This window comes from Micromonospora sp. WMMB235 (assembly GCF_001855515.1).
Lineage (GTDB): Bacteria > Actinomycetota > Actinomycetes > Mycobacteriales > Micromonosporaceae > Micromonospora > Micromonospora aurantiaca.
On sequence record NZ_MDRX01000001.1, the window covers coordinates 1,588,228 to 1,645,898 of the forward strand.

General features: G+C 75.2%; 38 protein-coding genes and 2 riboswitches (1 of these 40 running past the window's edge). Of the genes, 20 read left to right on the forward strand and 18 right to left on the reverse strand.

Annotation, left to right across the window (positions count from 1 at the left end):
* The 11 genes from BFV98_RS06965 to BFV98_RS07015 all read right to left on the reverse strand — a co-directional run.
* On the reverse strand, positions 1-3,548 hold the 5' portion of the coding sequence (locus tag BFV98_RS06965) for a non-ribosomal peptide synthetase/MFS transporter (RefSeq protein WP_071095477.1). It extends 1,759 nt beyond the left edge of the window; the window shows 3,548 of its 5,307 coding nt (coding positions 1-3,548); the start codon lies at positions 3,546-3,548; the stop codon falls past the left edge of the window.
* Complete coding sequence (locus tag BFV98_RS06970) at positions 3,545-7,882, reverse strand: SDR family NAD(P)-dependent oxidoreductase (RefSeq protein WP_071095479.1); 4,338 nt, start codon at positions 7,880-7,882, stop codon at positions 3,545-3,547. Before BFV98_RS06970 ends, BFV98_RS06965 begins: the two co-directional genes overlap by 4 nt.
* Positions 7,879-10,194, reverse strand: a complete 2,316-nt coding sequence (locus BFV98_RS06975; RefSeq protein ID WP_071095481.1) for a lantibiotic dehydratase — start codon at positions 10,192-10,194, stop codon at positions 7,879-7,881. Before BFV98_RS06975 ends, BFV98_RS06970 begins: the two co-directional genes overlap by 4 nt.
* Entirely contained in the window at positions 10,191-13,703 is a 3,513-nt protein-coding gene (locus tag BFV98_RS06980) for a non-ribosomal peptide synthetase (RefSeq protein ID WP_071095483.1), read from the reverse strand. The genes BFV98_RS06975 and BFV98_RS06980 overlap by 4 nt, the downstream gene beginning before the upstream one ends.
* A complete protein-coding gene (locus tag BFV98_RS06985) occupies positions 13,700-15,349 on the reverse strand; it encodes a polyketide synthase (protein WP_071095486.1) in 1,650 nt (549 codons plus the stop codon). Before BFV98_RS06985 ends, BFV98_RS06980 begins: the two co-directional genes overlap by 4 nt.
* On the reverse strand, positions 15,346-17,709 hold the full coding sequence (locus BFV98_RS06990; RefSeq protein ID WP_071095487.1) for a non-ribosomal peptide synthetase: 2,364 nt from the start codon (positions 17,707-17,709) through the stop codon (positions 15,346-15,348). Before BFV98_RS06990 ends, BFV98_RS06985 begins: the two co-directional genes overlap by 4 nt.
* Positions 17,706-19,061 (reverse strand): DUF6002 family protein, encoded by a 1,356-nt coding sequence (locus BFV98_RS06995; RefSeq protein ID WP_071095489.1) that lies wholly within the window; start codon positions 19,059-19,061, stop codon positions 17,706-17,708. Before BFV98_RS06995 ends, BFV98_RS06990 begins: the two co-directional genes overlap by 4 nt.
* Positions 19,058-20,209, reverse strand: a complete 1,152-nt coding sequence (locus tag BFV98_RS07000) for a potassium transporter TrkA (RefSeq protein ID WP_071095491.1) — start codon at positions 20,207-20,209, stop codon at positions 19,058-19,060. The genes BFV98_RS06995 and BFV98_RS07000 overlap by 4 nt, the downstream gene beginning before the upstream one ends.
* On the reverse strand, positions 20,190-22,817 hold the full coding sequence (locus BFV98_RS07005) for an amino acid adenylation domain-containing protein (RefSeq protein ID WP_071095499.1): 2,628 nt from the start codon (positions 22,815-22,817) through the stop codon (positions 20,190-20,192). Before BFV98_RS07005 ends, BFV98_RS07000 begins: the two co-directional genes overlap by 20 nt.
* The gene (locus tag BFV98_RS07010) at positions 22,814-23,827 is read right to left on the reverse strand and encodes a class I SAM-dependent methyltransferase (RefSeq protein WP_071098781.1); all 1,014 of its coding nucleotides are present in this window, start codon (positions 23,825-23,827) and stop codon (positions 22,814-22,816) included. Before BFV98_RS07010 ends, BFV98_RS07005 begins: the two co-directional genes overlap by 4 nt.
* 161 nt (positions 23,828-23,988) lie before the next feature.
* Complete coding sequence (locus BFV98_RS07015; protein WP_255368039.1) at positions 23,989-24,753, reverse strand: thioesterase II family protein; 765 nt, start codon at positions 24,751-24,753, stop codon at positions 23,989-23,991.
* An 81-nt stretch (positions 24,754-24,834) separates the two neighbouring features.
* Here BFV98_RS07015 and BFV98_RS07020 point away from each other — a divergent pair, with 81 nt between their 5' ends.
* Together BFV98_RS07020 and BFV98_RS07025 are read left to right on the forward strand one after the other, a co-directional pair.
* Positions 24,835-26,985 (forward strand): hypothetical protein, encoded by a 2,151-nt coding sequence (locus BFV98_RS07020; RefSeq protein ID WP_071095503.1) that lies wholly within the window; start codon positions 24,835-24,837, stop codon positions 26,983-26,985.
* 118 nt (positions 26,986-27,103) lie between these two features.
* Complete coding sequence (locus BFV98_RS07025) at positions 27,104-28,741, forward strand: ABC-F family ATP-binding cassette domain-containing protein (RefSeq protein ID WP_030268892.1); 1,638 nt, start codon at positions 27,104-27,106, stop codon at positions 28,739-28,741.
* A 9-nt stretch (positions 28,742-28,750) separates the two neighbouring features.
* On the opposite strand, the gene BFV98_RS07030 is transcribed toward BFV98_RS07025, so the two are convergent.
* A complete protein-coding gene (locus BFV98_RS07030; RefSeq protein WP_162881604.1) occupies positions 28,751-29,767 on the reverse strand; it encodes a sensor histidine kinase KdpD in 1,017 nt (338 codons plus the stop codon).
* Positions 29,768-29,775: 8 nt separating this feature from the next.
* Positions 29,776-30,474 carry a response regulator transcription factor gene (locus BFV98_RS07035; RefSeq protein WP_030268889.1) on the reverse strand — a complete coding sequence of 233 codons (699 nt, stop codon included), beginning with the start codon at positions 30,472-30,474 and terminating at the stop codon, positions 29,776-29,778.
* 101 nt (positions 30,475-30,575) lie between these two features.
* Here BFV98_RS07035 and BFV98_RS07040 point away from each other — a divergent pair, with 101 nt between their 5' ends.
* From BFV98_RS07040 to BFV98_RS07050, 3 genes are all read left to right on the forward strand, one after another.
* On the forward strand, positions 30,576-31,142 hold the full coding sequence (locus BFV98_RS07040) for a DM13 domain-containing protein (protein WP_071095505.1): 567 nt from the start codon (positions 30,576-30,578) through the stop codon (positions 31,140-31,142).
* 30 nt (positions 31,143-31,172) lie between these two features.
* Positions 31,173-31,380: riboswitch (cobalamin riboswitch) on the forward strand.
* Between the two features lie 130 nt (positions 31,381-31,510).
* Positions 31,511-32,023, forward strand: a complete 513-nt coding sequence (locus BFV98_RS07045; RefSeq protein ID WP_030268885.1) for an acyl-CoA thioesterase — start codon at positions 31,511-31,513, stop codon at positions 32,021-32,023.
* 3 nt (positions 32,024-32,026) lie between these two features.
* A complete protein-coding gene (locus BFV98_RS07050; protein ID WP_071095507.1) occupies positions 32,027-32,650 on the forward strand; it encodes a LysE family translocator in 624 nt (207 codons plus the stop codon).
* 91 nt (positions 32,651-32,741) lie between these two features.
* Here BFV98_RS07050 and BFV98_RS07055 read toward each other — a convergent pair whose 3' ends face one another.
* Positions 32,742-33,587 carry a PrsW family glutamic-type intramembrane protease gene (locus BFV98_RS07055; protein WP_071095509.1) on the reverse strand — a complete coding sequence of 282 codons (846 nt, stop codon included), beginning with the start codon at positions 33,585-33,587 and terminating at the stop codon, positions 32,742-32,744.
* A gap of 120 nt (positions 33,588-33,707) precedes the next feature.
* A riboswitch (cobalamin riboswitch) is annotated at positions 33,708-33,924 on the forward strand.
* 114 nt (positions 33,925-34,038) lie between these two features.
* Between BFV98_RS07055 and BFV98_RS07060 the strand changes: the two genes are divergently transcribed.
* Positions 34,039-36,435 carry a ribonucleoside-diphosphate reductase subunit alpha gene (locus tag BFV98_RS07060; RefSeq protein ID WP_071095511.1) on the forward strand — a complete coding sequence of 799 codons (2,397 nt, stop codon included), beginning with the start codon at positions 34,039-34,041 and terminating at the stop codon, positions 36,433-36,435.
* On the forward strand, positions 36,426-37,454 hold the full coding sequence (locus tag BFV98_RS07065) for a ribonucleotide-diphosphate reductase subunit beta (protein WP_013285788.1): 1,029 nt from the start codon (positions 36,426-36,428) through the stop codon (positions 37,452-37,454). The genes BFV98_RS07060 and BFV98_RS07065 overlap by 10 nt, the downstream gene beginning before the upstream one ends.
* 21 nt (positions 37,455-37,475) lie before the next feature.
* Here the strand turns inward: BFV98_RS07065 and BFV98_RS07070 are convergent, their stop codons facing one another.
* From BFV98_RS07070 to BFV98_RS07080, 3 genes are read right to left on the reverse strand one after another with little or no spacing between them, the layout of a single operon-like run.
* Positions 37,476-38,711: an MFS transporter gene (locus BFV98_RS07070; protein ID WP_071095513.1), complete on the reverse strand. Its 1,236-nt coding sequence runs from the start codon at positions 38,709-38,711 to the stop codon at positions 37,476-37,478.
* Positions 38,712-38,749: 38 nt separating this feature from the next.
* A complete protein-coding gene (locus tag BFV98_RS07075; RefSeq protein WP_071095515.1) occupies positions 38,750-40,189 on the reverse strand; it encodes a condensation domain-containing protein in 1,440 nt (479 codons plus the stop codon).
* A 14-nt stretch (positions 40,190-40,203) separates the two neighbouring features.
* Positions 40,204-41,382, reverse strand: a complete 1,179-nt coding sequence (locus tag BFV98_RS07080; protein WP_030268867.1) for a glycosyltransferase — start codon at positions 41,380-41,382, stop codon at positions 40,204-40,206.
* 105 nt (positions 41,383-41,487) lie between these two features.
* On the opposite strand from BFV98_RS07080, the gene BFV98_RS07085 reads away from it, so the two are divergent.
* From BFV98_RS07085 to BFV98_RS07145, 13 genes are all read left to right on the forward strand, one after another.
* Positions 41,488-42,762 carry a DegT/DnrJ/EryC1/StrS aminotransferase family protein gene (locus tag BFV98_RS07085; RefSeq protein WP_232236609.1) on the forward strand — a complete coding sequence of 425 codons (1,275 nt, stop codon included), beginning with the start codon at positions 41,488-41,490 and terminating at the stop codon, positions 42,760-42,762.
* Between the two features lie 39 nt (positions 42,763-42,801).
* Entirely contained in the window at positions 42,802-44,022 is a 1,221-nt protein-coding gene (locus BFV98_RS07090; protein ID WP_013285783.1) for an inositol-3-phosphate synthase, read from the forward strand.
* A 76-nt stretch (positions 44,023-44,098) separates the two neighbouring features.
* Positions 44,099-45,343 carry an acyl carrier protein gene (locus BFV98_RS07095; RefSeq protein WP_071095517.1) on the forward strand — a complete coding sequence of 415 codons (1,245 nt, stop codon included), beginning with the start codon at positions 44,099-44,101 and terminating at the stop codon, positions 45,341-45,343.
* Positions 45,340-46,839, forward strand: a complete 1,500-nt coding sequence (locus BFV98_RS07100; protein ID WP_071095519.1) for a class I adenylate-forming enzyme family protein — start codon at positions 45,340-45,342, stop codon at positions 46,837-46,839. Before BFV98_RS07095 ends, BFV98_RS07100 begins: the two co-directional genes overlap by 4 nt.
* Complete coding sequence (locus BFV98_RS07105) at positions 46,832-48,079, forward strand: decarboxylase (RefSeq protein ID WP_071098782.1); 1,248 nt, start codon at positions 46,832-46,834, stop codon at positions 48,077-48,079. Before BFV98_RS07100 ends, BFV98_RS07105 begins: the two co-directional genes overlap by 8 nt.
* 4 nt (positions 48,080-48,083) lie before the next feature.
* Complete coding sequence (locus BFV98_RS07110; RefSeq protein ID WP_013285779.1) at positions 48,084-48,338, forward strand: phosphopantetheine-binding protein; 255 nt, start codon at positions 48,084-48,086, stop codon at positions 48,336-48,338.
* On the forward strand, positions 48,335-49,495 hold the full coding sequence (locus BFV98_RS07115; protein WP_071095522.1) for an acyl-CoA dehydrogenase family protein: 1,161 nt from the start codon (positions 48,335-48,337) through the stop codon (positions 49,493-49,495). Before BFV98_RS07110 ends, BFV98_RS07115 begins: the two co-directional genes overlap by 4 nt.
* Positions 49,488-50,588 carry an acyl-CoA dehydrogenase family protein gene (locus BFV98_RS07120; RefSeq protein WP_071095524.1) on the forward strand — a complete coding sequence of 367 codons (1,101 nt, stop codon included), beginning with the start codon at positions 49,488-49,490 and terminating at the stop codon, positions 50,586-50,588. Before BFV98_RS07115 ends, BFV98_RS07120 begins: the two co-directional genes overlap by 8 nt.
* 67 nt (positions 50,589-50,655) lie before the next feature.
* Positions 50,656-52,146, forward strand: a complete 1,491-nt coding sequence (locus BFV98_RS07125; protein ID WP_071095526.1) for an amino acid adenylation domain-containing protein — start codon at positions 50,656-50,658, stop codon at positions 52,144-52,146.
* Entirely contained in the window at positions 52,146-52,679 is a 534-nt protein-coding gene (locus tag BFV98_RS07130; protein ID WP_013285775.1) for a flavin reductase family protein, read from the forward strand. The genes BFV98_RS07125 and BFV98_RS07130 overlap by 1 nt, the downstream gene beginning before the upstream one ends.
* Positions 52,676-53,557, forward strand: coding sequence for an inositol monophosphatase family protein (locus BFV98_RS07135; protein WP_071095528.1), 882 nt, complete (start codon positions 52,676-52,678; stop codon positions 53,555-53,557). Before BFV98_RS07130 ends, BFV98_RS07135 begins: the two co-directional genes overlap by 4 nt.
* Positions 53,541-54,497 (forward strand): Gfo/Idh/MocA family oxidoreductase, encoded by a 957-nt coding sequence (locus BFV98_RS07140; protein WP_030268846.1) that lies wholly within the window; start codon positions 53,541-53,543, stop codon positions 54,495-54,497. The genes BFV98_RS07135 and BFV98_RS07140 overlap by 17 nt, the downstream gene beginning before the upstream one ends.
* 103 nt (positions 54,498-54,600) lie before the next feature.
* A complete protein-coding gene (locus tag BFV98_RS07145) occupies positions 54,601-56,451 on the forward strand; it encodes an AfsR/SARP family transcriptional regulator (protein ID WP_071095530.1) in 1,851 nt (616 codons plus the stop codon).
* Positions 56,452-56,506: 55 nt separating this feature from the next.
* Here the strand turns inward: BFV98_RS07145 and BFV98_RS07150 are convergent, their stop codons facing one another.
* Entirely contained in the window at positions 56,507-57,544 is a 1,038-nt protein-coding gene (locus tag BFV98_RS07150) for a hypothetical protein (RefSeq protein ID WP_071095532.1), read from the reverse strand.
* Positions 57,545-57,671 lie beyond the last annotated feature (127 nt).

Here is a 57,671-nt window from a genome sequence, read left to right on the forward strand (position 1 = left end):
CGGTCCGCGCCCCGGGAGTCGGCCCAGTCGACGAGCCGGCCGAGCATGTTGTCCGGCCGGGCGGTCGGGAACACGCCACCGGCGTAGATCGCCTCGATCGGGCGTCCCCGCTCGTGCAGCCGCCGGGCGATGCCGGTCAGCAGCGCGCCGCCGACGCAGTGGCCGTACAGGACCAGCGGGCCGTCCACCCGCTCCTGGATCTCGGTCACGCACCGCTCGACCAGCTCGTCGAAGGGCAGCTCGGTGTCGCGGACGCCGACGTCGTGGCCGGGGATCGCCACGGAGAACAGCGTGTGCCCGGTCGGCAGCGCGTCCGCGAGCGGCTGGTAGATGCTGGCGAGCCCGCCGCCGTACGGCACGCACACGTACGAGCGCACCCGCTGGGCCGCCGGGACCGGCCGGGTCAGCTCGTACAGCAGCGGACGCTGCCGTTCCTGGTCCGCCGGGGCGTCGATCAGCGCGGCCAGCCCCTGCACCGTCGGGTGCGCGAACACGTCCATCACGCCGACGTCGACCTGCCCGTACGCCTCGCGCAGCAGCGCCAGCATCCGGATCGCCAGCAGCGAGTGACCGCCCAGCTCGAAGAAGTCGTCGTCCAGGCCGACCTCGGGCACGCCCAGTACGTCGCGCCAGGTGGCGGCGACGGTCTGCTCGACCGGGGTCACCGGGGGACGGCGCTGCGCGGGGGCGACGCCGGACGAGGGTGCGGGCAGCGCGGCGGTGTCGAGTTTGCCGTTCGCGGACAGCGGCAGCGCGTCGAGCGTGACGAACGCCGACGGCACCATGTACTCGGGCAGCCGCCGCTTCAGCGCCGCCCGCAGCTCCGCCGGGTCCGGGGCCTCCCCCGTCAGGTACGCCACGAGACGCTGCTCGGCGGGCGTGGCGCCGCGTACGACGACGGCGGCGGAGCCGACGCCCGGCTGTTCGCGCAGCACCGCGGCGATCTCCCCCAGCTCGATCCGCAGGCCCCGCAGTTTCACCTGGTCGTCGATGCGGCCGAGGAACTCCAGCGTCCCGTCGGTACGCCAGCGGGCCAGGTCGCCGGTGGCGTACAGCCGGCCGCCGGGCTCGCCGAACGGGTCGGGAACGAACGAGGCGGCGGTGAGTCCGGGGCGGTTCAGGTAGCCGCGGGCCACCTGCACGCCGCCGAGGTGCAGCTGCCCGGCCACGCCGGCCGGGACCGGGCGCATCGCCTCGTCGAGGACGTAGGTGCGGACGTTGCGGATCGGCCCGCCGATCGGCACCCGGGTCACGCCGGTCAGCGCGTCGGGGGTGGCCGCCCAGGCGGTGACGTCGATCGCCGCCTCGGTGGGTCCGTACAGGTTGTGCAGCGCCGCCGACGGGATCGCGGCCACGGCGCGGCGGGCCAGGTCGGCGGGCAGTTCCTCGCCGCTGCACACGATCCGCCGCAGCGACCCGCAGCGGCCCGGGTCGGCCGGGCCAGCGGTGGACAGGAACGCGTCGAGCATCGACGGCACGAAGTGGACTGTGGTGATCCGCTCCCGTTCGATCAGCGCCCGTAGGTACGCCGGGTCGCGGTGCCCGCCCGGCGCGGCCAGCACCAGCCGCGCGCCCACGAGCAGCGGCCAGAACACCTCCCACACCGACACGTCGAAGCCGATCGGCGTCTTGTGCAGTACCGCGTCGTCCGGTCCGAGCGCGAAGGCGTCCTGCATCCAGTCGAGCCGGTTGACGATCGCGGCGTGCTCGTTGACCACGCCCTTCGGCCGCCCGGTGGAGCCCGACGTGTAGATCACGTACGCCGCGTTCCCCGGTCCGGCGGCAGTGCCCCCAGCGGTGCGCGGCCGGTCCGGCGCGGTCAGCGGCAGCACTGTGCCCGGGACGGTCAGCCCGTCCGGCAGCTCGTCGGCCAGCAGCACCCCGGCGCCGGCGTCGGCGAGCATGAAGGCCAGCCGCTGCGGCGGGTGGTCCGGGTCCAGCGGCAGGTACGCCGCACCGGCCCGGTGGATGCCGAGCAGCCCTGCGATCAGGCGGCGGGAGCGGGGCTCGTGGATCGCGACCACCGACTCCGGTCCCACGCCGTGCGCGACCAGCCGTCGCGCCACCTGCTCGGCGGCGTCGGACAGTTGCGCGTACGTCATCCGGGTGTCGCCGTCGACCAGCGCGACCGCGTCCGGCGTACGGCGGGCCTGGGCGTCGAACAGCTCCGCCAGCGTGGTCCGGCGCACCGGGGCGGCGGTGGCGTTCCAGCCGGTCACGACCGCCGCGTGCTCGGCGTCCGGCATGACCGGCAGCGCGCTGACCCGGGTCCGGGGCGCGGCCACGGCGGCGGCGAACAGCAGCAGGTAGCGGTCCGCGAACGCCTCCATCGCGGCGCGCTCGAACAGCGCGGTGCGGTACTCCAGCCGCAGCTCGTCCCCGGCGATCTCCAGCGACAGGTCGTCCATGGCGCCGCCGAACGCCTCACCCCGGCCGGTAGGCAGGTGGTGGAACGTGAGCTGGTAGAGCGGCGGCACGCCCGGGTCGCGTCGTACCGCCAGCTCCTCGACGAGCTTCTGGAACGGCATGTCCTGGTGGTCCCAGGCGTCGAGCACGACCCGGCGGACCCGGCGCACGAGCGTCAGGAACGGTGGGTCGCCCGACACGTCGACGCGCAGCACCAGCATGTTCATGAACATGCCGAGCAGCGGTTCCAGCTCGGCCCGGTCGCGGCCGGCCACCGGCATGCCGACCACCACGTCGTCGCTTCCGGACAGCCGGTGCAGCAGCGCCACGTAGGCGGCGAGCTGCACCATGAACGGGGTCGCGGCGGCCTGCTGGGACAGCTCCGGCAGCGCCGCCGTCACGGGCCCGGGCAGCGTCCGGCGGACGTCGGCGCCGTCGAACGTGAGCGTCGCCGGGCGCGGCCGGTCGGTGGTCAGCGCGTGCACGGCGGGCAGGCCGGTCAGCGCCTCCCGCCAGTGGTCGCGCAGCTCGTCCCACCGGGGGCCGTCGAGGCGGTCGCGTTCCCAGGCCGCGTAGTCGGCGTACTGGATCGGCAGCTCGGGCAGGTCCGGCGCGCGGCCCGCGACGGCGGCGGCGCACAGCTCGGTCAGCTCGGCGCGCAGGTGCAGCAGGGACGTGCCGTCGAGGATGACGTGGTGCCCGGCGAACAGCAGCCACCAGGTGTCCGGGTCGAGCCGCAGCAGCCGGGCCCGCCACAGCGGGGCCGCGTCCATCGGCAGGTCGAGGCGGGCGTACTCGGCGACGATCCGGGCGCGGGCGGCGTCCCGCTCCGGCCCGGGCAGCGCGGACAGGTCGGTGACCGGCAACTCCACCGGGACCGTGGGGTGGATGTCCTGGTAGAGCCGTCCGTCGTGCAGGCGCAGCGCGGTGCGCATGGCCTCGTGCCGGTCGGTGACCGTCCGCAGCGCGGCGAGCGCCTGCTCCGGCCCGGTGCCCGTCGGCAGGGTGACCGCGTCGGTCATCGTGAACAGCGGTTGCCCGGGGCTGAGCTGGGCGGTGAACCAGACCCGCTCCTGGGCGTACGAGGCGGGAACGGTGTAGACGTCGTCCACCGGCGTGACGTCGTGGCGTGACTCGGTCATCCCGGCCGTCCCGGTCGGCGCAAGCGCGGGATGGGCGCCTCGGCCGGTGGGGCGGCGCGCAGCGACTCGATCCGGGCGGCCATCGCCGCGACGGTGGGCGCGTCGAACAGCACCCGCATGGACAGCCGGGCGCCCACCGCCTGCCGGATGCGCAGCACCAGCTGCGCGGCCACGAGCGAGGTGCCGCCGAGCCGGAAGAAGTCGTCGTGCGGGCCGACCTCGGTCACGCCCAGCACGTCACGCCAGATCCGGGCGACGGTGTCCTGCAGGTCGCCGTCGGCGGCGGTCACCGTCGAGGCGGTGGCCGCCGTGGTCGCGGCGAGCCGCCGCTCGTGCCCGGCGACCGCCTCCACCGTGTAGGCGCCGATCGCCACCGAGCCGGTCCGTCCCTCGGCGAGGACCCGGCAGGCCGCGCGCACCGCCGCGTCCGGGGCCAGCCCGTCGTGGTCGGGTACGCCCTCCTCCCGCCACGCGCCCCAGGCCACCGACAGCACCGGCGACCGCCAGCCGTGCGGGCTGCGCGCGTACGCGTCGAGGAACGCGTTGGCGGCCGTGTCGTCGGCGCGGCCCAGGCCACCGGCGAGCGCGGTCACCGAGGAGCTGAGCAGCACGAAGTCGAGCGGCATATCGCCGAAGACCGCGCGCAGCGCCAGCGTGCCGGTGACCTTCGGCAGCAGTTCGGCTGTCGCCTCGGCCGGCCGCGACCCGGTGGACAGCCCGGTGTCGGGCAGCCGCGCGGCGTGCACGATGCCGTCGAGCCCGCCGAGGTCGTCCTCGATGTCGGCGCGTACCGCCCGCAGCGCGTCCACATCTGTCACGTCGGCGCGCACGTGGCGGACCTGCGCCCCGGCCCGTTCCAGCGCCTCGACCAGGTCCGGCCGGGCGGTCCGGCCGACCAGCACCAGCCGGGCACCCCGGCGGGCCAGTTCGGCGGCGAACGCCCCGCCGATCCGGCCCAGCCCGCCGGTGATCAGGTAGCGCCCGCCGTCGCGCACTGCCGGCCCGGTACGCCGGCGCGCCGGTGCCGCCGCGAACCCGCGCGTCCAGCGGCGCCCGCCCAGCCGCAGCGCGACCGCCTCGGCCCGCTCGGCGCCGAGCAGCTCGTCCGCCAGCGCGTCCGCGCCCGGCTCGGCCGGGTCGGCGTCCACCCAGTGGCAGCGCAGTCCCTGACGTTCCAGCGGCACCGAGCGCACCACCCCGGCGACTGTGGCGTGTTCGGGGCGGAGCAGGTCGGCGCCGGTCACGTCGGCCGTCCCGGCGGTCACCACGTCCAGCGTCACGTCGGCGGCCGGCAGCGCCTCCACCAGGGTCAGCAGCGCGAGGTACCCGTGTTCCTGGGCCGCCGCCACGGCGTCGGCGTCCGGGCCGGCCGGGTCGCCGTCGAGCGCCCACGCGTGCACGATCCGGGCGGCCCGGCCGTCGTCGGCGCACTCGTCGAGCAGGCGCTGGTGGTCGGCGACGCTGGCCGGGCGCAGCCGGTAGCCGTCCGGGCGGACCGCGAAGGCCGGTCCGGGACGTACCACCGTGACGTCCGCGCCGCGCTCGCGCAGCCGGTCCGCGAGCGCCGTGCCGCGCTCACCGGCGGCGAACAGCAGCAGCGGCCCGGGCGCCTCGACGGGCGCGAGGTCGGGCAGTTGGCGCCAGACCGGCACCTCGGCCACGCCGTCGTCGTACCGCTCGTCGATGGCCGGTTCGGCGGGCGCGGCCACCGGTTCCGGGTCGATCCAGTACCGGGCGCGCTGGTACGGGTAGCCGGGCAGCGGCACCCGGCGCGGCGTGCCGGAGGCGGGCAGCCGCACCGGCACCCCGGCCGACCACAGGCGACCGGCCGCCTCGTACGCGGTCTGCCTGTCGGTCAGCCGCTCCCCCGGCGCGGGCAGCGTGCGCAGCGGCGCCCGGGCCCCCGCCGGCAGGCTGAGCCGGGCCAGACCGGCGAGCTGCCGGCCGGGACCGCACTCCAGCAGCAGCCAGTCGTCGGCGGCGCCGGTCGCGGCGAGCGCGGCCACTGTGGCGCCGAACCGCACCGGCCGGCAGAGCTGGTCGGCCCAGTACGCCGGGTCGGTGATCTGCTCGTCGGTGAACGGCGCGGCGGTCGCGGCCGAGAACACCGGCAGGTCCGGCGCCCGGCGCGGCACCGCCGCCACGAGCGCCGCGAACTCGTCGCGCACCGCCGCCAGCAGCGGCACGTGCATCGCGTACGGCGACCGCAGCGGCGTGCAGCCGATGCCGCGTTCGCGCAGGAGGACCTCGGCGGCGGCGACCGGTTCCGGCGCGCCGCCCAGCACGCAGGTGTGCGGGCCGTTGCTGATCGCCACCGCGACACCGTCGGGCAGCAGCGCCGCGATCTCGTCGGCGCCGCGCTGCACGGCGAGCATCCGGCCCTCCGGCGCGGCCTGCACGAGGCGGCCCCGGGCGGCGGCGAGCCGCAGCGCGTCCGGCAGGTCGAACACCCCGGCGACGGTCGCGGCGACCAGTTCGCCGACGGAGTGGCCGATCATCGCGGCGGGCGTGACACCCCAGTGCCGCCACAACGTCGCCAGCGCGTACTCGACGGCGAACAGCGCGGGCTGCGCCACCGCCGGTCCGGCCAGCCGTTCGTCCGCACCGGGTCCGGCGTCGAAGATCATCTCGTTCGCGTCCCAGCCGAGGATCGCGGCGCACTCGTCCACGGCGGCGGCGAACACCGGCTCGGTAGCGGCCAGGTGCGCGCCCATGGCGGGGTGCTGCGCGCCCTGGCCGGGCAGGAGCAGGCCCACCCGGGGCGGCGCGGCGGCGTCCCCGGTGGCGCGGCGTTTCGGGTCGGTGAGCGCCGCTGCCGCCCGGCCCCGGTCCACGGCGACGACGGCGGCCCGGTGCCGGTGCGCCGGCCGGCCCTCCCGCAGCGTGTACGCCACGTCGCGCAGCTCCACATCGGGCGCGCCGGTGAGCCGCTCGGCCAGCCGGGCACAGGCAGCGGCCAGCGCGTCGGGGGTCGCGGCGGACACCTGGAGCAGTTCGCCGCCGCCGTGATCCGGCTCCGGGGGTACGCGCGGCGGCGCCTCCTGGAGCACCAGGTGCGCGTTGGTGCCGCCGAGGCCGAGCGAGCTGACGCCGGCACGCAGCGGTCGCTGGTCCTCGGGCTCCCACTTGGTCAGCGTGGACACCACGTAGAACGGGCTCGCCTCGATGTCGATGTCGGGGTGCGGCCGGTCGTGGTTGACTGTGGGCGGGATGAGCCGGTGCCGCATCGACAGCACGGTCTTGATCAGGCCGATCACGCCGCCGGCCGCGCTGAGGTGACCGATGTTGGCCTTCGTGGAGCCGACGCCGCACCAGCCGCGCTCGGCGGTGCGCCGCCCGTACGCCGTGCTCAGCGCCGCCAGCTCGATCGAGTCGCCGAGGACGGTGCCGGTGCCGTGCGCCTCGACGTACCCCACCGAACGCGGGGCGACGCCGGCGACCGCGAGCGCCTGCGTGACCACCTCCACCTGACCGGTGACGCTCGGCGCGGTGAAGCTCGCCTTGGCCGAGCCGTCGTTGTTCACCGCGTTGCCGATGACCAGCGCCCTGATGTCGTCGCCGTCGGCGAGCGCGTCGGAGAGCCGCTTGAGCACGACCACGCCGACGCCGCTGCCGTAGACGGTGCCGTCGGCGTCCGCGTCGAACGGGCGGCAGTGCCCGTCGGCGGAGGTGTAGCCCTCGTCGGCGACGTACCCGACGCCGTGCGGCAGTTCCACGCACACGCCGCCGGCGAGCGCCGTGTCGCACTCGCCGCTGCGCAGCGCCTCGGCGGCCAGGTGCACCGCGACGAGCGACGACGAGCAGGCGGTCTGCACCGTCATCGCCGGGCCGCGCAGGCCGAGCCGGAACGCGACGGTGCTGGCCAGGTAGTCCGGCTTGTTGCCGAGCGACACGCGCAGCTCACCGGCGTCCGCGAGCGCCCGCGGGTTCCGCCGGACGTTCAGCCATTGGTACAGGTCGGCGTTGCCGCCCGCGTACACGCCGATCTCGCCGTCGTAGCGGGCCGGGTCGCAGCCCGCGTCGGTGAGCGCGGCGTGCGCGTGTTCCAGGAACAGCCGCTGCTGCGGGTCGGTCAGCTCCGCGTCGCGGGGGCTCATTCCGAACAGCTCCGCGTCGAACCGGTCCACGCCGTCGAGCACGGCGGCCACCGGCACGTACGCCGGGTCGTCGAGCTGCTCCGCCGGGACGCCCCGGGCCAGCAGCTCCGCGTGGGTGAACCGGGTGAGCGACTCGGCGCCGACGACCAGGTTGCGCCAGAACTCCTCCGCCGACGCCGCCCCCGGCACGCGCAGGCTGAGCCCGACGATCGCGATCGGCTCCACTGTCTCGTTCACGCCATGACCTCCGGCTCGGCCGAATCGCTGATGTGCAGGCGCAGTTCGCTGACGTAGCGGCGGCCCGCGCGGTCGGGCAGCCACGCCTGCCCGAGCGCGGGCAGCAGCTCCGACACGGTCACCGCCACGTCGTCGCCGCCGGCCCGCCGGGCGGCGCGCAGCAGCAGGCAGAGCCGGTTGGCGTAGAGCGGGCTGGTCAGGTCCACGTAGGTGGGCTTGAGTTCGGTGGCCACCCGGACGAAGACCCGTTCCGGCAGGCCCAGCGTGGCCCGCCAGCGGCGTACCGCGAGGTAGCGCCGCGCCTGGTCTACGGCGTCGGCCAGGCCGGTCGCCCCGACAGTGGTGCGCCAGGTCTCCCGGGCCAGCACCAGCCGGTCGACTGTCACCCGGGGGCTGTGCGGGCGGTCGGTCATCAGCTTGAACGCGTCACCGGCGTGCACCGCGATCAGGTCGGAGAACACCTCGACCAGCGGCCAGCGCGTGCCGTCCGGGCCGGTCGCCACCAGGACCCCGTCCACCTCGGACACGATCGCCGCGTTCGCCGGCACGAGCCGGTCGCGCGGCGCGCCGGGCGCGTCGGCGAACGCGAGCCGGTGGTCGTCCGGCCCGTGCAGGGACGCGGACAACCGTCCGCCCACGCGGGGGAAGTCGACCGGGTAGAGCGGACGCAGCCGTCCGGGGCCCAGGTCGGCCGCGTACGCGCGCCGCAGCCGGTCCACGTCGGGGTGACAGTGGGTGAACAGCTCGGCGTTGAACGTGGCGTACGCGGCGTGCAGCTCGCCGAGCACCGCCCCGAACTCGCCGGCGGCCAGCGCCTCGGGTGACTCGGCGAACAGTTGCAGGTCGGGGCTGTGTACCCGGCCCGCGCTCCAGCCGGGGCGGGTCGCCGGGAAGCGGTCGGCCACCAGGGGCGCCAGCTCGGCCGCGCCGAACTCCACCCGGGCCGTTCCCTCGGGCAGTCCGGCCAGTCCGAGCACCCGTTCCCAGCGGGCGGCGAACTCGGCCGCGACCCGGTCCACGGGCCGGTCGCCGGGCCCGAACAGCGGCCCCTGCGCGACGAACCACAGGTCGCCGAGCCGGACCGGTCCGTCGCCGCCGAGGTCGTCGTACAGGTCGCGCAGCGCGTCGCCGTACGCGGTGGCCAGTTCGGCGGTGAGCCAGCGTGCCGCCCGCAGCGGCAGGTCCAGCGCCGGGGCCAGGGAGTCGAGCAGGCCGCCGCCGACCGTGAGGTCCACGTCGCGTGCGGTCTCCTCGTGGCACAGCGCCCGCCCGGCGTAGTTCTGCCCGGCCCGGCGGCGCGGCGGCAGCCCGGTGAGCGCGGTGAACTCGGCGTCCAGCGCGGACAGCGCGCCGGTGAGCGCGGCCGGGTCACCGGCGGCGTCGGCGACCCGGGTCCGGGCGGCGGCCAGCCGGTCCAGCCCGTCCAGCGCCCGCGTGCGGCACTCCCGGTCACCGATCGCCGCGATCCGCTCCCGCAGGTGGCCCTGCGCGGCGAAGCCCTGCGGCAGGTCGAAGTCCCAGCGCAGCAGCCCTCGCTCGACGAGCTGCGCGAGCAGCAGGAACCCCTCCTCGGCGCGGCGTACGCCGGTCTGCCCGTCACGCACGAGGTCGTCGACGACGTCCCGGGCCGGGCGGGCGCCGTCGCACCGGCACAGCGCGATCGACTCGCTCAGCGACACCGGTTCCGGGCGCTGGGCGGGCCGGTGCACGACCCGGCCCTCCAGGTGGACGTGCGGCGCCCGGACCGGTGCCAGCCACTGCCGGACCTGCGGGTCGGCGGCCAGCCGGTCCGCGTACGCGGCGAGCGCCCAGTGTTCGAGGTGGACGGCGCGGTGACGGAGCAGCCCGGGGCCGGGCACGGCGGTGACACCGGGCGCACCCGGTGCCACGGCGCCCCAGCACACCGGCCCGAAGAAGCCGATGGTCTCGCACTTGGCGACGTAGCGCTGCCAGTACCCGGCGACGACGTTCTCCCGGCCCCGGCGGCGGACGTTGCGGGGTGCGTCCGGTCCGTCGCGGAGCAGCCCGTCCAGCGCCACCAGCGCCTCCGGGTTCTGCCAGGCGACGGCCTCGCGGAACAGCGGGTCGGCGGCGATCCCGCACAGCGCCGCCGACGACGCCCGGACGGCGGTGGCGTACGCGGCCGTGAACGCCGTCTCATCCAGGTCACCGTTCAGGTGCCGGTCGGCGGCGTCGGCGCAGTCCGGCGCGGCGAACCGGTCCAGTCCGTCGGCGGGGAACCCGGCGCTGCGCAGCAGCACGTCCCGCCACACCGACCAGCCGGTGTCGCCGAGGGGGACCAGGTACGTCACCGCGGCTCCTCCTCCACCACCGGGCGGCGCTGGACCCGCTGGCGGCGCAGCGCGCCCCGGCGTGCCGCCCGTTCCACCGCCTCGTCCTCGGCGTCCTCGCCGGACGACGCCGCACCGAGGCTGTCCAGGTGCGCGGCGAGCGCGCGGACGGTCGGGTGGTGGAACAGGTCCACGACCCGCAGGTTCGTGCCGAGCAGCCGGTTGAGCTGCCGTTGCACGACCGCGACCGCGAGCGAGCCGCCGCCGACGTCGAAGAAGCTGTCAGTCGCGGCCACCTCCGGTACGCCGAGCACGTCGCACCAGACCGCGGCGATCCGCCGCTCGGTGGCGGTGGCCGGGCGGGCGGCGGGCACCCCGGCGCGGCCTCCGGTCCGGTTCACCCGGGCGGCCCGGGGCACGCCGTCGGCCGTTCCGGCCGGGACGGCCGTCCAGGCGGGCAGCTCGGCCACCGGCCGCTCCGGGTCGGCGGCGCCGGCCCGCAGCAACCGCTCGACGTCGGCGAGCACGTCGCTGATCAGCGTCTCGCCGTAGACGTCCGGGTTGAAGACGATCTCCACGCGCAGCCGCCCGTCCCGGGTGATGCCGTAGAGCGTGAGGTCGAACGGTGAGCCGGGCGCGGGCACCGGCACCGGTTCGGCGGCCGGCCCGGCCAGGTCCAGCCGGGGCTCGTCGAACGTGTACATGTTGAACAGCACCTGCACCAGTGGGCTGCGGTCGAGCAGGCCGCCCAGCCCGAGGCCGCCGACGATGCGTTCGACAGGTGCCTCCGGGTGGGCGAGCGCGGCGAGCAGTTCCTCCCAGGCGGCGCGGACGTGCGCGGCGAACCCGGCCCCGGGCGTCTGCCGCAGCCGCAGCGGCGCGATCTCGATGAAGAAGCCGACCATCGCCTCGAAGTCGGCGGCGCGCCGGTCCACAGTGGGGGTGCCCACCACCAGGTCGGGTAGGCCGGTGCGCCGGGCCAGCACCAGCGCGAACGCGGCGAGCACGGCGGCGGCGGGGGTCGCACCGAGCCCGGCGGCGAGGTCGGTGAGCGCGGCGGTGGCGGCCCGGTCCAGCCGGGTACGCACCGTCGCGCTGGTGTACGTCTGTTCGGCCGGCCGGTCCCGTCCCCCGGGGAGTCGCAGCACCACAGGCGCCCCGGTCAGGTGGTCCAGCCACCAGTCCAGGTCGGCGGCGGCGCGGCGCCGGGCACGGTCGGCGCGCCAGGCCACGTAGTCGCCGTACGTGGCGGGCAGCGGCGGCAGCGGCGGCCCGTCCCCGAGCGCGGCCCGGTAGGCGGCGGCCAGGTCGGCGTAGAACAGCGACTGGGACCAGCCGTCGAACACGGCGTGGTGGGCGTAGACGGCCAGCACGTGCTCGTCGTCGCCGGTGCGGATCAGTTCGGCCCGCCACAGCGTGTCGGTGGCCAGCGCGAACGGCGTGGCGGCGCTCGCCGCGAGGTGGCCGGCGAGGTCCATGCCCGGGGCGAGGTCACGTACCGGCAGCGGCACCGGTGTGGACGGGTCGGCGACCGCGTACGGCACGCCGTCGCGCTCCGGGATGCGCCAGCGCAGGATCTGCTGACGGTCCGCGACGGCGGTGAGTGCCGTGGCGAGCGCCGCCACGTCGAGCGGGCCGGTGATCCGTTCGGCGAACGCGACGTTGTACGCCGACGCGGCGGCCGGGAAGTAGCGGTCGAGGAACCACAGCCGCTGCTGCGCCGGGGACAGCGCCGGTGGCCGTCCCCTGACGGCGGCGTCGGCCGGGCCGGTTCCGGCGGCGGCGTCGGCGCGGGCGGCGATGCCGCGTGGCGTCCGCCCCACCAGCACGTCCTCGATGGCGAGGTCGCGGCCCAGCCGCTCGCGCAGGTCCGCGACCAGCCGCATCGCGGTGATCGAGTGCCCGCCCTGGTGGAAGAAGTCGTCGTCGCGGCCGACAGTGGACACGTCCAGCAGCGCCGCCCACGCCTGCGCGACGAGGCGTTCGGTGTCGGTGGCGGGCGGCTCGCCGGACGGCACGGAAGCTGGTCCGGCGACGTCGAGCTCGGCCAGCCGCTCGGTGTCGATCTTGCCGTTGATGGTGATGGGCAGCGCGGGCATCGTGTGCATCCGGGCCGGTACGGCGGCGGGCGGCAGCAGCCGGGCGCAGTAGTCGCGCAGCTCGGCAGCGTCCAGGCCGGTCGCCACGTACGCGACGAGTTCCTGACCGCCGACGCCGGCGCGGACCTGGACGCTGGCCAGGTCGACGTCCGGGTGGCGGCGCAACACGGCCTCGACCTCGCCCAGTTCGATCCGCTGCCCGCGGATCTTCACCTGCCGGTCGGCCCGGCCGAGGAACTCCAGGCTCCCGTCCGGCAGCCACCGGGCCAGGTCACCGGTGCGGTAGAGCCGCTCCCCCGGCCGGCCGGAGAACGGGTCCGGGAGGAACCGTTCCGCAGTACGGGCGGCGTCGAACAGGTATCCGCGGCCGAGCCCCGGACCACCGGCGAGCACCTCGCCGATCTCCCCCGGGCCGACCTCGCGCAGCTCGTCGTCGACCAGGTGGATGCGGTGGTTGGCGGCGGGCCGGCCGATCGGGATGGGCCGCGTCCAGTCGCCGCTGCCCTCGAACCAGGTCACCAGCACCGTCGCCTCGGTCGGGCCGTACACGCTGATGAAGCGGCGCCCACCCGCGGTCCAGCGGCCGACCTGTTCCGGGCCGGTGGCCTCGCCGCCGGTGATGACCAGCCGTACGCCGGGAAGCCGGTCCGGGTCCAGCAGCGGCAGGATCGGCGGCGGCAGCACCACCACGTCGACTGCCTGATCGGCGCAGATCCGGTAGAGCCGGGTCGGGTCGGCCCGCTCGGCGTCACCGGCGAGCACGACTGTGCCCCCGGCGGCGAGCGGGGCGAGCATGTCGACCACCGACGCGTCGAACCCGATCGAGGCGAACGCCAGGCACCGGGTCGCCGTGCCGAACCCGGAGAACTCGGCGATCGAGGTGACCTTCTCGGTCAGCGCCCGGTGCTCGATCACCGCGCCCTTGGGCTGCCCGGTCGACCCGGACGTGAACATCGCGTACGCCGTGGTGGCGAGCGTCGCCGGGGTCGGCTGCCAGGGCGCGGTGGCGGCGGGGACGTCCAGCACGGTGCGGCCGGTGAACGTCTCGGCGGCGGGCGTACCCACGACGACGCGCAGCCGGGCCTCGGCGGCCAGCTCCCGCAACCGTCCGGGCGGCAGCGCCGGGTCGAGCGGGACGTACCCGGCGCCGGCGGCCTGCACGCCGAGCAGCGCGACCACCAGGTCCAGGCGGCGGTCCACGCAGACGCCGACGAGGTCGTCCGCGCCGATGCCGTGGTCCCGCAGCGACGCGGCGAGCGCGGCGGCCCGGCCGGCCAGGTCGGCGTAGCTGAGCGTCAGGTCGCCCTGCACCACGGCCGGCGCGCCGGGACGCCGCCGGGCGTGCGCGGCGACCAGGTCGGGCAGGCACACCTGCGGGTAGGGCAGCTCGGGGCCGACCTGCTGGTCGCGCTGATCGTCGCGGCCGGTCATCGTCGTGCCTCGATCCAGTGCCGGGTCCGCCGGAACGGGTAGCCGGGCAGCGGCACCCGCCGCCCCGGCGGCACGGGCAGGTCGGCACCGGCACGCCAGGCGCGGACTGCTTCGTCGCCGTCGACCGGGTCGCCGGCCGCGAGCGCGGTCAGCCCGGCCACCGCCTCCCCGGCGTCGGCGCAGGCGACCGCGTCCCGGTACGCCAGCCGCCGCCGTCCCACCGCGAGCGTGTGCGCCACGTCGGCCACCGCCAGGTCGCCGTCGGCCAGCCGGACGGCCAGCCGACGGGCCAGTTCCCGCAGCGCCGCCGGGCTGCCTGCGGACAGCCCCAGCACCACCGGGCCGGGTGCCCCGGCGTCCGGCTCGTCCGTCGCGGGCGCGGGTTCGACGAGTACGTGCGCGTTGGTGCCGCCGAGACCGAACGAGCTGACACCTGCGCGCCGCTCCCCGGCCCACGGCCGGGTCTGCGCGTCCACCTCGGCGCCCGCGGCGGCCAGGTCGATGTCGTCGTGCGCGGCGGTGAAGTGCGCGGTACCCGGCACCTGCCCGGTGCGGACCGCGTACACGGCCTTGATCAGGGAGATCACGCCCGCCGCGGCGTCCAGGTTGCCGAGGTTGCCCTTCACCGAGCCGAGCAGCAGCGGGGCGCGGGCGCTCCGGCGTACCCGGGCCAGCGCGTCCACCTCGATCGCGTCGCCCACCGGCGTGCCGGTGCCGTGGCCCTCCAGGTAGCCCACGTCGGCCGCGTCCCAGCCGACCGACGCCAGCGCCTCCGCCATCACCGCCGCCTGGCCGGACACGCCCGGCACTGTGAATCCGGGCCGGTCGGCGCCGTCGTTGTTCACCGCCCACCCGGCGAGCACGGCGTACACGTGGTCGCCGTCGGCGCGGGCGTCGGCGAGCCGCTTCAGCACCACCGCCCCGGCGCCGTTGCCGAACACCTGCCCGGTGGCGGCGGCGTCGTACGGGCGGCACACCCCGTCGGCGGCCAGCAGCCCGCCCGGCCGCAGCCGGTACCCGGCCTGCCGGGTGGACACCACCGCCGCGCCGCCCGCTATCGCCACGTCGCAGCGGTAGTCCAGCAGGCTCTGCCCGGCCTGGCACACCGCGACGAGCGAGGTCGAGCAGGCGGTCTGGACCGCCACGGCCGGGCCGGACAGCCCCAGCGCGAACGCGGTCCGCGTCGGCAGGTAGTCGCAGCCGGACCCGGTCAGCGCGTCGTCCCAGTCCTCGGCGAGCGTGCCCGCCGCCGGTGCCAGCGCGGGGTTGCCGAGCAGGTGGTGGTGCAGGTAGCGGTTGGGCGCGCATCCGGCGAACACGCCGATCTGGGCCGGGTCGCGGTCCGGGTCGATCCCGGCGTCCTCCAGGGCGTGCCAGGCGACCTCCAGGAACAGCCGGTGCTGCGGGTCGAGCAGCGCCGCCGCCGCGGCGGGATAGCCGAACAGGTCCGCGTCGAAACCCTCCAGGTCGTCGAGCCGGCCGAACGCCGGTACCCAGTCCGGTCCGCCCGGCGCGCCCTCGCCGGCCGGGGTCCGGCGCACCGAGTCCACCCCGGACAGCAGGTTGCGCCACAGCGCCGGCGCGTCGTCCGCGCCGGGTACCCGGCAGGACAGGCCCACCACCGCGATCCGGTCGTCCTCGCTCACGCCCGTCCCTCCCCGCCGCCGGCGGCCCGCGCGGCGGCGCGGCGGGCCATCCGGCGTCCGACCGCGGTCAGCCGGCCGTCCTCCGGTACGCCCGAAGCGTCCCCGGCCGTCTCCAGGTACGCGGCCAGCGCCGCCACCGTCGGGAACTCCACCAGCCGGGCCAGCGGCACCCGGCGGCCGAGGTGTTCCTCCAGGTACCCCTGCACCAGGGCGAGCTGGAGCGAGTGCCCGCCCGCCTCGAAGAAGTTCACCAGGCGGTCCACTGCGGGCAGTCCGAGCACCGCGCACCAGCCTGCGGCGATGGTCTGCTCGACCGGCCCGGCCGGCGGTCCCCCGGCGGCCGGGCGTCCGGCGGCCGGCTGCCCCGCGTGCGGCCCTCCGACGTCCGGGCGGCCGGCGTCCGGGTCGGGCAGGGCGGCCTGGTCGAGCTTGCCGGTCGGGCCGATCGGCAACTCCGGCACCGCCACCACCGCCCGGGGCACCATGAAGTCCGGCAGCACAGCGGCCAGCCGTTCCCGCAGCGCTCCCGGCTCGACGACCGTCCCGGCGGCGCCGACCACGTACGCGACGATCTCCTGCTCGCCCGCGCCGGACGCACCCCGCCGCGCCACCACCGCCGCGTGGGCCACCCTCGGCAGCGCCGCCAGGCAGGCCTCGATCTCGCCCAGCTCCACCCGGTAGCCGCGGATCTTCACCATCCGGTCGCCGCGGCCCAGGTAGACGAGCATGCCGTCGGGCAGCCGCCGCGCGATGTCACCGGTCCGGTACGCGCGCACCCCGTCCTGCTCGGTGAACCGGGCCGCGGTCAGCTCCGGCAGGCCCAGATATCCGAGCGCGACGTGCGGGGTGCGCACGACCACCTCGCCGGTGAGGCAGGCCGGGCGTCCGGCCGGGTCGGTCAGCACCACCTCGACGCCCGGCAACGGATGCCCGATCGGCACGACTGCGCGCCCCGGGTCGGCGTCCGGCGGCAGGTGGTGCTGCGCGGCGAAGCTGATCTCGGTGGTGCCGTACCCGTTGACGAACACCACGCCCGGCGCGAACGACCGCCGGGCCAGCGTCACGTCGTGCCGGGTGACCTCCTCGCCGCCGAGGACGACCGCGCGGACCGACGGCAGCCGCCCGTGCTCTCCGAGGCTCGCCACCACGTACCGGAAGACGGTCGGGGTGGAGTGGTAGACGGTGACGCCCCGGTCGGCGAGCGCGCCGGTGAGGTGGCCGAGGCCGTGCGTGCGGACGTCGACCGGGACGGCGGCGGCGCCGGACAGCAGCGCGCTGAACGTGTCGGTGACGGCCATGTCGTAGCCGAACGAGGTGAGCACGCTCGTGCGGTCGTCCGGCCGGACGGCGAAGTTGCGCACGTGGTTGCGGACGCCGAACAGCACGTTGCGGTGGCTCTGCACCACGCCCTTCGGCTTCCCGGTGGACCCGGAGGTGTAGAGCACGTACGCCGGGTCGTCCGGGCGCGCGGGCCCGGACGGCACCGGCACGCCGGGTTCGCCCCGGCGCAACGACACGACAGGCAGCTCCAGCCCGGCGTCGGCCGCGAGCGCGGCGGCCCGCCCTTCGTGGCCGGGGTCCGCGACGATCGCCCGGACGCCTGCGTCGCGCAGCATCGCGGCCAGGCGGGCCGCCGGGTACGCCGGGTCCAGCGGCACGTACGGCGACCCCGACGCCAGCGCCGCCAGGATGCCGGTGATCGTGGCGACGCCGTGGCGGCACAGCACCGCCACCGGCGCCGTGACGTCACCCGGCCCGGCCAGCGCTTCGGCGGTCGCGGCGACTGCCGCGCCGAGTTCCCGGTAGGTCACAGTCGCGTCGTCGGCGAGCACCGCCGGCCGTTCCGGGTACGCCCGCACCGCCGCGGCGAACGCGGCCGGGATGGTGTCGCCGCGTACCCGATCGGCCTCGGTGCCGTCACCGCCGTGCAGCCGCCAGAGGTCCGGCGCCGGACGCCGCTCGTACCGAGCCGACGGCAGCACCCCCGCCGACGAGGCGTCCGGGTCCAGCGTGGACAGGAACTCGGCCAGGTCGGCGCGGAGGTCGTCGGCGTACGCGGCGGGCAGCCCGGACACGGTGACGCCGGCCAGGTCGGCGCTCACCTCGACGGTGGCGTCGACCGGTTGGTCCGGCGGCGCCGGGCACAGCGAGCGGCACAACTCCCGGATCGGCGCGTCGGCGGTCAGGTCGAGCGTCACCGGGTCGTCGCCGTGCCGCAGCGTCACCACAGGGGATCCGGTGTACCGGCGTACCACCAGGGCCGTGGCGGTGAGGACGACGGCGGCCGGGTCGACGCCCGCGGCCTGCGCCCGGGCGGCGAGCCGCGGCGGCGGGCCGAGCGGCTGCGGGGACGGGCTCACCGCTGGTCCAGGACGGCGGCGACCACGTCGGCGAGCGTGGACACCTCGGCGTCGGGCTCGGCGATCCGGAAGTCGTCGCAGTAGCTGCCGGTGCCGTGCACCACGATCTCGTGCCCGGCCGGCACCAGGCCCCGGTCGACGGCGTTGCAGACGCCGGTCAGCGCCATCAGGATCGACCACTCCCGCAGCCGGGCCGGGTCCTCGGGCAGCGTCAGGCCGGCGTCGGCGAGCCACTGCCGGGCGACCGGGTAGCGCCGGACGCACTCGCGCCGCGACACCACGATGCCGTCGCCGCCGTGCCGCCGCACGAGCGCGTTCATGGCCGGGGAGGTCACCGGGCGGTGGGTGTAGAACGTCGGGTCGAGCACCTCGGCCGGGTCGTCGGTGACGGCCGGGAAGCGCAGGTCGGCGTCCTGCGTCCAGACGCCCCGGCTCTCGTCGAGCGTGTACGCCGGGCGGTGGTCCCGCTCGAACGAGCCGTGGCGCAGGTTGAGCACCATGTCCGGCGTGCCGAGATGCTGCACGAGCAGGAAACCGGGCCGGGCGGCCGGGTCGGCGTCGCCGGTCGCCTCCAGCACGTCGCGGCCCAGGTTGTAGCCGAGCAGGCCGAACGCGCTGGACACGGCGTGCGCGTGCCAGCGGGAACCGGTGGCCGGCGACACGTCGGCCTCGAACGCGGCCCGGGCGGCGTCGGCGACCAGGTAGTTGCGCAGGTCGAGGGTGTACCAGAGGGTGACGCCGTGCTTGTCGTACGCGGTTGCGGCGTACTCGTCGACGAACGCGCGGCCGAGCGCCTTCACGCCCTCCGGGTCCGCGCCGGTGTACCGCAGCAGCGGGTTGACCGCACGGGTCGCGGGATCGGCGGCGAGCGCGTCGTGGCGGAACTTGTGCCGGGTCGCCGCCGGGGCCAGCACCACGATGGACAGCTGCTCCGGGGTCACCAGCCCGGCCGCGTACGCGCGGGCCACCGAGTCACGCAGCGCCACGCCCTTGTTGCCGGAGGTCGGGGTGACGATGCACAGCCGCTCGCCGGTACGCCGGATGTGCTCCACCGCGCGGGCGACGATCACCATCGAGGCGAACGTCTTCGTGGTCCGGGTGCCCGGGTTGGCGGTCAGGTCGAGCATCGTCAGGTCGTGCCCGCCGTAGTGGCCCAGCGGGGACCAGCTGACCGTGGCGGCGGCGTAGAACTCGCGTACCGCGAGGGTCAGCTCGGGCAGGTCGAAGCCGGGCGCGAAGCCGGGCGTGCCGGGCGCGTCGCCGGGGACCGCGCCGCACCGGCGCACCGCCGACGCGATGACGTCGTAGTAGTCGGTGATCATGTTGCGGGTGGCCGGGGTGGTCACGGTCATCGGGCTTCCTCCAACACACTCCGGGCCGGCGCCGGCGGCACCGTTCGCAGATGGTCACGCAGGGCGGTGAACCGGCAGGCGATCTCGGGCAGCTCGCTCGCGTGCCAGCCGCCGGCCAGGTCCGGCCGGTACGCCGCCAGCGCCGCCCGGGCGCGCTCCGGGTAGCGGACGTGGCCGCCGCCGACCTCGACGCCGTCGCGGCGCCCGGCGGCGGTGTTCCAGGCGACCGCCTGCGCCACCGGCAGCTCGGCCGGCAGCCGCAGCTCGGTCCGGCCGCCGGTGAGCCGAACCGGATAGCCGCCCGGCAGTCCCAGCGGGCCGGGCAGGCTCGCCGTCACCTCGTCACCGGCGGCGAGCGCCGCCACCAGCGCGGCCCCGGCGTGCCCGGCGAGCGCGTTCAGCTCCGGCCGGGGCAGCGCGCGGTAGCCAGCGAGCAGCCCGGTGACGTCCGGGACGGGCCGACCGTCCAGCCAGGCGCGTACCTCGGCGGTGTCCTCGTCGTCCGGGCCGGGCGCGGCGAGGTGGGCGTGGTGGCCGAGCACCGCCAGCCGGCGCTGGCCGGGACGGCCGAGCGCGGCGTCCAGGCACGCGGCGAGCGTCGCCACGTTGCCGATGCCGCAGCGCACCGGCAGGTCCAGCGCGGCGAGCAGCGGGTTGACCGCGTCCGGGAACGCGCCGTTGACGAGCGTGGCGCCGGGCGCGCCGCCGGCCAGCGCGGCGGCCAGCCGGGACACCAGTTCGGCCTGCAACGCCAGCGTCACCCCGAAGCCGGCCGCGGCGATCAGGTCCGTCCAGGCCGACGGCGCCGCCGCCCGCTCGTACGGCGACTGCGCGGACGCGGCGCAGACCAGCACGTCGGGCCGGAGCCGGGCCATCGAGGCGGCGTCGGCGGCGTACCCCTCCCCCGGGCCGGCGCCGGGTTCGGCGGTGAACGGCCGGGCGGTGACGGCGACGGGGGTTCCGGCGACTGTGGCGCGCACCCGCGCGGCGCGGGCGAGCGCGTGCGCCGCGTCCGGGTCGCGGGCCAGGACCGTCACGCGCAGCGGCGCCGGGGTGGGCGTCGCGGCCAGGGCGTGGCACAGCGAGCGGGCCAGCCGGCCGGCGCCCACCACGACGACGTGCCGCGCGTCAGCGGACCGGGCTGACATCGCGTCCCGCCTCCGTGACCCGGTCGACCCAGTCGGCGAACGACCCGGCGCGCAGACAGCTCGCCGGGGACACCTCCAGCCCGGCCATCTCCCGTACCCGCAGCGCCATCCGCAGCGCGGTCAGCGAGTGCCCGCCGAGCGCGACGAACGTGTCGTCGTCGTGCACCGCGTCGACGCCGAGCGTGGCCCGCCACGCCTCGCGCAACCGGTCGGTGAGGGCGCCGCCGCCGGGTTCCGCAGCAGGCCCGGTGGGCCGGGGCGGTGGCGGTGGCAGCTCCAGCCGTGCGACCTTGCCGTTGGGCAGGCGGGGCAGCCGGTCGACCAGGACGATCTGGTCCGGGCGCATCGCGGGCGGCAGCGCCGAGGCCAGGTAGCCCTGGAGCAGCCCGGTGGTCAGCAGGTGGTCGGCGGGCTCGTCCCGGGGCGTCGCCGCGGGTGGCGGGTCCTGCGGCCGTACGGCGTAGACGTAGCTGACGTCGGCGTCCGCGCCGACGTTCCAGTCGCCGATGTCGTGCACCTCGAACCCGGCAGCGCACAGCAGCTCGCGCACCCGCGGGGTGGTCACGCTGCTGCGCTCGACCTCCAGGCAGACCTGGCGGATGCGGGGCCAGTGCTCGGGGCGCAGCCCGCGCAGCACGCTCAGCTCGGCACCCTCGGTGTTGATCTTCAGCAGGTCGACGCGGTCCAGCCCGAAGCGGTCCAGCAGGTCCGACAGCGTCACAGTCGGCACCACGTGCGCCACCGGGGCGAGGCGGCGGCGGGCGTCCGCGAGGAGCGCTGCCTGTTCGGTCTCGTCGGCGTCGCCGCCGCCGTGGCGGTAGTGCGACCGGACCAGGTCGGAGGCGGCGCCGGCCCGGTCGGCGCCGAGGCCGGACAGGTAGCTCAGCTCGGGGAACGAGGTCAGCTCGGCGGTGCCCGCCGCGTCGGTCACGGCGGCCTCGACGACCGACGCGGACCCGGCGTAGAGGCCGAGGTTGGCGCGCAGGTACGGCAACGTGTCCGGGTTCGGTTCGACCGCCACCAGCCGCACGTCGCGCGCCTGCCGGGACGCCCAGAGCGAGAACAGGCCGATGTTGGCGCCGACGTCGAGGACCACGGCGCCGTCGCCGACGCGGACGCCGAAACGGGCGTACTCGGCCTGGTCGAAGATCTGCCGGTAGAGGAAGACCGCCTCGTCCGGCGACGCCGCCGTGACCGCCATGCCGTTCGGAAGCGGGAACCGCGGCAGCCCGCCGGCCGCCGGGGCCTGCCGGGGCTGCGGCACCACGTACCCGACCAGGCGTGGGCCGTCCTCGGCGTCGGGGACTGTCACCACCACCGCGTCGTGCACTGCCGGATGCTCGCGCAGCACGGCTGCCACCTCGCCCGGCTCCACCCGGACCCCCCGGATCTTGACCTGGTCGTCGGCCCGGCCGCGGAACTCCAGGAAGCCCTGCGGCGCGATCCGCACCAGGTCACCGGTGCGGTAGAGCCGCGCGCCCGGCCGCGCCGGATCGGGACGGAAGCGCTCCGCCGTCCGCTCGTCGTCGCGCAGGTAGCCGAGCCCGACCGCGACCCCGCCGATCCACAGCTCGCCGGTCCCGCCCTCGGGCACCGGGCGCAGGTCGTCGTCGAGCACGTGGGCGGTGACGCCGTCGATGATCCGGCCGATCGGGGCGATGCTGCCCGCGTACGGCTCGGCGCAGTCCCAGTAGGACACGTTGATCGAGGTCTCGCTCGGGCCGTACCCGTTGAACAGCCCGCACGGCAGCAGCTCGCGCAGCCGCCGGACCAGCCGCATGTCCAGCGCCTCGCCGCCGCACAGCACCCGCCGCAGCGTGACGCAGCCGGCGAACTCCGGCTCGTCGAGCACGTGCCGCAACATGGTCGGTACGAAGTGCGCGGTGGTGACCGCCTCCCGCTGGATCAGCCGGACCAGCCCGAGGCTGTCGAACTGCAGGCCCGGCCCGGCGACGACCACGGCGCCGCCCGCGATCAGCGGCGAGAGGATCTCGTGCACCGACGCGTCGAAACCGATCGACGCCTTGTGCAGCACCCGGTCGTCGGCGGTGAACCCGAACCGGTCGTGGCCCCAGGCCAGCCGGTTGACCAGCCCGGCGTGGTGCAGCACGACGCCCTTCGGCCGGCCGGTGGAGCCGGAGGTGAACAGCACGAGTGCGGCGTGCTCACCCGGCGGCAGCCAGCCGATGCGATCGGTCAGGTCGGCCGGCGACCCGGCCCGCGCGGTACGCACGTCCCGCCACCCGGTGGACGCGGGCGCGGCGACGGCGGGCGGACGGTCGGCGTACAGGACGAGCCGGGGCGCGGCCGCCGTGAGCATCTGCTCGGCCCGGCCGGAGGGCAGCTCGGGGTCGATCGGGACCGCCACCGCGCCCACCGCGAGCGTCGCCAGCAACGCTGTCACGTAGTCGGCGGACCGGTGCAGGTACAGGCCCACCAGGTCACCCGGCCGCACGCGGGCGCGGCGCAGCAGGTCGGCCGTCGCGCCGACCCGCTCCCACAACGCGGTGTAGCTCAGCTCGCCGTCCGGGCCGACGATCGCGGGCCGGTCGCCGTCGGCGCCGGCGGGCCGGTGCACCAGGTCGGTCAGGTAGCGCGGGCCGGTCACGGCGCTACCTGCGTCCTCGTCGCGACCGCGACGATCGCCATCCGGGGCACCTCGGCCACGAACTGCCCGTCGGCCCGGTAGACCAGCGGACGGGCCGGCACGTCGTCGCGGCCGATCCCGGCCAGGTAGCCGGTGTGGTCGAAGTGGCGGGTCAGCAGCTGCCACACCTCGTCGTCGGTGAGCGTCGCGAAGTAGTCGCGCACGCCGTACATGTCGCCGACGTAGTCGCGCATGCCCGCGGAGGCGGACTCGGCGCTGTCGGCGCGCACGATCAGCGGGTCGTACAGGTCGACGACGCGTACCGGCAGCCCGGCCGCGGTGAACAGGCCGGTCAGCTCGGCGCGGCTGAAGTGCCGGTAGTCGTGGCCGCCGGCGGCGTGCGGGTGCACCACCTCGCCGAAGAACCCGGCCATCGGGCTGGACTCGTCGAAGTCGTGCAGCACGATCCGGCCGCCGGGGCGGACCACCCGGGCCGCCTCCGCCACCGCCTGCGGCCGCCGGGCCGCCGGGATGTGGTGCGTGCCGTACGCCAGCAGCACCGCGTCCACGCCGGCGTCGCGCAGGAACAGGAAGTGCGCGGCCTGGCGGACGGCGGGCAGGCCGTGGGCCAGCGCCTTGTCGACCATGTGGCCGGACAGGTCGCCGGTGATGAACGCCAGTTTGGACTCGAAGCAGGCGGACTGGCTGCTCGCGGCGCGGGCCACTGTGCCGTCGCCGCCGAGCACGTCGAGGATGAGCGTGACCGGGGCGGCGGCGTCCGGGGTGGCGAGGTCCAGCAGCCGCCGCATGCCGGTCCAGCGGACGAGCGTGTCCCGCTGCGCCCGGCGATAGGAATCGCCCCGGCCGGTGGAGTCGGTGTCGAACTCGCTGACCGTGCCGGCCAGTTCCGCGAGGGCCTCGTCCGCGCCGGGGCGGCCAAAGTCGAGCAGCTCGCGCAGTTGCGGGTGGAGGGTCGCCACGGTGTGCAGGTAATCGCGCAGGACCAGGGACGGAAGGTACGGCCGGCTCATGAACACCTCGGCGCACGCGACAGTATGCCGCCTCGTCAGCGACGTCCCTTCGGCGAACGGATGGCGAACTTTAACACCGCTTCTCGGCCGTTCACCAGGTCGAATACCGGACATTGTGGAAGGTTCGGTACGGGTACGAGTCCTTACCCGTTCTTTGTCGCCTATTCCGCCACAGGGGTGTGACTGGCGACGACGTGTCGCATTAGGTCGATGATTTCCGGCAGATGGTCGGTAAGGAAGAAATGCCCGCCGGGAAACACGTGCCATCGCGGCTCGGTGACACATTCCCGGGCCCACCCTGCGGCCCGGTCCCGGTCCACGTGCTCGTCCCCGTCGCCGAGCAGCACGTGCACCGGCACCTCCAGCGGCGGCTCCGGACGGTAGGCGTACCGCTCGGACAGCGCGAAGTCGGCGCGTACCCCGGGCAGGATCAGCTCCATCAGGTCGCGGTCGGCCAGCAGCGCGGCCGGCGTGGCCCCGAAGTCGCGCAGCGCCTCGATCAGACCGGCGTCGTCGAGGTCGTGCACGCGCCGCCGCACCAGCCGGGTCTGCGGCGCCTCCGCGCCGCCGACCAGCAACGCCAGCGGCGCGGGCGCGCCCCGGCGGCGCAGCTCCCGGGTCACCTCGAACGCCACCAGCGCCCCCAGGCTGTGGCCGAACAGCAGGAACGGCCCGGACGCCCGCTCGGCGACGGCTGCCGCCAGCGCGTCCACCAGCTCCGCGAGGTCGTCCACGGGTGGCTCGTGCAGCCGGGCGCCCCGGCCCGGCATCAGCGCGACCTGCACCGACAGCTCCGGCGCGGCCAGTTCCTGCCACTGCGCGAAGGAGGCGGCGACGCCACCGGCGTACGGGAAGACGAACACCTGGGCGTCGCCGGTCGAGGACCCGGCCGGCCCGAACCAGCGGCTCGCACTCACCTGGGACATGGCCAGGAGCATAGGGCCGGAACACTCCCGGCTCGACGGACGGGCCTGTGTGGACAGCCGGCCGGCTGGCACACTACCGGGATGCGACGGGGGGTCTGGTCGGTGCTGGCGATGCTCGTCGCGGCCGGGCTCGGCGCGTCGGTCGCCTGGCTGCCGAACGCCACCGACCGGCAGCTCACCCTGCTGCAGTCGATCCTCGCCGTCCTGGCGGCCGGCGGGCCGATCCTGGGCTGGCTGTGGCGGCGCAACCACCGGGGCGCACGCCGTCCCGGCCCCGAGGCGCAGCGGGCGGCCGACGAGCTGGCCGCCGCCGTCCTCGCGCAGTGGAGCCGCGCGGCGACCGAGCGCGGGCTGTGGGCGCCGGTTCCGATCCGGGTCCACTGGCGGTGGTCGGACCGGCCGGTCACCGGGCCGGTGGACGCCGCCGCGACCGAGGGCGACCTGGTCCGGTTCCCGCCCCTGCCGGCCGTCCCGCCGGTGCGGGCGGCCGACCTCGCCCACGGCGACCTGCACGACCTGTTCCGGGTGTACGCGGGCCTGGGCTCCGGCCGCCTCCTGCTGCTCGGCCGGCCCGGGGCGGGCAAGTCGGCAGCGGTCGTCCTGCTGCTGATCGACGCGCTGGAGCACCGGCAGCGCCTGCCGGAGCAGGAACGCGCACGGGTACCCGTGCCGGTGCTGCTGACCGTGTCCGGCTGGGATCCACGCCGGCAACCGGTCGCCGACTGGCTGGCCGCCCGGCTGGCCGCCGATCACGATGTCCTCGGCGGGCTCGAACCGGCCCGCCGGCTCGTCACGGGCGGGCACGTGGCGCTCTTCCTGGACGGGCTGGACGAACTGCCGCCGGACCTGCGACCGGTCGCCCTGCGCGCGCTCGACGTCCAGACCACGTTCCGGCTGGTGGTGACGACCCGCAGCCGCGAGCTGGTGGAGGCGGTGGCCGCCGCCCGGCACCTCTCCGGCGCCGCCGCCCTGGAGCTGGAACCGCTGACCGGCGCGGACATCGCCGCGTACGTCACCCGGAGCCGGACCCAGCCGTTGCCGCCGGGGTGGCAGCGGCTGGTGGACGAGGTGCGCGACCGGCCTGAGAGTCCCGTCGCGCAGGCTCTGCGCAGCCCGCTGATGCTGAGCCTGTTCCGGGACACGGTGACCACCGACGACGATGCCGCGGAGCTGCTCGACAGCTACCACAGCCGGGAGGCGGTGGAGGACGCCCTGCTCGACCGGGTGCTTCCCGCGGCGTACGCCGTCCAGCCCGGCGTACCGGAGCCGCGCTACACGGCTGCGCGGGCGGCCCGCTGGCTCGGTCACCTCGCCCACCTGATGAACCGGGCGGGCAGCCGCGATCTGGTGTGGTGGCACCTGGCGTCGTTCACCTCCTGGGACCTGTACGCGGTCACGACGGTGCTCGTCACCGGTCTCGGCGCCGGACTGAGCGCGGGGTTGCTCGCCGGGCCGGCGTTCGGCGTCCTGGCCGGGCTGGCGTTCGGGCTGGTGCTCACGTTCACCGCCAAGCTGTCCCGGGACGTGCTGATCGGCCGGCGTCCGCTGCGGCTCCGCCGGATCAGATGGAGCCGGGTCGTCAGCCGTCAGCGGATGGAGAGCGTGCTCGGCGCCGGGCTCACCGGTGCGTTGTTCCTGGGCTTCTTCGGGCTCCTCGTCGCCGCGTGCGCCGATGTCACAGGCATCGGGTCCGGCCGGGCCTTCCCGGTCTTCCTCGCCTTCACCGCGACCGGTTTTCTCGGTTGCCTCTCCCTGGGCCTGTACCTGGCGATGGCCGGCTCGGCGGACGAGGACGACCCGGTGTCGTCGCGGCTGTCCTGGCGGCGGGACCTGTGGTCCGCGGTGGGCGGCGGCCTCTGGCTCGGGTCCGTGCTCGGTGTCCTGGGTGGCCTGGTGGGGCGGCTCGCCGGGTCGGCGGAAGGTGGCATCGCCTGTGGCATCGTCGGCGGCTTCCTGCTCGGCGTGACGTCCTCGCAGACCTGGCGCGCCCTGCTCGTCATGGTCGAGCTGCGCCGTACCGGGGTGGCGCCGCTGCGGCTGCTCCGGTTCCTCGACGACGCGCACCGCCGGTCGGTGCTGCGCACGGTGGGGCCGGTCTACCAGTTCCGGCACGCCCGTCTGCAGGACCGCCTGGCGACCACCGCCGGTGCTACGGTGGACCGGAGTGATCCAGTGGCGATCAGGCAGGCAGGGAGAGCAGACATGGCGGGTGACGACGACATCTCCGGGTGAGACCGGACATGTGACCGACCGCAGGCGAGCGCCGTGGTCGTGTCGTCGTACCCCGAGACCGTGTCCCCCGCCGGGCGGCTGAGGTCCGCCCGCCCTCATCTTCGAGGTCGTCTTCCTGATGTCCGATTCCTTCGTCGTCTGCTCGAACCTGACCTTCTCCTGGCCGGACGACACCCCGGTCTTCCAGAACCTCTCCTTCACCCTCGGCGGCGGCCGGACCGGACTGGTCGCGCCGAACGGCGCCGGCAAGAGCACGCTGCTCAAGCTGATCGCCGGCGAGTACCGCCCGGCCGCCGGGTCGGTGACCGTCGACGGCGTGCTGGGCTACCTCCCGCAGAGCCTGCCGCTGGCCGCCGACCTCACCGTGGCCGAGGTCCTGGAGATCGCACCGCTGATCGCGGCGCTGCACGCCATCGAGGCCGGCGACGCCGACGAGAGGCACTTCACCACCATCGGCGCCGACTGGGACATCGAGGAACGCACGCGCGCGCAACTCGACCGGCTCGGCCTCGGCGGCCTCGCCTTCGACAGGCACCTGGGCACGCTCAGCGGTGGGCAGGTGGTCTCCCTCGGCCTGGCGGCGCAACTGCTCAAGCAGCCCGACGTGCTGCTGCTGGACGAGCCGACGAACAACCTCGACCTGGGCGCCCGGCACCGGCTCTACGACGTGCTGGAACAGTGGCACGGCTGTCTGCTGCTGGTCAGTCACGACCGGGCTCTGCTGGACCGGATGGACCGCATCGCCGAACTCGACCGCGGTGAGATGCGCTTCCACGGCGGCGACTTCACCTCGTACGAGGCGGCCGTGCGGGCCGCGCAGGAGGTGGCGGAGAAGAACGTCCGCAGCGCCGAACAGGACCTCAAGCGGGAGAAGCGGGAGTTGCAGGAGGCCCGCGAACGGGCGGCCCGGCGAGCCGGCAACGCCGCCCGGAACCTGAAGAACGCGGGTCTGGCGAGGATCGTCGCCGGCGGCTTGAAGCGGGACGCGCAGGTGGCAGCGGGCAAGGCGAACGAGATGCACTCCGGGCGGGTCGACGACGCCCGGGCACGGCTCGACGAGGCCGAGCGGGCGCTGCGCAACGAGAAGACGATCACGGTGGAGCTGCCCGCCACCACCGTCCCGGCCGGACGCACACTGCTGACCGCCGAACGGGTCCGGGTCCGGCACGGTGAGCGGTCGCTGTTCGCCGCCGACGGTGTCGACCTGACGATCCGCGGTCCGGAGCGGATCGCCCTGCTCGGCGACAACGGCGCGGGCAAGTCGACGCTGCTGCGCCTGATCGACGGCGATCTGGAGCCGGAGAGCGGCCGGATCACCCGCGCGGACGGCCGGATCGCGTACCTGTCGCAGCGGCTGGACCTGCTGGACCTGGACCGTACCGTGGCGGAGAACCTGGCCGCGTTCGCGCCGCAGGCCCCTGATGCGCAGCGGATGAACCTGCTCGCCCGCTTCCTGTTCCGCGGCCCGCGCGCGCATCTTCCGGTCGGGGTGCTCTCCGGCGGGGAGCGGCTGCGCGCCACGCTCGCGTGCGTGCTGGGCGCCGAACCGGCCCCGCAGCTCCTGCTGCTCGACGAGCCGACGAACAACCTCGACCTGGTCAGCGTCGGGCAGTTGGAGAGCGCGCTGCACGCCTACCGGGGCGCGCTGCTGGTGGTCAGCCACGACGAGCGGTTCCTCGCCGCGATCGACGTGGGCCGCTGGCTGCGCCTGGCGGACGGACGCCTGGTGGAGACCGGTCCCCCGGACGCCGGCTGACCGGCCCGGTCAGACCGCCGGCAGGCGGACCACGAACCGGCACCCGCCGGTCACGTTGTGCGCGTGCACCCGCCCGCCGTGCGCCTCGACCAGTCCGCGCACGATCGCCAGACCCAGCCCGCCGCCGGCCGGTGCCGCCTCGTCGGCGCCGGCCGGTGCGGGAGTACGGGCCCGGGTGCCCCGGAACGCCACGTCGAACACCCGGGGCAGGTCCGCCTCCGGAATGCCGCCGCAGGTGTCGGAGACGGCGAGCCACGCGTCGGCGTCGTCCCGCCCGGCGTCGATGCGGACAGTGCCGTCCGGTGGCGTGTACCGCACCGAGTTGACCAGCAGGTTCGTCACGACGCGGGCGAGTTCGGCCTCGGCGGCCCGGACGGTCGGCCAGCCGGTCTCCGGGGCGAGCACCCGGACCCGCCGGTCGGCGGCCAGCGGCGCGGTGGCGGCGATCGCGTCGGAGACCACGTCGCCGAGCGGCACCGGGGACAGCGCGGGCCGCAACGCTCCGGCGGTGATCCGGGACAGCTCGAACAGATCGTCGACCAGGCGCGTCATCCGGTCCGTCTCGACCCGGATCCGGCGGTGGTACTCGGCCACCGCCGCCGGCTCGTCGACCACCCGGTCCTCCAGCGCCTCCGCCATCGCCCGCAGCCCGGCCAGCGGCGTACGCAGGTCGTGGGAGACCCACGCGACCAGCTCGCGGCGGCCCGCCTCCAGCTGCCGTTCCCGCTGCCGGGCCTGGTCGGCCCAGACCGCCGCCTGGGCGAGGCGGCGGGCGAACGCCACCCCGACGGCCAGGCTGAGCGCCGCGGACGCGGCGACCGTGACGAGGACGACCTGGAGGTCGTGCGCGGACAGGAACATGGCCTGGGCAACGGCCGTGACGCCGGCCGTCACCGAGGCGATGGTGACCGCGAGCAGCACCGCGATGTGCGCGAGGATCGACCGGTGGCGCACCAGCCGCAGCGCGCCGACGCCGAGCGCGCCGACCGCAGCGCCTGCGAGCAGGGCGTAGAGCCCGATGACCATCAGCTCGTTCACCGGGACGCCTCCGACGGCTCGTACCGGTAACCGACGCCCCACACGGTGACGATGCGGCGCGGCTGCGCCGGGTGGTCCTCGATCTTCTCCCGCAGCCGCCGGACGTGGACGGTGACTGTGGACTGGTCGCCGAACCGCCAGCCCCACACGCGGTCCAGCAGCTCGGCCCGCGACCAGGCGCGTCCCGGGTTCGCGAGCAGGAACGCGAGCAGGTCGAACTCCCGTACGGTCAGCGACAGCGGCTGCCCGCCGCGCTCGGCGACGCGCCGGTCGGTGTCCGCGGTGAGGTCGCCGTCGCGCAGCACCCCTGTCGGTCCCCGGTCCTGCGGGGCCGCGCGCCGCAGCACCGACCGGATGCGCAGCACGAGTTCACGGGGCGAGAACGGCTTGGTTACGTAGTCGTCCGCGCCGACCTCCAGCCCGGCGACCCGGTCGGCCTCGTCCCCGAGCGCGGTGAGCATGACGACGGGCAGGCCGGGCAGCCGGCGACGCAGCCGCCGGCACACCTCGATGCCGTCGAGACCCGGCATCATCAGGTCGAGGACCACCAGGTCGGGTGGCTCCTCCTCGGCCGCGGCGAGCGCGTCCGGCCCGTCGAAGGACAACCGGACCCGGCAGCCGTCCTGTTCGAGGTAGCGCCGGACGACGTCGCTCACCGTCCGGTCGTCGTCGACGACGAGCACGTAGCGCCCCATGGGCCAGACGCTACCCATCGGCGTCCCGGTGCGGCGGCCCGCGGTCGACCCGTAAGCGGACGGAAAGATCTTTCCGCCGGCTACGCGCCTACCTTCGGAGCATGGGCAGAAGACGTGTGGTGTCGTCGGTGCTGGCCGTCGTGGCCGTCACCGGTCTCGGGGTGAGCCTGTACCTGTTCCAGCCGTGGCGGCTGGTGACCGACCGCGAGGTACGCGAGACGCTGCCCACTGTGGCGGAGCCCTCACCGGCGCCGGCCGGCACGACCAGCCCGTCACCGACCGGCGCGGCCCCCGCCGACGTGGTGCTCGCCGCCGGTGACTTCGTCACCCACGAGCACGACACGTCCGGCCGGGCGCAGCTCGTCCGTCTCGCCGACGGCCGCCGTCAGCTGCTCCTGCGCGGACTGGACACCTCCGACGGACCCGATCTGCGGGTGTGGCTCACCGACCGGAAGGTGCTGCCCGGCCGGGCCGGCTGGCAGGTGTTCGACGACGGCCGCTGGGTCGAGCTGGGCCGACTCAAGGGCAACATCGGCGACCAGGCGTACGACATCCCGGCGTCGGTGGACCTGGACGGTCTGCGCAGCGTGTCGATCTGGTGCAAGCGGTTCGCGGTGTCGTTCGGCGCGGCGCCGCTTGCCGCTGTGACGGGATCGGCGCCGGCCTGACGCCTGTGCCGCCGGCCTCGGACGCTGGTCTACGCTGCGGGAAGCGCTGGTTCACCCGGTCGGCGACGGCCGGGTGTCGTAAGAGGGAACCCGGTGGGAATCCGGGACTGCCCCGCAGCGGTGAGTGGGAACGACAGCCGTCAACAGCACTGGGCCACGGCCTGGGAAGCGACGGCCAGTAGGCGACCTCGTGTCACGCCCGCGAGTCCGAAGACCTGCCCGCGTCGCGCGTACCACCGGTGCGCGCCGCCGTCGACCTCGCGGGTGGGTCGGGCGGGTGACACGTCGTGCGCAGGGCCGTCGGCGTGTCCTCGACGTGCACACCCCGGCCGGTCGGCGGTCCGCTTCTGCGAGGACGGAACCGCACAGTGCCCGACACCATCACGCTCACCGGCCGACCACCGTCGGCCTCGCACCTGACCCTGTCGCAGATCATGGACCAGCACCACACCAACCTGATGGGCACGGTCCACGGCGGGCGGATCCTCAACCTGATCGACTCGGTCGCCGGTGTGGTCGCCGCCCGCCACTCCGACGGCCCGGCCGTCACCGCCGCCATCGACGAGACCGCGTTCCTGCGGGCGGTACGCGTCGGGGACGTGGTCCACGTGGACGCCCGGATCACCTGGGCCGGCCGCAGCTCGATGGAGGTGGCGGTGAAGGTCAGCGCGGACCGGTGGGACCGCGCGGTGCCGCCGGTGGACGTGGCGACCGCGCACCTGGTGATGGTAGCGGTGGACGACGACGGGCAGCCCCGGCCGGTGCCGCCGCTGCACGCCGAGACCGACGGCGACCGGCGGCGCTACCGGGAGGCGCAGATCCGGCGCGAACACCGGCTGGCGCTGCGCCGGGCGCTGCTCGACGGCGCCGGGGAGGGCTGACCGGTGCTCGGACTGTCGGCGGCCACGCTCGCGGGTTACCTCGCCGCCATCGTGGTGCTCATGCTCACCCCGGGGCCGGACATGATGTTCGTGCTCGCCAACGCCACCCGGTACGGCCCACGGGCGGGCGCGGTGGCCGCGCTCGGGGTCGCCGCCGGGGAGGCGGTGCACGTCGCCGCCGTGGTGGCCGGGCTCGCCACGCTGATCGCCGCGTCCCCGGTGCTGTTCACCGCGATCCGGTGGGCCGGTGCGGCGTACCTCATCGTGCTGGGCCTGCGGGCGCTGCGCGGCACGGGCCGGCCCGGCGCACCGGCGGACCGGCCGGACGGCGGCGCCGGGCGGGCGTTCCGGCGCGGGCTGCTGACGAACCTGCTCAACCCGAAGATGATCCTGTTCAGTGTGGCGTTCCTGCCGCAGTTCGTCCGGCCCGAGGCGGGCCCGGTGGCGGCGCAGCTGGTGCTGCTCGGGGCGCTGTTCGTCGCGGTGCAGCTAGCCGTGGACCTGGCGCTCGGGGTGGGTGCCGGGCGGTTCGCCAGCCGGTGGGGCGACAGCCGCTGGTCACGGCGCGTCGACCGGCTCTGCGCTGTCGCCTTCGTCGCGCTCGGCGTCCGGCTGGCCGCCGGCTGAGACGCACCGGGGCGCGGTGCGGGCGTCGGCTGGTCGGGGGTCGGCAATGCCCCGGCCGGTTGATCGACTCCATCACGCCGAGGTGGCGGCATCAGAAGCGCTCCGACCCCGCCACCTCGGCGAACTGGCGATGACCATGAGGCCGGTCCCGGTTCGGCTCCGCCGGCGTCCCGGACGCGGGCGGCCGCTCGCGGTCCAGGTGCAGGCGCAGCAGCACCCAGCCCAGCGACACGGCGCCGATGAACACGTACGCGGGCTGGGTGCCGAACGTGTCCCAGCAGGTGTGCAGCGTGACGGCGGCGGCGAAGGTGAGCAGGAACGCCGCCAGCTTCCGGCCGCCGGGCGCGGCGGCGAACGTGAACAGCGCGGCGGCGGTCAGCCCGGTCCAGGCCAGGTGCGCGGCGGGCGCGGTGAGACCGCGTACCAGCAGCGTCCGCTCGACCGCGCCGAGGTTGCCCTCCGACCCGACGAACGCGGCGAACGCGTAGCCCATGGTCTCCAGCGCGGCGAACCCGGCGCCGGAGGCCACGCCGATCACCAGGCCCTGCGCCGGGGACGGGTGCCGCCGCCACAGCAGCAGGATGCCGGCCGGCACGATCAGTTTGGCGGTCTCCTCGGCCAGGCCGACGAGCGCCATCGGCAGGACGCCGAGGCGGTGCAGGGTGCCGTACTCCAGCCAGCCGGCGGCGACCACGCCGACCACGCCGCCGAGGAGCGCGGCGACGCCGACGACGGAGCCGGGGACCGGGCGGCGGGCCGGCCGTCCCTGGGCGAAGGCCAGGAACGTGGCGGGCGCGACGCACGCGCCGAGCACGATCAGCGCCGGGACGAACGTGACGGTCCCGGTGCCGGCGAGTGTCTCCAGCACCAGCAGGTGAAGCCCGACGCCGACGAGCAGGACCGCCACCCACGCCCAGCGGCGTCCGGTATTCCCCATACCGCCGAGTATCGCGCCCGCCGGGTCGCGCCGGAATCGGGGGTAGGCACTGTGGACAGTGAGATCATTCCGACACGCCGACACGACATCTGGTGTTGCACGCAAGCCCTCACCGCCATATATGGTGGTGCCGCAGCTGGTTCGGCCGAACCCTCCGGGGCGGGGCCGAGGCAAGAGGGAACCCGGTGGGAATCCGGGACTGCCCCGCAGCGGTGAGTGGGAACGACAGCCGTCAACAGCACTGGGCCACCGGCCTGGGAAGCGACGGCCGGTAGGCGACCGGCGACCCCGGTCGGGCCCGCGAGTCCGAAGACCTGCCAGCGCGCCGTACGCCTCCGCGTACGGCGGCCGGAGGTCGCGCGGGACGACCGACGCCAGCAGCCGGGCCGGCCGTGCGCCGCGCCCGTTGGCGTCTCCCGCCGTCTCCAGACGGTGACAGCGAGGAGAGGTCATGACTGTCGTGCAGGAGAGTCCCCCGTCCGGAACCGGCGGGTCCGAGACCCGCCGGCCGGCGATGCGGGTACGCAAGCGGGACGGCGACACCGAGCCGGTGGACGTCGGCAAGATCGTCCGGGCGGTCGAGCGCTGGGTCGCCGACCTGGACGAGGTGGACCCGCTGCGGGTGGCCACGAAGACGATAAGCGGGCTCTACGACGGGGCGACCACCGCCGAGCTGGACCGGTTGTCGATCCAGACCGCGGCGGAGCTGATCGGCGAGGAGCCGCAGTACTCGAAGCTGGCGGCGCGGTTGCTCGCCGCGTACGTGGACAAGGAGGTCCGCGGACAGGGCGTGGCGAGCTTCAGCCAGTCGATCGCCTACGCGCACGGGCTGGGACTGATCGGCGACGAGACGGCCGCGTTCGTGGCCCGGCACGCCCGCAAGCTCGACGACGCCGTGGACCCGGACGGCGACCTGCGGTTCGAGTACTTCGGACTGCGTACGGTCGCCGACCGCTACCTGCTGCGGCACCCGCAGTCGCGGCTGGTGGTGGAGACGCCGCAGTACTGGCTGCTGCGGGTGGCCTGCGGGCTGTCCCGCACCCCGGGCGAGGCGGTCGGCTTCTACCGGCTGATGTCCAGCCTGGCGTACCTGCCCAGCTCCCCCACGCTGTTCAACTCCGGCACCCGGCACACCCAGATGTCGTCGTGCTTCCTGGTCGACTCGCCGCGCGACGAGCTGGACTCGATCTACGAGCGGTACCACCAGGTGGCGAAGCTGTCGAAGTTCTCCGGCGGCATCGGCATCTCCTGGTCGCGGGTACGCGGCCGGGGCGCGCTGATCCGGGGCACCAACGGGCGCTCCAACGGCATCGTGCCGTTCCTCAAGACGCTCGACGCCGGGGTGGCCGCGGTCAACCAGGGCGGCCGGCGCAAGGGCGCGGCCTGCGTCTACCTGGAGCCGTGGCACCCGGACGTGGAGGAGTTCCTGGAGCTGCGGGACAACACCGGCGAGGAGTCCCGGCGTACGCACAACCTCAACCTGGCCAACTGGATCCCGGACGAGTTCATGCGCCGGGTCGAGGCCGACGGCGAGTGGTCGCTGGTCGACCCGTCCGACGCCCCGGAACTGCCCGACCTGTACGGCGAGGCGTTCGACGCCGCGTACCGGGCGGCGGAGAAGAACGCGGTCCGCACGGTCCGGGCCCGGGACCTGTACGGGCGGATGATGCGCACGCTCGCGCAGACCGGCAACGGCTGGATGACGTTCAAGGACGCCGCGAACCGGCTGTCCAACCAGACCGGCGAGCCGGGCAACGTGATCCACCTGTCCAACCTGTGCACCGAGATCCTGGAGGTCAACGACGACGCCGAGACGGCGGTGTGCAACCTCAGCTCGGTGAACCTCGGCGCCCACGTCACCGCCGACGGCGTGGACTGGGAGCGGCTGCGCGCCACGGTCCGCACCGCCGTGGTGTTCCTCGACCGGGTGATCGACATCAACTACTACCCGGCCGAGCAGGCGGCGGCGTCGAACCCGCGCTGGCGGCCGGTCGGGCTCGGGCTGATGGGGTTGCAGGACGCGTTCTTCACGCTGCGCCTGCCGTTCGACTCGGCGCAGGCCAAGGAGCTGTCCACTCGCGTGCAGGAGGAGATCCTGCTGACCGCGCTGGAGACCTCCGCCGGGCTGGCCGAGCGGTTCGGGCCGCATCCGGCGTACCCGCAGACCCGGGCCGCGAAGGGTGACCTGCACCCGGACCTGTGGGGCGCGGAGCTGGCGCAGGCCGGACGGTGGGCGGCGCTGCGCGAGCGGATCGCCGCCCACGGGCTGCGCAACTCGCTGCTGGTGGCGATCGCGCCGACCGCCACCATCGCCTCCATCGCCGGCTGCTACGAGTGCGTGGAGCCGCAGGTGTCCAACCTGTTCAAGCGCGAGACCATGTCCGGGGAGTTCCTCCAGGTCAACACGTACCTGGTGCGGGAGCTGAAGGCGCGCGGGCTGTGGACGCCGCAGGTCCGCGACCGGATCAAGCGGGCCGAGGGCTCGGTGCAGGACATCACCGAGCTGCCCGCGCCGGTGCGGGAGCTGTTCCGCACCGCCTGGGAGCTGCCGCAGCGGGCGCTGATCGACCTGGCCGCCGCGCGGGCGCCCTTCGTCGACCAGTCCCAGTCGCTGAACCTGTTCCTGAGCGCGCCGACCATCGGCAAGCTGTCCTCGATGTACCTGTACGCCTGGAAGGCCGGGCTGAAGACCACCTACTACCTGCGTTCCCGTCCCGCCACCCGCATCCAGCAGGCCACCGTCGCGCCGGTGCTCGCCCCGGTCTCCGGCGTGGTCTCCGCCGTGAGCGACGACGAGGCGCTGGCCTGTTCCCTGGAGAACCCCGAGAGCTGCGAGGCATGCCAGTGACCACCACCGCACCGACCCGGCACATGCTGCTCGACCCCGGCATGGACCTGACCCTGCGGCCGATGCGCTACCCGCGCTTCTTCGACCGGTTCAAGGACGCGATCAAGAACACCTGGACGGTCGAGGAGGTGGACCTGCACTCGGACCTCGCCGACCTGGCGAAGCTGTCCCCGGCCGAGCGGCACCTGGTGTCGCGGCTGGTGGCGTTCTTCGCCACCGGCGACACCATCGTCGCCAACAACCTGGTGCTCAACCTCTACCAGCACGTCAACTCCCCGGAGGGCCGGCTCTACCTGTCCCGGCAGCTGTTCGAGGAGGCGGTGCACGTCCAGTTCTACCTGAACCTGCTCGACACGTACGTGCCGGACGAGAAGGAACGGTTCGCCGCGTTCGACGCGGTGGAGAACATCCCGTCGATCGCCCGCAAGGCCGAGTTCTGCTTCCGGTGGATCGACTCGATCTTCGAGCTGCGCGAGCTGCGGACCCGCGCGGACCGGCGGGCGTTCCTGCTCAACCTGATCTGCTTCGCCGCGTGCATCGAGGGCCTGTTCTTCTACGGCGCCTTCGCCTACGTCTACTTCCTGCGCTCCCGGGGCCTGCTCAACGGGCTGGCCTCCGGCACCAACTGGGTGTTCCGGGACGAGTCGATGCACATGGCGTTCGCCTTCGACGTGGTGGAGACCGTACGCGCCGAGGAGCCGGACCTGTTCGACGACGAGATGGAGCGGCAGGTGAAGGAGATGCTGGCCGAGGCGGTGGAGTGCGAGGTGAGCTTCGCCGAGGACCTGCTGGGGCAGGGCGTGCCCGGGATGTCACTGGCCGACATGCGCGAGTACCTCCAGCATGTGGCCGACCGGCGCCTCGCAGTGCTCGGCATCGCCCCCATGTACGGCAGCGGCAACCCGTTCGCGTTCATGGAGTTGCAGGACGTGCAGGAGCTGTCCAACTTCTTCGAGCGCCGGGTGTCGGCGTACCAGGTCGGGGTGACCGGCTCGGTCACCTTCGACGACGACTTCTGACCGCCGCCCCCGCCCCGGCCGTCACGGCCGGGGCGGGACCGGGCTCTCGCCGGGCAACGCCGTCGCCCGGACCCGCCCGATCAGCGCCACCACGGCGATCGCCATCACGGCCACCACCACGAACGCGCTGCGCAGGTCCAGGGCGCCGGCGAGCAGGCCGATCACCGGCGCCGCGAGCAACGCGCCCGGCCACTGGCCCATCGCCACCACCGAGACGCCCTCACCCGAGGTGAGGCCGGGCTGCTCGCCGGCGAAGCCGAGCACCGTCGGGGTCACGCACGCCAGGCCGAAGCCGAGCAGTCCGAAGCCGGCCATCACCGCGGCCGGATGGGGGTACGCCACCGGCAGCGCCACGCCGGCGGTGGCGACGAGCGCGGACAGCCGGACGAAGCGGATCCGTCCGAACCGGCCGGCCAGCCGGTCGCCGAACAGCCGGGCGACGGTGGCGGCCAGCGACAGGCAGGTGTACGTGGCCGCGGCGAGCACCGCGGCAGCGCCCGCGACCTCGGTCGCGTACAGCGCGCTCCACTGTGCGCCGGCCATCTCGATGAACGAGGCGAGGAAAGCGATCACCGCAAGCAGCAGCAGCTGCGGGGTGAACCGGTCACGCAGCCGCCGCCGGTCCTCGCCGTCCTTCGTCTCCTGCCGGGGCGTATCAGGCAGCCAGCGGTGCGTACCGACCAGCAGCGCTCCCAGCAGGACGCTGGTGACAGCCATCTGCGCCGACGGGGACATCCCGATCGCCGCGGCGCCGGTGCCGCACAGGCCACCGGCCAGCATGCCGATGCTGAAGCCGGCGTGGAAGGTGGACAGGATGGGCCGCCCGTAGCGCTTCTGCACCTCGACCGACTGGGCGTTCATCGGCGTGGCCAGCAGGTTCGCCGCGAAGCCCCAGACCGCCAGCCCGCCGACAAGCGCCACCACTGTGGTGGACGCGGCCAGCAGCGGCGCGTTGACCAGGATCAGCGCCGCCCCGGCCAGCGCCAGCCGGCGGGTGTTGATCCGGCTGATCAGCACCGCCACCACGACCAGGGAGACCAGCTCCCCGGCGTTCGTGGCGATGTTGGCCAGGCCCCAGCCGGTGTTGCCGACGCCTACCGCGTCCCGCACCTCCGGCACGCGGGCCGACCACCCGCCGATGGCCAGGCCCATGATGACGAAGAGCAGCGCCACCGACCAGCGGGCCCGTGCGGCCGAGCGTGGCACCGGCGGCGCGGGCTGCTCCGTCGTGTGCTGGTTCGTCGAGGTGTCCGTCATGGTCGTCGTACCTCTCTCCGATCGGTCCGTCGGAACTCCTACCCGATCGCGTGGTCGAGGAAGCACGCACCGTCAGGAAGGTGTACCTCCGCCGGGGTGGTCCCGGGGTCGGTGACGAGCGCCGAGACCACCGCGACGTAGTCGTCGATGAGCCCGCGGACGAGGTCGTCGCCGAAGACACCCCGGTTGCGGATCACCACGCCGCCGGCCCGGTCGTCGTCCACCACGACGATCGGTGAGCCCCGCTTGACCCAGACGGGCAGGCATTCGGGCGGCACGTCGGCGGCGACCACCGGCGGCGGTGTGCCGGGCGCGGGCCGGGCGGTGATGTCGACCGGCTCCACCCGCAGCCCCGGGCAGTGCAGCACCGGCGACGCCGACGCGGCGGACTGGAACCAGGCGTCGAACAGGTGGTTGTCCGGCCAGGGGCGGATCGCCGCGAAGTCGGGGCGGACCGCCCGGGCCAGCCGGTGGAACGCGGTGGCGTGCGCGACGGCCTCGGCCAGCGAGGCGTGCGCGGCGTCTACCACCGCGCTCATCGGCGCGTCCGCCGCGACCGCGACGGGCAGGTAGACGTTGTTGGTGAACTGGCCGACGAGTTGCCGCGACAGCGGGCTCTCCCGGCCCAGCGTGGTGGTGCCCAGCACCACCCGGGGCCGGCCGGCCCGCCGCGACAGCAGCACCAGGTAGGCGGCGAGCAGCAGCACGTACGGGCTGGTGCGGGCCCGCCGGGCGGCCGGGCGCAGCCGCGCGGTGACCTCGGGCGGGAACGCGAAGCGGGTGGCCACCTCCGCGCTGAGCGCGACGTCCGGCGCCGGTGGCGACGCCGGGAACAGCTGGTACGGCTCCACCGGCCGCAGCCGGTCCCGCCAGTACGCGGCCCGGGCGGCGGCGTCGACGCCGTTCCCGGCCTGCTCCGCCTCCTGGAGCGCGGCGAGCGCGGTGTGGTCCACGCCCAGCGGCGGCTGCGGATCGGCCGCGCCGAGCCGGGCCGCGTACGCGTGGCACAGGTCCTCCACCACGACGCGGCACGACCAGCCGTCGGAGACCATGTGGAAGAAGCAGAGCGCGAGCACGTGCTCGGTCTCGGAGAGCCGGACCAGGGCGGCCCGCCACAGCGGCGCCCGGCCGGGGTCGAACTCGTCGTTGCGGTGCGCGTACGCGATCCGCTCGACGCGGACCTGCTGCTCGGCCGGCGGCAGGCCGGACAGATCGACGTGCTCCAGCGGCGACTCGACGTGCGGCAGGATCCGCACCTCGGGCTCCACGCCGATGCGGTCGAACCGCATCCGCAGCGCGTCGTGCCGGTCCACCACGTCCTGCATCGCCTGCCGCAGCACGTCGACCCGCAGGCTGCCCCGCAGCCGGCGGAACTCCACCACCACGAGCCGGGCGGCACCGGGACGGGCCGGGTCGAGCGCGGTCATGAACTCCCACATCATCTGCTGGCCGGGGGCCAGCGGAAACGTCGTCGGCACTGCGACTCCCCCCGTCAGGCCGCCACCGGCGGCGCGGCCACCGGCGGGACCGGTCGCCGGTCCACCTCGTCCGGCCGGCGGTCCGTCCCGTCCGGCTGGCAGTCCGTCCCGTCCGGCTGGTAGTCGGCCTCGTCCGGCGCGCGGAAGCCGGTGAAGAGCAGGTCGGGGCGGCCGAGCCGGAGCGAGGTGACGAACGCGGCCCCGTCGAACAGCGTCTCGATCGCCGCGCAGGCCATCGACTCGGCCACCGCGCGCGGTCCCCGGTCACCGCCGAGCCGGCCGGGTGTCTTCGCGGCGATCACGGCGGCCGCGACGGCCGGTACCGCGAGCAGACTGCGCCCCCCGCTGCGCCGGGCGGTGAGCAGCCCGGCCAGGGCGGTCACCGCGAGCGTGCTGGCGGTGTTGAGCACGAACCGGCGCCGGTGCGGGTGGGCGAGGCAGAGCCACTGCTCGGAGCGCCCGTAGGTGGTGAACCGGTAGGCGACCGCGCGGAACGTGTCGGCGACGCCGGTGTCGTGGGTGATCACCCCGCCCGGGTCGGTGAGCAGCGCGTAGCCGGCGTCGGTGAGCAGCAGCCCGAGGTGCAGGTCCTCCCCGCCCAGCGGCATCGGGGAGTCCTCCGGGAATCCGCCGACCGCCTCGAAGACGGAGCGCTTCAGGGCCATGTTCGCCCCGGCGCCCCAGGACACGCGCTCGTAGTGCAGCGGCCGGGTCAGGTCGCCGAGCAGCAGGTACGAGCGGCGCATCACGCGGAAGAACGCGCTGTCGCCGGGCTCGACGACCACCGGGCCGGTGACGCCGGCGACCTCCTCGCCGGAGGCGCGCAGCCGGGCCGCGTACCGGGTGATCAGATCGGCCGGCACCCGGCAGTCGGAGTCGGTGAACAGCAGCAGGTCGTAGCGGGCGTGCCGGACGCCCAGGTTCCGTTTGGCCCCGACGTGCCGGGGGCCGCGCACGTAGCGGGCGCCGTACTCGGCGCAGGCGGCGCGGTGCGCGGCGGCCGCGGCCGGCGCCGAGTCGTCGACGACCACCACCTCCACCGGCTCCGGGCAGTTCGGGGCGGCGTCGCGCAGGCTGCGGAGCTGGCGGCGCATCTCCGCCACCCGGTCCTTGACCGGGATGACGACGGAGACGCCACGCGCGACGGCGCGAGGTTCGGTCGGTTCGCCCACGGGCGATGCGGATCGGCTCATACCCCGAGGTTCGACCACCGGGATACAACACCGATACACGGCTCCGGCCGTCCCGGCTATCGCGTGTGTACCGCTGATGTATCGATGAGCATCAAGGTCGAAGACATGACGACCTCCATCCCTCTCGACCGGCGGCTCGCCGTGGACGGTGGCCGGCCGGTCCGCCCGCCCGACCGTCCATGGCCACGCTGGCCGATCCCCGCGCCGGACGCCGCCGGCAACCTCTCCGCGGTGCTGACCGGCGGCCGGTGGGCGATCAGCAGCCCGTCGGTCGGCGACGCCGTCCTGTTCGAGCGCCGCTTCGCGGCCGACTTCGCCCGCTACGTCGGCACCCGCCACTGCGTACCCGTCGACCACGGGTCGAGCGCCCTGGTGGTGGCCATGGAGTCACTCGGCCTCGGCTACGGCGAGACGGTGCTCGTACCGGCGCTGACCTGGACCGCCTCCGCAACCGCCGCGCTGCGCGCCGGCCTGGTCCCGGTGCTCGTCGACGTCGACCGTGACACCGGCTGCGTCGGGCCGGACGACCTCGACCTGTCGGTGGACCCGCGTGCCGTGGTCGCCGTGCACTGGGCCTCCAACATGGCCGACGTGCCGGCGCTCGACGCGGTCACGAGGCCGCGCGGCATCTCCGTCGTGGAGGACTGCGCGCAGGCCCACGGCGCCACCTGGCAGGGCCGTCAAGCCGGCTCGCTCGGCCGGATCGGCTGCTTCAGCTTCCAGCACGGCAAGGTACTCACCTGCGGTGAGGGCGGGGCCGTGGTCACCGACGACGACACGCTCGCGCCGGTGCTCCAGGAGCTGCGGGCCGACTCGCGCCGCTACCGCGGCGACCGGACGCCCCCGGGGGAACTGGACCTGGAGGAGAGCGCCGGTGTGCAGGGGGCCAACTTCTGCCTGGACGAGTTCTCCGCCGCAGTGGCCTGCGCGCAACTGACCACCCTGGACGAGCAGCACGAGGTACGCAACCACAACTACCGGCTGCTCGGCGAGCTGCTGGACGGCGTGGACGGCGTACGGCTGCTGCGACCCGCGGCGGGGCAGACGCGCATCTCGATCTACGAGGGCACGATCGTCTTCGACCAGTTCCCGGCCGGCATGGACAACGCCGCCGTGGCCGCCGCGCTCACCGCCGAGCTGAGCCGGCGGTTCTACTGCACCGACGAGCCGCTGCACCGCAGCCGGCTGCTCCAGCCGTGGACGAAGCCGCTGCTCGCGCCGCTGGCCGAACGCTTCGCGGCGATCCACCGGGAGCGCACGTACCCCAACACCGAGTGGCTCGCCGCCCACACCGTCCAGACACACCACAGCACCTTCCTCGGCGCCGAACAGGACATGGAGGACATCGCCGCCGCCGTCACCAAGGTGCTCACCCGCTGAACCGCGCCGTCCCGGCGCACCCAGAGAAGGAGTCTTCCCGTGACCGTCACCCAACGCGAGACCTCGCACGCCCCGACCCCGTCCCCCGACACGGACGCGCCCGTCGGCGTGTGGCTCAACGGCGCCCGCGGTTCGGTCGCCACCACCGCGATCACCGGTCTGCTGGCGCTGCGCGCCGGCATGGCCGACTCGACCGGCTGCGTCACCGACACCGGCATGCTGCGCGACGCGCCGCTGGCGAGCTGGAACGACCTGGTGGTCGGCGGGCACGACATCGTCGACACGCCGCTGGAGAAGAAGGCCGAGTCGCTCGTCGACTCCGGGGTCATCCCGGCGCCGGTGCTGGCCGCCGTGCGCGGCAGCCTGCCCGAGGTCGAGCAGAACCTGCGCACCGGTTACGACGCGCGTACCGAGACCGCACCGCTGGCCGAGGTGGTCGACCGGCTGGCCGGCGACATCGAGGAGTTCCGCAGCCGTTACGGGCTGTCCCGGGTCGTCGTCATCAACGTGTCCTCGACCGAGCCGCCGGCCGACCACCGGCCCGAGTACGACGACCTGGACGCGCTGACCCGCGCCATGGCCGACCCGGACGACAAGGCGCTGCCGGCCAGCTCGGTGGTCGCGTACGCGGCGTTCCAGGCCGGTTGCGGCTTCGTCGACTTCACCCCGTCCACCGGCGCCCGGCTGCCCGCGCTGGAGATGATGGCGCAGCGGGAGCGCGTGCCGTTCGCCGGCTCCGACGGCAAGACCGGGGAGACGCTGCTGCGTACCGCCCTGGCGCCGATGTTCACCAGCCGCGCCCTGCACGTGCTCTCCTGGGCCGGCGTGAACCTGCTCGGCGGCGGTGACGGCGCGACGCTGGAGGACCCGCGCAACGCGCGCAGCAAGCTCAGCTCGAAGTCGGGCGTGCTGCCCGCGCTGCTCGGTGAGGACGTCACGGCCCCGCTGCACATCGACAACGTGCCGGACCTGGGCGACCACAAGACCGCCTGGGACCACGTCTCGTTCGAGGGGTTCCTGGGCGTCCGGATGTCCATGCAGCTGACCTGGAGCGGGGTGGACTCCACGCTGGCCGCCCCGCTCGTGCTCGATCTGGCCCGGCTGACCGCCGCGGCGCACCGGGCCGGCCACGTCGGCCCGATCGAGGAGCTGGGGTTCTTCTTCAAGGACCCGATCGGCACCGACGAGCACGCGCTGGCCGAGCAGGCGCAGGCGCTCGCCTCCTGGGCCAACGGTCTGGACGGCCGCGCCGGCAGCTGACCTTCGTACCGGCCGCCGGCGCGGCACCCTCCGCGCCGGCGGCCCCGCCCCACGTACCCGCATCGAGGAGTCCCCCATGTCCCACCACGTCCCGAACGCGCCGGACCGGCCGACCACGGATCCGGTGTGGACGCCGATCCTGACCGGCCTGCACGCGACCGCGCTGGACTGTCTCCAGACGAGCTTCGCCCTGCTGGCCGACCATGCGAACGGGTCCGGCAGCCACCTCGCCCTCGGCGCCCGGTACGGGTTCCGCACCCGGGACCAGGACGGCCTGGTCACAGTCGAGGCGACCTCGGACGACCGGGCCGCCGAGGCGGTCGACCTGCTGGGCCTGCGGGTCGAGGGCCGGTGGATGCAGCTCGACGGCCCGCAGGTGCGGCGGCTGTGCGCGCCCGGCCAGCCGCTCTACGTCACCGCCGACGCGTACGACCTGCCCTGGTGCCCCTACCACGAACACGAACACATGCGGCACAGCTTCCTCGTCACGGCCGCCGCGCCGGACGAGGTCACAGTGGTCGACGCGTACCACAACGACACCGCCTGGGGCCCCGCGCGTCCCGGCGTGTGGCGGCTGCCCGCCGCCGCGTTCGACACGGCGCTGGCCGGCGGCGCGCACACCCTGGCGGTGACGGCGCACCCGGCCCCGGAGATCGACGTGCCCGCCATGCTCGCCGGCAACGCCGCCCGGGCCGGCCGGGCCCGCCCGGAGATCGACAACTACCTGACCCGCACCGGCGCCGCCCTGGACACCGTGGCCGGGCTGCACCGCTTCGTCCTCGACGTCTGGCTGCTGGCCCGCGCCCGCGACCTGCACGAACGCTGGCTCGCCGCGGTCGCGCCGGAGGCCGCCGCCGCGCTGGCCGGGCAGGCCGCGCGCTGGCAGCAACTCGCCACGCGCAGCTACGTGGCGCTGCGGCGGGCCCAGGCGGGCCGGCCGGCCGCGCCGGAACTGGCGGACGCGCTCGGCGAGCTGATCGCCGACCACCTGGCCGCGCTGGAGTCGATCGCCGGGCCGCCCGGCACGACCGGCGACGCCGCCGCGCCGCCCGCGCCGGAGCGGGCCGGTGACGACGGGGTACGGGCGGCGGTGCTCGGCGCGCTCGGCGACACCCTGGACCTGGACGGCTCGGCCCTGCGCACCACCGACGTGCTCCGGGAACTGCCCGGCTTCGACTCGTTCCGGCTGGTCGACGTCATCGACCGGGTCGAACGCCGGCTCGGCGTCGAGGTGCCGGCCACCGCGCTGTCAGCGGCCGACCTGCGCGACGTCGGCTCCCTGTGCGCCATGTTCGGCGCCGCCACCGGAGGTACCCGATGAGTACCGAACTGCTGCACGACCTGCTGGACCGCACCGCCGGCGCGCGCCCCGACGCGCCCGCCGTCGGGGACGGGACCGTCGAGTTCACGTACCGTCAGGTCCGGGCCGACAGCCTGCACCTGGCCGGCTGGCTGCGCGGGCAGGGCGTCCGGCGCGGCGACCGGGTCCTGGTGGCGCTGCCCGCCGACGCGACCCTGCCGGCGCTGCTGTACGCGGTCGCCCGGGCCGGCGCGGTCTTCGTCGTCCTCCGGACGCCGGCCCCCGAGGTCGCCCTCGCCCACGTGCTCGACGACGCCGAGCCGGGCCTGGTCCTCACCGACGACCCGGTCCTGACCGGCCTGTCTCGCGCCCGCGGCGTCCCGGTGCGCGGCGCGGCCGAGGCGCGCCGCGCCGCGTCCGGCGTGGCCATCGGCGGCGCGCCCGCCGGTCCGGCCCCGCTCGCTGTCGACCCGGTCTGCCTGATCTACACCTCCGGCAGCACCGGCATGCCGAAGGCCGTGGTGTCCACGCACGCCCAGGTCACGTTCGCGGTCCGGGCGATCCAGTCGGAGCTGCGCTACCGGCCCGACGACGTGGTGCACGTCCTGCTGCCGCCGTCGTTCGACTACGGCCTCTACCAGATCTTCCTCAGCACCGTGGCCGGCGCCCGGCTGCGCCTCGGTGATCCCGGGGACACCGGTGGCCGCCTGCTGGCGACCCTCGTCGAGTCCGGCGCCACGGTGCTGCCCTGCGTACCGTCGCTCGCGATCAACCTGCTGCGGCTGCTCGGCCGGGCCGGCGCGCCGCGCCCGCCGCTGCGCCTGCTCACCAACACCGGCGCGGCCATGCCGCCGGAGGTGCTGGCCGGCCTGCGCCGGCTGCTGCCCGGCCTGAGCGTCCAGCTGATGTTCGGCCTCACCGAGTGCAAACGCGCGGCGATCATGCCGCCGGACGCCGACCTGCGCCGGCCCGGCGCCTGCGGGCGGGCGCTACCAGGCACCGAGATCTTCACAGTCGACGCCGAGGGGCGGCGTCAGCCACCGGGCGTCCGCGGCGAGCTGGTGGTACGCGGCCCGCACGTGATGGCCGGCTACTGGCGGCGGCCCGAACTGACAGCGCAACGCTTCCGCCGCGCCCACGGGCTGTTCCCGCAGCTGCACACCGGCGACCACGGTCACGTGGACGCCGACGGGTACGTCCACTTCGCCGGCCGGCGCGACGACGTCTACAAGGAGAAGGGCACCCGGGTCAGCGCCACCGAGGTGGAGGCCGCCGCGTACCGGGTCGACGGCGTGGACGCGGCCGGGGTGCTGCCGCCGGCCGACGGCTGCGACGGCGCGACGCTGTTCGTGGTGGCCGAGCTGACCTCCGCCGACGTGCTGCGCCGGCTGCGGGAACAGCTGGAGGAGATGAAGGTGCCGGCGCGCTGCGTCGTGCTGCCCGACCTGCCGCTGACCGGCAACGGCAAGGTGGACCGGCGGGCGCTGGCCCGGCTGGCGGGTGAGCACCGTGGCTGACCTGCCCTTCGACACCCCCGCGTACCGCTACGACCTGGCCCGGGTACGTGCCAGCCACGCCACCCTGGTCGCCGCGCTGCCCGCGCCCAGCCGGCTGTTCTACTCGCTCAAGGCCAACCCGCACCCGGCGCTGGTCGCGGCGCTGCACACCGCCGGCTGCGACGCCGAGATCTGCTCCCCGGGCGAACTCGCCGCGGCGCTGCGGGCCGGCGTTCCGGGCGACCGGATGCTCTACACCGGACCCGGCAAGCGCGACGCCGAGGTGGCCGGGGCGGTACGCGCCGGGGTCCGCTGGTTCTCCGTCGACTCGCCGGCCGGCCTCGACCAGGCCGACCGGATCGCCGCCGCGCACGGCGTCGAACTGCGCTGCCTGCTGCGCGTGAACGACCGGGTGCCCAACCCGGGCCAGGGGCTGACCATGACCGGCGTCGCGTCGCAGTTCGGCGCCGACGTCGACTGGATCGAACAGGAACCGCAGCGGTTCCGCTCCCGCCCGTCGGCCCCGGTACGCGGATTCCACCTCTACACCGGCAGCAACGTCGACTCGGTGGACGCGCTGGTGGCCCAGTTCACCGCGGCGGCGCGTACCGCCCGGCGGCTGCGGGACCTGCTCGGCATCGACCTCACCCTGCTCGACCTCGGCGGCGGCTTCGGCGCGCCGTTCGCCCGGCCCGGCCACAACGCGGACCTGACCGGCCTCGCCGACCGGGTCGCCGCGGCGCTGGACGACCTCTTCCCCGCCTGGCGCGACGGCACCCCCGAGGTGGCCTTCGAGTCGGGGCGGTTCCTCACCGCCACCGCCGGCACGCTGCTGACCCGCGTGCTGGACGTCAAGCGGTCGCAGGGCACGCCGGTGGTGGTGCTGGAGTCAGGCATCAACCACCTCGGCGGGATGTCCGGCCTGCGCCGGCTGCCGCCGCTCGTACCCGCCCTGCACAGCGCCGACGGCCGCGACGGCGCGCCGCTGGAGGCCGCGATCGTCGCCGGGCCGCTGTGCACACCGCTGGACACCTGGGCCCGCGCCGCGAACCTGCCCGACGTACGGCCGGGCGACGTGCTCGCCGTGCCGAACGTCGGGGCGTACGGGCTCTCGGCGAGCCTGCTGGCCTTCCTCGGCCACCCCGCGCCGGTCGAGGTCGTCTGCGACGGCGACCGCGTCGTCGAGACGTCCCGGCTGACCCTGACGCGGCACCCGGTCGACACGCCGGGCGCCACTGCCGAACCCCGAGAAGAAAGGTGACGTCATGAACGCCGAATTCACCGAGTTGCTCCGCCCGTTCCTCAAGTTCGCCGGGCCGGACGAGATCACCGAGGACGCCCGCCTGCGCGACCTCGGCCTGGACTCCATGCGCGAGATCGAGCTGCTGTTCGCCATCGAGGACACGTTCGGGGTCGCCGTGCCCGACGACAAGCTCGTCGACTCCACCTTCGCCACCGCCGGTGGACTGTGGAGCGTGGTCGAGGAGCTGCGCACCCCGGTCGGCGGTGGTTCCCGATGACCGCGGCCGCCGGGTACGCCCCGGCCGTCGAGACCGTCGCCGACATCGCGGCGGAGCACGCCCGCCAGTCCGACGAGAACGCCGCCTTCCCCACCGAGGCGCTGACCGCCATGCGCCGTACCGGGCTGCTGGGGCTGCTGGTCCCGGCCGCCGAGGGCGGCGCCGGCGGCACACTGCCGGACCTGGTCGACGTCACACTGGCGCTGGGCCGGGTGGACATGTCGGTGGCGATGGTCTTCGCCATGCACTGCCAGCAGGTCGCGGCGATCACCGCGTACGGCGGGGAGAAGCTGCGTGCCGAGGTGCTGCCGGCGGTGGCCCGGGGCGAGCGGTATCTCGGCTCGGTCACCACCGAGGCCGGCAAGGGCGGCCACCTGCTGACCTCCGAGTCGGCGCTGGAGCACGACGGCGAGATGCTGCGGATCGACCGTCAGGCCCCGATCGTGACAGGCGGCCCGTACGCGGACGCCTTCCTCATCACCACCCGCGCGCCGGGCGCCGGCTCGGCCGCCCAGGTGGACCTGGTCTACGCCGACCGGGACCAGGTGGAGATCGAGGTGACCGGCGGGTGGCGCCCGCTGGGCATGCGGGCCACGCACAGCGTCCCGATGCGGCTGCGCGGCGCGGTGCCGCAGTGGCAGGTCATCGGCGAGCACGGCGGGTTCCGGGAGATCGCCACCCGGGTCTTCGCGCCGCTGGCGCACGTGGGCTGGTCGGCGGCCTGGATCGGGGCGGCGGCCGGGGCGTACGGCCGGGTGCTGCGGCACGCCCGCAGCGAGGCGGGACGGCGGCAGTTCGCCCCCTCCTCCGAGCTGGTGCTGCTGCGGCTGGCCGACATCCGCGCCCGGCTGGACGCGGCGCACGCGCTGCTGCGGCACACCGTCTCGGTGGTCACCGACGCGCCGGACATGTCGGCGGCGCCGGTGCAACTGCTGCTCAACACGTTGAAGATCCGGGCGGCCGAGGAGTCCTTCGCCGCCGCCGACGAACTGGTCGAGCTGACGGGCCTGCGCCACGGCTACCTGACCGACTCGCCGCTGACGCTGGAGCGCACCTTCCGGGATCTGCGCTCGGCCTCGCTGAACTACGCCAACGACCGGCTGCGCCTGGCCAACGGGGCGCTGTCGCTGCGCGACCCGGGGGTGCGTCTTGCCTGAGCCGACGCCCGCCGGGGACGACGCCGCCGCGGTGCGGGCGGCCCTGTCCGGGGTGGACCCCACCGACTCCGGCGCCGTGTGGCGCGCGCTGGGCGTCGCCGGGATCATCGAGGCGCTCTACCCGGACGGCGTCCAGCCGGACCCCCTGCGGCTGTCGGCGTTGCTCACCGAGCTGGACGCCCGGTGCCCGCTCGGCGTGACGCTGTCGGTCTGCGTCCAGGTCGCCACAGTGCTGCCGCTGCTGGCCGGCGCGACCGGCCCGGCGGAGGCCGCGCGACGCGGGATGCTGCGCGGCGAGACGGTGGTGGCGCTGGCCGTCACCGACGCCGCCGGGTCGGGCTCGGACCTGCTCGACGCCACGACCCGGGTGAAGCCCGGCGACGACGGCGCCGTCCTGGACGGCGGCAAGGACTGGATCACCAACGCGACGAGCTGCGATGCGGCGCTGGTGCTGGCCCGGCACCGCGAGGCGCGGCACTTCACCAGCTTCTGCTGGGTGCTGGTGCCCGCCGCCGCGCCCGGCGTGACTGCCGAGTCCGCCGGCCGGGCGTTCGCCGGGTCCGGCGTGGGCCACCTGCGCTTCGCCGGCGTCGCGCTCGACCCGGAAGCCGTGCTGGGCCGCCCCGGCCGGGCGCTGGCCGGGTTCGCCCGGCAGGTCGGCGTCGAGCGGGTCGCCGGAGCGCTGTGGGCCCGGGCGATGTGCCACCGGATGCTGGCCGGCCTGCACGACTGGCTGCGGCGGCGGCCGGCCGGGACGGGCACGCTGTGGGACCGCCCGGCGGTCCGCGAGCGGTACGCCCGGTGCCTGGTCGCCACGCACCAGCTCGACGCGCTGTGCGCGCCGCTGCTGGACGCGCCGGCGGCCGTCCCGTCCGCGGTCACCGGGATGCTGCTCAAGGTCAGCGCCGCCGAGACCGTGGACCGGGTCGCCGCCGAGGCGGTGCGCCTGCGCGGCGCGGACGCGTTCCGCGACGGCGGGGAGGCGCAGCTGCGCACCGAGGCGGCCATGTTCGGCATCGCCGGTGGCGCCACCGGCGCGATGCTGGCTGGCATCGCCGACCACGCCGACGAGCTGGTGGGCGCGGTGACCTGAGCGCGCGTCCCGCGCGCGGCGGCGCCGGAAGACCGATCGACGACAGCACAGTGAAGGGAGCAACGCCGTGAGTCTCTACTCCTGGTTCGAGCGGACCGTGGCACGCGTGCCCGAAGCGGTCGCGCTGGAGGTCGGCGGGGAGCCGGTGACCTACCGCCGGCTGCGCGACCTCGCCGACGGCCTCGCCGGGCGGATCCACGCCGAGGTGGGCCACCGCCCGCGCGCGGTCGGCCTGCTGGCCGCCCGCAGCCTGCCCGCGTACGCCGGTTATCTGGCCGCGCTGCGCGCCGGAGCGGTGGTGGTGCCGCTCAATCCGGCCTTCCCACCGGTCCGCACCGCCCGGCTGTGCCGGGACGCGGGCGTGGACGCGCTCGTGGTCGACGACGCGGGCGCGGCGACCGCGGCGCAGGTCGCGGGCGACGCGGTGACGGTACGCCTCGACGGCGCGCCCGCCGTCCCGCCGCCGGCCGCGCCGGTGGCGGCGGACGACGTGGCGTACCTGCTGTTCACGTCCGGCTCGACCGGGCGGCCCAAGGGCGTGCCGGTCCGGCACCGCAACGTGGACGCGTTCCTCGCGTACTGCCGGGACCGCTACCCGGTCGGCCCGGGTGACCGGCTGTCGCAGACCTTCGACCTGACCTTCGACCCGTCCGTGTTCGACATGTTCGTCGCCTGGGGCGGCGGCGCCACGCTCGTGGTGCCGCAGCCGGACGAGGTGCTGACGCCGGTGCGGTTCGTCAACGAACGACGGATCACGCACTGGTTCTCGGTGCCCTCGGTGGTCTCGCTGGCCCGCCGGATGCGGATGCTCTCCCCCGGCGCCATGCCCGGCCTGCGGCACAGCCTCTTCGCCGGCGAGCCGCTGACGCTGGAGCAGGCGCGGGCGTGGGCGGCGGCGGCGCCGGGCAGCGTGGTGGAGAACCTCTACGGTCCCACCGAGCTGACCGTGACGTGCACCGGTCACCGGCTGCCGGCGGATCCGGCGGCCTGGCCGGCGACCTCCAACGGCACCGTCCCGATCGGCGACGCGCACCCCGGGCTGGACGCGATCCTGCGCGCCGAGGACGGCACCGTCGCTGTCGACGACGGTGAGCTGTGCGTGCACGGGCCGCAGCGGTTCGACGGCTACCTCGACCCGGCCGACGACGAGGGCCGGTTCGTCACGTACGCGGACCGCCGGTACTACCGCACCGGTGACCGGGTCTGCCGCGAGCGCGGCACGTTCGTGCACCACGGGCGCCTGGACGACCAGGTGAAGCTGCGCGGCTACCGGATCGAGCTGGGCGAGATCGAGATGGTCCTGCGCGGCCACCCGGGGGTGCAGGACGCGGTGGTGCTGGCGTTCGGCACGGGTGACGACGTCTCCCTGCGGGCGGTCTACACCGGCGCCGCCGGGATCACCGACGAGCTGACCCGCAGGTGCGCCGAGCGCCTGCCCGCCTACATGGTGCCGGCGCGGATCCACCACGTGGCCGCGCTGCCCACGAACGTCAACGGCAAGACCGACCGGCGGCGGGCCGCCGACCTGGTCGGCAGCGCGACGAGAGGAGCACGGTGATGACCGGCACAGGGAACGGACAGGACCAGGAGCGGGCGTTCCGGTCGGTGGCCGGGCGCTTCGCCACCGGGGTGGCGGTGGCGACCGCCGTCGGGCCCGACGGCCCGGTGGGGATGACCGTCAACTCGTTCACCACCGTGTCGCTGTCGCCCCGGATGCTGCTGGTCTGCCTGCGGCGGGACTGCCGGCTGCTCGGCGCGGTGCGTCGTACCGGCCGGTTCGCGGTGACTGTGCTCGGCGACGACCAGCGCGAGGAGGCGGCCTGGTTCGCCAGCCGGGGCCGCCCGGCGGGCGCCGACGGCTTCGCGGGTGTGGCCTACGACGACGAGCGGGCGACCGGCTGCCCGCGGCTGACCGACGGGGTGGCGTACTTCGGCTGCGAGGCGGTATCCGCCGACCCGGCCGGGGACCACGCGGTACTGATGGGCGCGGTCCGCTCGGCGGGCCTGCTCCGGCCGACCCCGCCACTGCTGTTCGTGGACGGCGGCTACGCACGGGTCGCCGCGCCGCGGGAAGCGCAGGTGGCGCGATGAGCATCGGCGCCGCTCCCGGCGACCTGCGCCACCTGAGCCTGCGCGCGGCGCGGGCCGGGGCGGACGCGATCCGCGAGGCGCGGGGCCGGGGCTTGCAGACCGAACACAAGGGCGGCGCGGCCCAGGACCCGGTGACCACCGCCGACCACGCCAGCGAGCGGGCCATCCTCGGCCTGCTCGCCCGGGACCGGCCGCAGGACGCCGTCCTGGCCGAGGAGTCCGGTGCCAGCGCCGGCTGCTCCGGGCTGCGCTGGATCGTCGACCCGCTCGACGGCACGCTGAACTTCAGCCACGGTGCGAGCCGGTACGCGGTGAGCATCGCGGTGGCGACCGGCTGCGACGTGGGCGACGGCCAGGTGGTCGCGGCCACCGTCCTGCAACCGGCCACCGGCGCCTGCCTGGTGCTCGACGACGGCGGCGCGCTCGACGGCGACGCCCCGGTCGCGGTCAACCGGGGGGCCCGGCCGGGGCACGCCCTGGTGGCGTTCGCGGTGCCGAACGCGCCCGGGCCGCGACGGCGGGCGTACCAGGCGCTCGTCGGCGTCGCGCCCCGGGTCGCCGACCTGCGCAACACCGGCTCCACCGTCTGCGACCTGGCGGCCGTGGCCCGCGGCGAACTGGACGCGTTCGTCAGCTTCGACCCCGCGCCGTGGGACATCGCGGCCGGCGCGGCGCTGGTCGAGGCCGCCGGCGGGGTGAGCCGGCGGTGGCGCCACGACGGGTTCGAGGTCTTCGGCACCGGCGCGCCGGCCGTGGTGGCCGCGCTGGCCGGCTGGCTGGGCGACGACGGTACGGACGGCCGCGACACCATCGACGGCCGCGACGGCACCGATGACACCGACGAGGAGAGGGGAACCGACGATGACCGGCAGCGATGAGTTCCGGCTGGCGCTGGTGGGGGCGGGCCGGATGGGCCACCACCACCTGCGCGCCCTGGCCGACCACCGGAGCGTCCGGATCCGGTACGTGGTCGATCCGGTTCCGGCGGCACGGGAGGCGGTCACCGCGGCCGGGCTGCCCGCGTACCCGAGCGTGGAGGACCTGCTCGCGGACGCCGCGCCGGACGGTCTCCTGGTGACCGCGCCCACCGGGCGGCACGGCGCGCTGGTCGCGGCCGCCGCCAAGGCCGGGCTGCCGGTGCTGTGCGAGAAGCCGGCCGGGCTCGACCCGGCCGGGGCGGCCGAGGCGGGGCGGGTCGCCGCCGCCGCCGGGATCCCGTTCCAGGTCGCCTACTGGCGCCGGTTCGTCCCGCAGCTGTGCCGGCTGCGGGAGCGGATCGCCGGCGGCGAACTCGGCGAGGTGCTGTTCGTGGCCGCGGCGCAGTGGGACGGCGAGCCGCCCGCGGCGGCGTTCCGCACCGGCAGCGGCGGGATCTTCGTGGACATGGGCGTGCACGAGTTCGACCAGATCCGGTGGCTGACCGGGCAGGAGATCGACCGGGTCGCGGTGCAGCCGGCCGGTCCGGTAACCGACCCGGCGGTACGCGGCCGGGACGTGGACAGCGCGCAGGCGTTGCTCGGCCTGTCCGGCGGCGGCACCGCGCTGGTCTCGCTCGGCCGGCACCACCGCGGCGGCGACATGGCGACGGTGGAGGTCTTCGGCACCCGCGACCACGAGCGGCTGGCCTTCCTCGACCCGGCCGACGGGGACGCCACCATGTACGCGGCCCTGGCCCGCCAGGCGGAGGACTTCGCCGTGCTGGTCCGGGAGGGCCGGTCGGCGGGCGCCGGGGTGACGGACGCGGTGGCGGTGCTCGACGCGGCGCGGCGGGCGACGGCGCAACTGACTCCGGGTCACGAAGTACACACCGATCAGTGATTACTTGCACCATCTGGGAGCGATGCATTCCCCGGCCGAAGGTGGGAAACCCAGCCTTACACACCACACTGTGGACGGTGCGCCGGAGCGGGGGACGACATCCATGCGGTTCAGTGTTCTCGGTCCGTTGAGCCTGTACGCGGGCGACCGCCCCGTCATGCTGACCGGCACCAAGCCCCGCCTCCTGCTCGCCGTGCTGCTGCTGAGTCCGGGGCGCACGGTCGCCACCTCCCGGCTGGTCGACGGCCTCTGGCCGGAGTCGCCGCCCGCGTCGGCGGTACGCAACCTGCGCACGTACGTGCACCGGTTGCGGCAGACGCTGGACCGCGGCGGTGACTCGGCCGGCCGGCTGGTCCACGACGGCACCGGCTACCACCTGCGGGTCGACGAGGACGAGCTGGACCTGCTGCGGTTCCGTCGGCTCGCCGACGAGGCCCGCCGGGCCGCCCGGAGCGACCGGCCGCAGGCCGCCGCCGACCTGTTCGACCGGGCGGTCGACCTGTGGGGCGGGCACCCGCTGGAGGACCTGACGGATCTGGGCACCGACCTGGGCGCGACCGTCACGGCACTACGGGAGCAGCACCGGGAGATGACGACGGAGCTGATCGACCTGCGCCTGCGGCTGGGGCAGCCGGCGCGGGTCATCCCGTCGCTGCGCCGGATGGTGGCCGAGGAGCCGCTCGACGAACGACGGCAGGCGCAGCTGGTGACCGCGCTGACGCGGGAGGGGCGTGTGGCCGAGGCGCTGGCCGCGTACCAGCAGGCCCGGCGCGGCATCATCGACGAGCTGGGCGTCGACCCCGGCCCCACGCTCCAGGGCGCCCTCCAGACCGCGCTGGACGCGGACTCCGCCGAGGTCCGCCCACCGTCCGGCCGGCCCACGGCCCTCGGCGCCGGGCCCGTGTCGCCGCCCGGCCCGCCGACCAGCCCGCAGGCCCTGCCGATGAAGCCGCCGTCCCTGGTCGGCCGGGACACCACTGCGGGCCAGCTGCGCGCCATCGCCGAGGGGATCGCCGACCCGGCCGGCGCCGACGAGCACGCCGGTGTCGTGCTCGTCTCCGGCGCGCCGGGCGTCGGCAAGTCGTCGTTCTCGGTGAGCAGCGGGTACGACCTGGCCGACCTCTTTCCCGACGGTCAGCTCTTCGTCAGCTTCGACAGCGGCGACGAGCCGCCGCGCGGCAGCGGGGAGCTGATCCGGGAGCTGCTGGTCGAGCTGGGCGTACCGCTGACCGACGTGTCCGAGGACATCCGGGAGCGCTCCGCCGTGCTGCGGTGCGCGCTCGCCGGCCGGCGGCTGCTGCTCATCATCGACGACGTCGACTGCGCGCAGCAGGTGCGCCCGCTGTTGCCCGGGGCGGGCCGCAGCCTGGTCCTGATCAACAGCCGGCAGCGCCTGCTGGACCTGGACGTGGGCTGGCGGTTGACGCTCGGCGCGCTCGACCGGGCCGACGCGGTGGAGCTGCTGGCCACGATCGCGGGCGAGCGCCGGGTACGTGAGCAGCCGGAGGTGTTCGGCCGGATCGCCGCGGCCTGCGACCAGTTGCCACTGGCGCTGCGGATCGTCGGCAGCCGGCTCGTCACCCAGCCCGACGTGGCCCTGCCCGGCTTCGCCGCGCACCTGGAGGACGAGGAGAACCGGCTGTCGGAGCTGGCGGTCGGGGACATCTCGGTGCGCGGCAGCCTGTCGGTCAGCTACCAGGCGCTGGACGTCGACGCCCGCTTGGCGCTGCACGCGCTGGCCCGCGCCGACTCGTTCATCACCCCGGCCAGCGCGGTGGAGATCCTGCGCCTGCCCCGGCAGCAGGCCAACCGGATGGTGGAGCACCTGATCCAGCACAACCTGCTGGTGCCGGTCGACTCCTGCGCCCCGGCCGAGCGCTTCCATCTGCCGGAGTTGCTGCGGCTCTTCGCCCGCGAGTGCGTGGAGGCGCACGGCCGGCCGCTTCCGGCCTGAACACCGATCGCGGTGTGCGGGTCGGCGAGACCCGCACACCGCGATCCGGGTGTCGTTACTTGAGGAAGCGGTCCAGCGCGGCCTCGATGGTGCCGCTGTCCGGGGACGCGTACGACTTCATCGTCACCTTGTTGTAGGAGATGAAGCTCGGGCACCGGGCGGCGGGCGCGGTCACCGTGCCGCCGTCGCCGACCTTCTCGCCGGTCTTGGCGGCGTGGAAGGTCAGGGTGTACCGCGAGGAGATGTAGTCGACGGTGACGACCTTGTCCTCGCTGTTCTTGTACTGGCACTTCTTCGGCGTGCCCTCGCTGCCCTCGACCATCTTGAGGCAGCCGATGACGGACACCGTGGCGAAGTCGGCCGACTTCGCGTAGTACGGCTTGGCCGAGCTGACCGTCTTCTGCGACCAGAACGACGGCCGGTCCGGGGAGTTGGAGAAGACGTACGCCTTCGAGCCCGCCGGCGCGGTGTACGGGGCGGCGTTGAGGATCGCTCCCCCGTCGCATACCGCCGACATCTCGCTGGCGTACCGCGCGGTGATCGAGTTGTTGTTGGAGGGCCCGTCCGGCCCGGTCGACTCCGGGCCGTCCGCGCTGGGGGTCGCGGACGGGCTGGTGTCCGGCCCGGGGGTGGCGCTGCCCGACGCCACCGGCTTCGGGTCCTCCTCGTCGCCGTTGAAGGCGACGTAGGCGAGCCCGCCGCCGCAGCACAGCAGCGTCAGCGTGACCGCGCCCGCGGCGAGGCCGACGATGAGCCCCTTGCTCTTGCCTCCGCTCGGGGGCGGCGGGGTGGGCGCGTACGGCGCCGGCCCGGGGTAGCCCGGCTGCCCGGGGAACGGCGCCGCGGGCTGCGCGCCGTACGGCGCACCCGACCCGGGCTGGGCACCGTACGGCGCACCCGACGCGGGCTGGGCGCCGTAGGGGGCGCCCGACGCCGGCTGCGAACCGTAGGGCGCACCCGACGCCGGCTGCGAACCGTAGGGCGCGCCGGAGGCCGGCTGCGCGCCGTACGGGGCGTTCGGGTCGGGCTGGTTGCCCCACGCTCCGGCGTTCGGGTCCGGATAGCCTCCGTAGGGAGGGTGATTGTCACTCATCTGAGGTTCTTCCACCTGTCGTCCGTGGTTCCGGCGATCAACCACCCCGCAGCGTAATGACGCCTGCAAATTCACGATCGCCGACATTCGATACGTTCTTCACCAGCCGTGCCGGGGTCACTCCGGT

What these genes read in the sequence shown, in the direction of transcription:
- BFV98_RS06980 (WP_071095483.1), bottom strand. Translation starts at nt 13,703, where the DNA reads ATGACCGGCCGCGACGATCAGCGCGACCAGCAGGTCGGCCCCGAGCTG.
- BFV98_RS06995 (WP_071095489.1), bottom strand. Translation starts at nt 19,061, where the DNA reads ATGACCGTGACCACCCCGGCCACCCGCAACATGATCACCGACTACTAC.
- BFV98_RS07000 (WP_071095491.1), bottom strand. Translation starts at nt 20,209, where the DNA reads ATGTCAGCCCGGTCCGCTGACGCGCGGCACGTCGTCGTGGTGGGCGCC.
- BFV98_RS07010 (WP_071098781.1), bottom strand. Translation starts at nt 23,827, where the DNA reads ATGAGCCGGCCGTACCTTCCGTCCCTGGTCCTGCGCGATTACCTGCAC.
- BFV98_RS07015 (WP_255368039.1), bottom strand. Translation starts at nt 24,753, where the DNA reads ATGTCCCAGGTGAGTGCGAGCCGCTGGTTCGGGCCGGCCGGGTCCTCG.
- BFV98_RS07020 (WP_071095503.1), top strand. Translation starts at nt 24,835, where the DNA reads ATGCGACGGGGGGTCTGGTCGGTGCTGGCGATGCTCGTCGCGGCCGGG.
- BFV98_RS07025 (WP_030268892.1), top strand. Translation starts at nt 27,104, where the DNA reads ATGTCCGATTCCTTCGTCGTCTGCTCGAACCTGACCTTCTCCTGGCCG.
- BFV98_RS07030 (WP_162881604.1), bottom strand. Translation starts at nt 29,767, where the DNA reads ATGGTCATCGGGCTCTACGCCCTGCTCGCAGGCGCTGCGGTCGGCGCG.
- BFV98_RS07035 (WP_030268889.1), bottom strand. Translation starts at nt 30,474, where the DNA reads ATGGGGCGCTACGTGCTCGTCGTCGACGACGACCGGACGGTGAGCGAC.
- BFV98_RS07040 (WP_071095505.1), top strand. Translation starts at nt 30,576, where the DNA reads ATGGGCAGAAGACGTGTGGTGTCGTCGGTGCTGGCCGTCGTGGCCGTC.
- BFV98_RS07055 (WP_071095509.1), bottom strand. Translation starts at nt 33,587, where the DNA reads ATGGGGAATACCGGACGCCGCTGGGCGTGGGTGGCGGTCCTGCTCGTC.
- BFV98_RS07060 (WP_071095511.1), top strand. Translation starts at nt 34,039, where the DNA reads ATGACTGTCGTGCAGGAGAGTCCCCCGTCCGGAACCGGCGGGTCCGAG.
- BFV98_RS07065 (WP_013285788.1), top strand. Translation starts at nt 36,426, where the DNA reads ATGCCAGTGACCACCACCGCACCGACCCGGCACATGCTGCTCGACCCC.
- BFV98_RS07070 (WP_071095513.1), bottom strand. Translation starts at nt 38,711, where the DNA reads ATGACGGACACCTCGACGAACCAGCACACGACGGAGCAGCCCGCGCCG.
- BFV98_RS07080 (WP_030268867.1), bottom strand. Translation starts at nt 41,382, where the DNA reads ATGAGCCGATCCGCATCGCCCGTGGGCGAACCGACCGAACCTCGCGCC.
- BFV98_RS07085 (WP_232236609.1), top strand. Translation starts at nt 41,488, where the DNA reads ATGACGACCTCCATCCCTCTCGACCGGCGGCTCGCCGTGGACGGTGGC.
- BFV98_RS07095 (WP_071095517.1), top strand. Translation starts at nt 44,099, where the DNA reads ATGTCCCACCACGTCCCGAACGCGCCGGACCGGCCGACCACGGATCCG.
- BFV98_RS07100 (WP_071095519.1), top strand. Translation starts at nt 45,340, where the DNA reads ATGAGTACCGAACTGCTGCACGACCTGCTGGACCGCACCGCCGGCGCG.
- BFV98_RS07110 (WP_013285779.1), top strand. Translation starts at nt 48,084, where the DNA reads ATGAACGCCGAATTCACCGAGTTGCTCCGCCCGTTCCTCAAGTTCGCC.
- BFV98_RS07115 (WP_071095522.1), top strand. Translation starts at nt 48,335, where the DNA reads ATGACCGCGGCCGCCGGGTACGCCCCGGCCGTCGAGACCGTCGCCGAC.
- BFV98_RS07130 (WP_013285775.1), top strand. Translation starts at nt 52,146, where the DNA reads ATGACCGGCACAGGGAACGGACAGGACCAGGAGCGGGCGTTCCGGTCG.
- BFV98_RS07135 (WP_071095528.1), top strand. Translation starts at nt 52,676, where the DNA reads ATGAGCATCGGCGCCGCTCCCGGCGACCTGCGCCACCTGAGCCTGCGC.
- BFV98_RS07140 (WP_030268846.1), top strand. Translation starts at nt 53,541, where the DNA reads ATGACCGGCAGCGATGAGTTCCGGCTGGCGCTGGTGGGGGCGGGCCGG.
- BFV98_RS07145 (WP_071095530.1), top strand. Translation starts at nt 54,601, where the DNA reads ATGCGGTTCAGTGTTCTCGGTCCGTTGAGCCTGTACGCGGGCGACCGC.
- BFV98_RS07150 (WP_071095532.1), bottom strand. Translation starts at nt 57,544, where the DNA reads ATGAGTGACAATCACCCTCCCTACGGAGGCTATCCGGACCCGAACGCC.